The 56,513-nt window shown below is 67.6% G+C and carries 50 protein-coding genes and 1 other RNA gene (2 of these 51 running past the window's edge); 31 read left to right on the top strand and 20 right to left on the bottom strand.

The annotated features are described in order from the left end of the window. From M4578_RS03065 to rpoD, 4 genes are all read left to right on the top strand, one after another. Window positions 1–479, top strand: the 3' portion of a protein-coding gene (locus M4578_RS03065) for a Glu/Leu/Phe/Val family dehydrogenase (protein ID WP_258091956.1). The gene continues 958 nt to the left of window position 1, outside the view; only the last 479 of its 1,437 coding nucleotides appear in the window; its start codon lies beyond the left edge, outside the window; its stop codon occupies window positions 477–479. Between the two features lie 87 nt (window positions 480–566). After that, window positions 567–857, top strand: coding sequence for a hypothetical protein (locus M4578_RS03060; RefSeq protein WP_258091955.1), 291 nt, complete (start codon window positions 567–569; stop codon window positions 855–857). Between the two features lie 187 nt (window positions 858–1,044). Continuing rightward, entirely contained in the window at window positions 1,045–2,991 is a 1,947-nt protein-coding gene (gene dnaG / locus M4578_RS03055; RefSeq protein ID WP_258091954.1) for a DNA primase, read from the top strand. Between the two features lie 142 nt (window positions 2,992–3,133). Further along, window positions 3,134–5,125 carry an RNA polymerase sigma factor RpoD gene (rpoD, locus tag M4578_RS03050; RefSeq protein ID WP_258091953.1) on the top strand — a complete coding sequence of 664 codons (1,992 nt, stop codon included), beginning with the start codon at window positions 3,134–3,136 and terminating at the stop codon, window positions 5,123–5,125. Here the strand turns inward: rpoD and M4578_RS03045 are convergent. After that, window positions 5,119–5,511 carry a hypothetical protein gene (locus M4578_RS03045; protein WP_258091952.1) on the bottom strand — a complete coding sequence of 131 codons (393 nt, stop codon included), beginning with the start codon at window positions 5,509–5,511 and terminating at the stop codon, window positions 5,119–5,121. The genes rpoD and M4578_RS03045 overlap by 7 nt on opposite strands. Window positions 5,512–5,632: 121 nt before the next feature. Between M4578_RS03045 and M4578_RS03040 the strand changes: the two genes are divergently transcribed. The 7 genes from M4578_RS03040 to ribD all read left to right on the top strand — a co-directional run bounded on the left by M4578_RS03040 (window position 5,633) and on the right by ribD (window position 9,563). Then, a complete protein-coding gene (locus M4578_RS03040) occupies window positions 5,633–5,920 on the top strand; it encodes an HlyU family transcriptional regulator (protein ID WP_258091951.1) in 288 nt (95 codons plus the stop codon). A gap of 129 nt (window positions 5,921–6,049) precedes the next feature. Further along, window positions 6,050–6,430 carry a hypothetical protein gene (locus tag M4578_RS03035; RefSeq protein WP_258091950.1) on the top strand — a complete coding sequence of 127 codons (381 nt, stop codon included), beginning with the start codon at window positions 6,050–6,052 and terminating at the stop codon, window positions 6,428–6,430. A 42-nt stretch (window positions 6,431–6,472) separates the two neighbouring features. Further along, entirely contained in the window at window positions 6,473–6,979 is a 507-nt protein-coding gene (locus M4578_RS03030) for a hypothetical protein (protein ID WP_258091949.1), read from the top strand. Window positions 6,980–7,051: 72 nt separating this feature from the next. Beyond that, the gene (locus tag M4578_RS03025; RefSeq protein ID WP_258091948.1) at window positions 7,052–7,303 is read left to right on the top strand and encodes a hypothetical protein; all 252 of its coding nucleotides are present in this window, start codon (window positions 7,052–7,054) and stop codon (window positions 7,301–7,303) included. A gap of 78 nt (window positions 7,304–7,381) precedes the next feature. Continuing rightward, window positions 7,382–7,789 (top strand): secondary thiamine-phosphate synthase enzyme YjbQ, encoded by a 408-nt coding sequence (locus tag M4578_RS03020; protein WP_258091947.1) that lies wholly within the window; start codon window positions 7,382–7,384, stop codon window positions 7,787–7,789. Window positions 7,790–8,004: 215 nt separating this feature from the next. Continuing rightward, a complete protein-coding gene (nrdR, locus tag M4578_RS03015; protein ID WP_258091946.1) occupies window positions 8,005–8,475 on the top strand; it encodes a transcriptional regulator NrdR in 471 nt (156 codons plus the stop codon). Further along, window positions 8,472–9,563, top strand: a complete 1,092-nt coding sequence (gene ribD / locus M4578_RS03010) for a bifunctional diaminohydroxyphosphoribosylaminopyrimidine deaminase/5-amino-6-(5-phosphoribosylamino)uracil reductase RibD (protein WP_258091945.1) — start codon at window positions 8,472–8,474, stop codon at window positions 9,561–9,563. Before nrdR ends, ribD begins: the two co-directional genes overlap by 4 nt. 114 nt (window positions 9,564–9,677) lie before the next feature. Here the strand turns inward: ribD and M4578_RS03005 are convergent, their stop codons facing one another. Both M4578_RS03005 and M4578_RS03000 read right to left on the bottom strand, forming a co-directional pair. Continuing rightward, window positions 9,678–9,905, bottom strand: coding sequence for a DUF1150 domain-containing protein (locus M4578_RS03005; protein ID WP_258091944.1), 228 nt, complete (start codon window positions 9,903–9,905; stop codon window positions 9,678–9,680). 3 nt (window positions 9,906–9,908) lie between these two features. Then, a complete protein-coding gene (locus M4578_RS03000; RefSeq protein ID WP_258091943.1) occupies window positions 9,909–10,319 on the bottom strand; it encodes an Hsp20 family protein in 411 nt (136 codons plus the stop codon). 157 nt (window positions 10,320–10,476) lie between these two features. Between M4578_RS03000 and M4578_RS02995 the strand changes: the two genes are divergently transcribed. After that, window positions 10,477–10,701: a YdcH family protein gene (locus tag M4578_RS02995; RefSeq protein ID WP_258091975.1), complete on the top strand. Its 225-nt coding sequence runs from the start codon at window positions 10,477–10,479 to the stop codon at window positions 10,699–10,701. 101 nt (window positions 10,702–10,802) lie between these two features. Here M4578_RS02995 and M4578_RS02990 read toward each other — a convergent pair whose 3' ends face one another. From M4578_RS02990 to hisS, 4 genes are all read right to left on the bottom strand, one after another. Continuing rightward, the gene (locus M4578_RS02990; RefSeq protein ID WP_258091942.1) at window positions 10,803–11,732 is read right to left on the bottom strand and encodes an L-lactate dehydrogenase; all 930 of its coding nucleotides are present in this window, start codon (window positions 11,730–11,732) and stop codon (window positions 10,803–10,805) included. 347 nt (window positions 11,733–12,079) lie between these two features. Further along, the gene (hisG, locus tag M4578_RS02985; RefSeq protein WP_258091941.1) at window positions 12,080–12,772 is read right to left on the bottom strand and encodes an ATP phosphoribosyltransferase; all 693 of its coding nucleotides are present in this window, start codon (window positions 12,770–12,772) and stop codon (window positions 12,080–12,082) included. Continuing rightward, entirely contained in the window at window positions 12,769–13,857 is a 1,089-nt protein-coding gene (locus M4578_RS02980) for an ATP phosphoribosyltransferase regulatory subunit (RefSeq protein ID WP_258091940.1), read from the bottom strand. The genes hisG and M4578_RS02980 overlap by 4 nt, the downstream gene beginning before the upstream one ends. Then, window positions 13,848–15,320, bottom strand: a complete 1,473-nt coding sequence (gene hisS / locus M4578_RS02975) for a histidine--tRNA ligase (protein WP_258091939.1) — start codon at window positions 15,318–15,320, stop codon at window positions 13,848–13,850. Before hisS ends, M4578_RS02980 begins: the two co-directional genes overlap by 10 nt. A 233-nt stretch (window positions 15,321–15,553) precedes the next feature. Here hisS and M4578_RS02970 point away from each other — a divergent pair, with 233 nt between their 5' ends. Beyond that, the gene (locus M4578_RS02970; RefSeq protein WP_258091938.1) at window positions 15,554–15,760 is read left to right on the top strand and encodes a SlyX family protein; all 207 of its coding nucleotides are present in this window, start codon (window positions 15,554–15,556) and stop codon (window positions 15,758–15,760) included. Between the two features lie 11 nt (window positions 15,761–15,771). Here the strand turns inward: M4578_RS02970 and M4578_RS02965 are convergent, their stop codons facing one another. Together M4578_RS02965 and dnaE are read right to left on the bottom strand one after the other, a co-directional pair. Continuing rightward, window positions 15,772–16,734 (bottom strand): hypothetical protein, encoded by a 963-nt coding sequence (locus M4578_RS02965; RefSeq protein WP_258091937.1) that lies wholly within the window; start codon window positions 16,732–16,734, stop codon window positions 15,772–15,774. Window positions 16,735–16,826: 92 nt separating this feature from the next. After that, complete coding sequence (dnaE, locus tag M4578_RS02960) at window positions 16,827–20,348, bottom strand: DNA polymerase III subunit alpha (RefSeq protein WP_258091936.1); 3,522 nt, start codon at window positions 20,346–20,348, stop codon at window positions 16,827–16,829. A 186-nt stretch (window positions 20,349–20,534) separates the two neighbouring features. On the opposite strand from dnaE, the gene M4578_RS02955 reads away from it, so the two are divergent. The 9 genes from M4578_RS02955 (at window position 20,535) to M4578_RS02915 (ending at window position 31,682) form a co-directional block, all read left to right on the top strand. Further along, window positions 20,535–21,551 (top strand): alpha/beta hydrolase, encoded by a 1,017-nt coding sequence (locus M4578_RS02955; protein WP_258091935.1) that lies wholly within the window; start codon window positions 20,535–20,537, stop codon window positions 21,549–21,551. A gap of 192 nt (window positions 21,552–21,743) precedes the next feature. Continuing rightward, window positions 21,744–23,129: a xanthine dehydrogenase small subunit gene (xdhA, locus tag M4578_RS02950; RefSeq protein ID WP_258091934.1), complete on the top strand. Its 1,386-nt coding sequence runs from the start codon at window positions 21,744–21,746 to the stop codon at window positions 23,127–23,129. Then, on the top strand, window positions 23,126–25,441 hold the full coding sequence (xdhB, locus tag M4578_RS02945) for a xanthine dehydrogenase molybdopterin binding subunit (protein WP_258091933.1): 2,316 nt from the start codon (window positions 23,126–23,128) through the stop codon (window positions 25,439–25,441). The genes xdhA and xdhB overlap by 4 nt, the downstream gene beginning before the upstream one ends. Continuing rightward, window positions 25,431–26,369 carry a xanthine dehydrogenase accessory protein XdhC gene (gene xdhC, locus M4578_RS02940; RefSeq protein WP_258091932.1) on the top strand — a complete coding sequence of 313 codons (939 nt, stop codon included), beginning with the start codon at window positions 25,431–25,433 and terminating at the stop codon, window positions 26,367–26,369. Before xdhB ends, xdhC begins: the two co-directional genes overlap by 11 nt. Further along, complete coding sequence (locus M4578_RS02935) at window positions 26,336–27,859, top strand: ABC transporter ATP-binding protein (RefSeq protein ID WP_258091931.1); 1,524 nt, start codon at window positions 26,336–26,338, stop codon at window positions 27,857–27,859. Before xdhC ends, M4578_RS02935 begins: the two co-directional genes overlap by 34 nt. Before the next feature lie 84 nt (window positions 27,860–27,943). Next, on the top strand, window positions 27,944–29,029 hold the full coding sequence (locus tag M4578_RS02930; RefSeq protein ID WP_258091930.1) for an ABC transporter permease: 1,086 nt from the start codon (window positions 27,944–27,946) through the stop codon (window positions 29,027–29,029). Then, a complete protein-coding gene (locus M4578_RS02925; protein ID WP_258091929.1) occupies window positions 29,029–29,937 on the top strand; it encodes an ABC transporter permease in 909 nt (302 codons plus the stop codon). The genes M4578_RS02930 and M4578_RS02925 overlap by 1 nt, the downstream gene beginning before the upstream one ends. A gap of 54 nt (window positions 29,938–29,991) precedes the next feature. Next, a complete protein-coding gene (locus tag M4578_RS02920; RefSeq protein WP_258091928.1) occupies window positions 29,992–31,062 on the top strand; it encodes a BMP family ABC transporter substrate-binding protein in 1,071 nt (356 codons plus the stop codon). A 116-nt stretch (window positions 31,063–31,178) separates the two neighbouring features. Then, a complete protein-coding gene (locus M4578_RS02915; protein WP_338054487.1) occupies window positions 31,179–31,682 on the top strand; it encodes a YdcF family protein in 504 nt (167 codons plus the stop codon). A gap of 19 nt (window positions 31,683–31,701) precedes the next feature. Here the strand turns inward: M4578_RS02915 and M4578_RS02910 are convergent, their stop codons facing one another. Continuing rightward, window positions 31,702–32,133, bottom strand: a complete 432-nt coding sequence (locus M4578_RS02910) for a DUF1489 family protein (RefSeq protein ID WP_258091926.1) — start codon at window positions 32,131–32,133, stop codon at window positions 31,702–31,704. A 148-nt stretch (window positions 32,134–32,281) separates the two neighbouring features. Between M4578_RS02910 and M4578_RS02905 the strand changes: the two genes are divergently transcribed. Further along, window positions 32,282–34,567: an adenosylcobalamin-dependent ribonucleoside-diphosphate reductase gene (locus tag M4578_RS02905; RefSeq protein WP_258091925.1), complete on the top strand. Its 2,286-nt coding sequence runs from the start codon at window positions 32,282–32,284 to the stop codon at window positions 34,565–34,567. Between the two features lie 193 nt (window positions 34,568–34,760). Here M4578_RS02905 and M4578_RS02900 read toward each other — a convergent pair whose 3' ends face one another. Next, window positions 34,761–35,243, bottom strand: coding sequence for a VOC family protein (locus M4578_RS02900; RefSeq protein ID WP_258091924.1), 483 nt, complete (start codon window positions 35,241–35,243; stop codon window positions 34,761–34,763). A 474-nt stretch (window positions 35,244–35,717) separates the two neighbouring features. Between M4578_RS02900 and M4578_RS02895 the strand changes: the two genes are divergently transcribed. Next, entirely contained in the window at window positions 35,718–36,599 is an 882-nt protein-coding gene (locus M4578_RS02895; RefSeq protein ID WP_338054484.1) for a LysR family transcriptional regulator, read from the top strand. Window positions 36,600–36,632: 33 nt separating this feature from the next. On the opposite strand, the gene M4578_RS02890 is transcribed toward M4578_RS02895, so the two are convergent. Further along, window positions 36,633–38,072, bottom strand: a complete 1,440-nt coding sequence (locus tag M4578_RS02890) for an MFS transporter (protein WP_258091923.1) — start codon at window positions 38,070–38,072, stop codon at window positions 36,633–36,635. 101 nt (window positions 38,073–38,173) lie between these two features. On the opposite strand from M4578_RS02890, the gene M4578_RS02885 reads away from it, so the two are divergent. Next, entirely contained in the window at window positions 38,174–39,049 is an 876-nt protein-coding gene (locus M4578_RS02885) for a LysR family transcriptional regulator (RefSeq protein ID WP_258091922.1), read from the top strand. Between the two features lie 61 nt (window positions 39,050–39,110). Here the strand turns inward: M4578_RS02885 and M4578_RS02880 are convergent, their stop codons facing one another. The 5 genes from M4578_RS02880 to M4578_RS02860 form a co-directional block, all read right to left on the bottom strand. Continuing rightward, window positions 39,111–39,542 carry a nuclear transport factor 2 family protein gene (locus tag M4578_RS02880; RefSeq protein ID WP_258091921.1) on the bottom strand — a complete coding sequence of 144 codons (432 nt, stop codon included), beginning with the start codon at window positions 39,540–39,542 and terminating at the stop codon, window positions 39,111–39,113. Between the two features lie 70 nt (window positions 39,543–39,612). Continuing rightward, window positions 39,613–40,392, bottom strand: coding sequence for an anti-sigma factor family protein (locus M4578_RS02875; protein ID WP_258091920.1), 780 nt, complete (start codon window positions 40,390–40,392; stop codon window positions 39,613–39,615). Then, on the bottom strand, window positions 40,389–40,898 hold the full coding sequence (locus M4578_RS02870; RefSeq protein WP_258091919.1) for a sigma-70 family RNA polymerase sigma factor: 510 nt from the start codon (window positions 40,896–40,898) through the stop codon (window positions 40,389–40,391). Before M4578_RS02870 ends, M4578_RS02875 begins: the two co-directional genes overlap by 4 nt. A 264-nt stretch (window positions 40,899–41,162) precedes the next feature. Continuing rightward, entirely contained in the window at window positions 41,163–44,927 is a 3,765-nt protein-coding gene (locus M4578_RS02865; protein WP_258091918.1) for a translocation/assembly module TamB domain-containing protein, read from the bottom strand. Continuing rightward, window positions 44,924–46,726 (bottom strand): autotransporter assembly complex protein TamA, encoded by a 1,803-nt coding sequence (locus tag M4578_RS02860; RefSeq protein WP_258091917.1) that lies wholly within the window; start codon window positions 46,724–46,726, stop codon window positions 44,924–44,926. Before M4578_RS02860 ends, M4578_RS02865 begins: the two co-directional genes overlap by 4 nt. A gap of 274 nt (window positions 46,727–47,000) precedes the next feature. Here M4578_RS02860 and M4578_RS02855 point away from each other — a divergent pair, with 274 nt between their 5' ends. After that, complete coding sequence (locus M4578_RS02855; protein WP_258091916.1) at window positions 47,001–47,918, top strand: NAD-dependent epimerase/dehydratase family protein; 918 nt, start codon at window positions 47,001–47,003, stop codon at window positions 47,916–47,918. Between the two features lie 3 nt (window positions 47,919–47,921). Here the strand turns inward: M4578_RS02855 and M4578_RS02850 are convergent, their stop codons facing one another. Further along, on the bottom strand, window positions 47,922–49,682 hold the full coding sequence (locus M4578_RS02850) for a DNA polymerase III subunit gamma/tau (RefSeq protein WP_420854791.1): 1,761 nt from the start codon (window positions 49,680–49,682) through the stop codon (window positions 47,922–47,924). Between the two features lie 243 nt (window positions 49,683–49,925). Between M4578_RS02850 and M4578_RS02845 the strand changes: the two genes are divergently transcribed. The 3 genes from M4578_RS02845 (at window position 49,926) to M4578_RS02835 (ending at window position 52,895) form a co-directional block, all read left to right on the top strand. Beyond that, the gene (locus M4578_RS02845; RefSeq protein WP_258091915.1) at window positions 49,926–51,458 is read left to right on the top strand and encodes an ankyrin repeat domain-containing protein; all 1,533 of its coding nucleotides are present in this window, start codon (window positions 49,926–49,928) and stop codon (window positions 51,456–51,458) included. Window positions 51,459–51,546: 88 nt separating this feature from the next. Next, window positions 51,547–52,383 carry a KPN_02809 family neutral zinc metallopeptidase gene (ypfJ, locus tag M4578_RS02840; RefSeq protein ID WP_258091914.1) on the top strand — a complete coding sequence of 279 codons (837 nt, stop codon included), beginning with the start codon at window positions 51,547–51,549 and terminating at the stop codon, window positions 52,381–52,383. 2 nt (window positions 52,384–52,385) lie between these two features. Then, complete coding sequence (locus M4578_RS02835) at window positions 52,386–52,895, top strand: protein-tyrosine phosphatase family protein (protein WP_258091913.1); 510 nt, start codon at window positions 52,386–52,388, stop codon at window positions 52,893–52,895. A gap of 145 nt (window positions 52,896–53,040) precedes the next feature. Here M4578_RS02835 and ffs read toward each other — a convergent pair. Next, window positions 53,041–53,137, bottom strand: an RNA gene (gene ffs / locus M4578_RS02830) — signal recognition particle sRNA small type. Between the two features lie 57 nt (window positions 53,138–53,194). After that, window positions 53,195–55,171: a bifunctional 2',3'-cyclic-nucleotide 2'-phosphodiesterase/3'-nucleotidase gene (locus M4578_RS02825; protein WP_258091912.1), complete on the bottom strand. Its 1,977-nt coding sequence runs from the start codon at window positions 55,169–55,171 to the stop codon at window positions 53,195–53,197. 195 nt (window positions 55,172–55,366) lie between these two features. Between M4578_RS02825 and nudC the strand changes: the two genes are divergently transcribed. Together nudC and M4578_RS02815 are read left to right on the top strand one after the other, a co-directional pair. Next, on the top strand, window positions 55,367–56,320 hold the full coding sequence (gene nudC, locus M4578_RS02820) for an NAD(+) diphosphatase (RefSeq protein ID WP_258091911.1): 954 nt from the start codon (window positions 55,367–55,369) through the stop codon (window positions 56,318–56,320). A gap of 50 nt (window positions 56,321–56,370) precedes the next feature. After that, on the top strand, window positions 56,371–56,513 hold the beginning of the coding sequence (locus M4578_RS02815; protein ID WP_258091910.1) for an SRPBCC family protein. Its footprint extends 328 nt past the window's final position; the window shows 143 of its 471 coding nt (coding positions 1–143); the start codon lies at window positions 56,371–56,373; its stop codon lies off the right edge, out of view.

Genomic DNA, 56,513 nt, shown 5'->3' with positions numbered 1-56,513 from the left:
ATGCGCATAACATCCAGGCCAAGCTGATCCTGGAGGCGGCGAACGGGCCGATCACCGCCGGGGCGGACGACATCCTGCGGTCGCGCGGCGTGGTGATCATCCCCGATCTTTACGCCAATGCGGGCGGGGTGACGGTGAGCTATTTCGAATGGGTGAAGAACCTGTCGCATATCCGGTTCGGCCGGATGCAGCGGCGGCAGGAGGAGGCCCGCCACCAGCTGGTGCTGGACGAGCTGGAACGGCTCGATCACGCCATGGGCGACGCCTGGAACCTCTCGCCGAGCTTCAAGGACAAGTACCTGCGCGGGGCGGACGAGCTGGAGCTGGTGCGCTCGGGGCTCGATGACACGATGCGCACCGCCTATCAGTCGATGCGCGAGGTCTGGCACGGGCGCAACGACGTGACCGATCTGCGCACTGCCGGGTTTATCGTGGCGATCGAGCGCGTGGCGCGCAGTTACCGCGCCAAGGGGCTGTGATCCGCTGATGGCGCGGCGCCCGGCGTGACATTGCGCGCCGGGCGGGCTAGGCCGGGGCGGCAAGCGGATTCAGACGGAGCGAAGGTCATGCGCGTGGCGGGAATGGTTCTGGCGATGGTTCTGGCGGCGGGGCCGCTGACGGCGCAGGTCTCGGCGGCCGAGAAGAAGACGCGCTGCGCCGAGAGCGCGGCGATCGTCATGACGGCGGTGCAGGCGCGCAAGGACGGCGAGAGCAAGGCCAAGGCGCGCCGGACGCTGCGCAAGGAGCTCGACCGCACCGCGGGCGAGATGCTGGCGGACTGGATCTGGGATCTGCCCGAAGAGCAGCTGACCGAGGAGGTGGGGCAGCTCTGGGAGGCGCAATGCCTCGCGCAATAGCGCCGGTCTGATCCTGCGGCGCGCCTGCGGCGCACAGGGTTTTCAGGCGCCCGTGGCGGGCTGACGCCTGTGCCGGAGGCGCGTGCGGGTTGCGCGGTGGGCGTTGCGTATTTATTAAAGAGAAGAAACAGGGGGCGGAGTGACAGGGGTTCTGGACACGGGGCGCGCGCGGCCCGATATTCGGGACATGAGTCTGCCCCCCGGTTTCCTCGATGAACTGCGCAGCCGCACGAGCCTGTCTCAGGTCGTGGGGCGCAAGGTGCTGTGGGACAACCGCAAGTCCAATCAGGCCAAGGGCGACATGTGGGCGCCGTGCCCGTTCCATCAGGAAAAGAGCGCCTCGTTCCATGTCGACGACCGCAAGGGGTTTTACTACTGCTTCGGCTGCCATGCGAAGGGCGACGCCATCTCCTTTGTGAAGGAGACGGAGAATGTGGGCTTCATGGAGGCGGTGGAGATCCTGGCGCGCGAGGCGGGCATGCCGATGCCCGAGCGCGACCCGCAGGCGGCGAAACAGGCCGACCGGCGGGCGCTGCTCGCCGAGGTCATGGAGCAGGCCACGCGCTGGTTCCGCATGCAGCTGCGCAGCGGGGCGGCTGCGGAGGCGCGGGCCTATCTCGACCGGCGCGGGCTGGCAGACGGGGTGCGCGATCGCTTCGAGCTGGGGTTCGCGCCCGAGGGGTGGCAGAACCTCTGGGATCACCTGCGCGGGCAGGGGGTGGCGGAGGAGCTGATCCTGGGCGCGGGGCTCGCCAAGCCCTCGGACAAGGGGCGCCAGCCTTATGACGTGTTCCGCAACCGCATCATGTTCCCGATCCGCGACGCGCGCGGCCGCGCCATCGCCTTTGGCGGGCGGGCGATGGATCCGCGCGACAATGCGAAATATCTCAATTCGCCCGAGACCGAACTGTTCGACAAGGGGCGCAACCTTTACAACCACGGACCCGCCCGCGAGGCGGCGGGCAAGGGCCAGCCGCTGATCGTGGCCGAAGGCTATATGGATGTGATCGCGCTTTCGGAGGCAGGGTTCGGCGCCGCGGTGGCCCCTCTGGGCACGGCGGTGACCGAGACGCAGCTGCAACTGCTCTGGCGGATTTCCGACGAGCCCGTCGTGGCGCTCGATGGCGACAAGGCCGGGCTGCGCGCCGCGTACCGGGTCATCGACCTGGCGCTGCCGCATCTGGTGGCGGGCAAGTCGCTGCGCTTTGCGCTGATGCCCGAGGGCAAGGATCCCGACGACCTGCTGCGGGCGGAAGGCGCCGGCGCCGTGGCGAAGGTGCTGGAGGCCGCGCTGCCCATGGTGCAGCTGCTCTGGCGGCGCGAGACGGAAGGCAAGGTCTTCGACAGCCCCGAACGCAAGGCGGCGCTGGACGCGACGCTGCGCGAGGTGCTGCGGCGCATCCAGGACCCCGGCCTGCGGCGCCATTACGGCGACGAGATCAAGGAGCTGCGCTGGCAGCTTTTCCGCCCGCAGCGCCCGGCGCGGGCGAAGGGGCAGGGAAAGCGTGCCTGGAATGCGCCGCCGCCGCCCACCTCCAGTGCGAAAAGTTCGCTGCTGGTCGCCGCCGGAGATGCGGCGGAGCTGGAGCTGCGCGAGGCTGTGATCCTCGCGGTGCTGCTCAACACGCCCGAGCTGATCGCGGAATTCGAGCATCAGCTCGATTCGCTGACCTGTGCCGACCCGCAGCGCGCGGCGCTGCGCGAGGTGCTGCTGGGGCATCCGGCGGAGACGCCGGAGGCGCTGCGCACCGCCGTAGAGGCGAGAATCGGGCCCGAGGCCCTTGAAACCTTGCTCTCGGCACGCCATGTGGCCATCGTTCCCTGTCTGCGCCAGCCCGGCGACACCGCGCTTGCCCGGCTGACCGTGGCCGAGGAACTGTCGAAGATCGCCGCGCAAAGCGGGCTCGATGCCGAAATCGCCGAGGCCGAGGAAGATCTGGAACATTTGGCCGACGAGGCGCTGACCTGGCGGCTCGCGCAGGCGGCGCAGGCCCGCAATCAGGCGGTTCTGCGCAAGGACGAAGACGAGATGGAATATGATTTCGGGCCGAACGGGGCCCGGATCGACAAGGGCGAACGCAGCGCTTTCGAGGCGCTCATGCAACAGATTCGCTTTTCCAAGCACGGGAACTAGCTGTGCAGGTAGGGAAAACTGGAGGAAAACGGGGTAGACGGGTGGCCGAATCAGTTGATTCCCCGCATGATTCGCGGGACCGAATCACTTCACCCGCGCGACCGCCGGCCTGACGGGCCGCCTCCCTCTGACGGAGCTTTTCATGGCAGCCAAAGACAACGACGACGCCAAGCCCGAGTCTCAGGACGATGCTCACAGCCTCGACATGAGCCAGGCGGCGGTCAAAAAGATGATCGCCGAGGCGCGCGAGCGTGGCTACATCACCTATGACCAGCTGAACCAGGTTCTGCCGCCCGATCAGGTCTCTTCCGACCAGATCGAGGACGTGATGTCGATGCTCTCGGAAATGGGCATCCAGGTCACCGAGGATGACGAGGAAGGCGAATCCGACGACGACGCCAACAAGGGTTCGACCGAACTGGTCGATGCCTCCAAGGGCCGCGATGTCGCGCTCTCCTCGGGCGGAGCCGAAAAGCTCGACCGCACCGACGACCCGGTGCGCATGTATCTGCGCGAGATGGGCTCGGTCGAGCTGCTGAGCCGCGAGGGCGAGATCGCCATCGCCAAGCGTATCGAGGCGGGCCGCAACACGATGATCCTCGGGCTTTGCGAAAGCCCGCTGACCTTCCAGGCGATCACCATCTGGCGCGAGGAACTTCTCTCCGAAGAGATCCTGCTGCGCGACGTGATCGACCTCGAGACCACCTTCGGCAACCAGATGGACGAGGATGGCGATCTGGACGAGCCGGTGGTCGATGCCTCGGCCACAACCTCGGAAAAGCCCAAGCGCGACGAGCCCGAGCTCGATGCCGACGGCAACCCGATCTCGCGCGAGGACGACGACGAGGACGACGAGCAGGCCAACATGTCGCTGGCCGCGATGGAAACCGCGTTGAAGCCGCGCGTTCTCGAAACCCTCGACCGCATCGCCCGCGACTACGAAGAGCTGGCCGAGATGCAGGACGCGCGCATCAGCGCGACGTTGAACGAGGACGGCACCTTCTCCTCCGATGACGAGGCGCTTTATCAGAAGCTGCGTTCGGAAATCGTCGAGCTGGTGAACGGGCTGCACCTGCACAACAACCGGATCGAGGCGCTGATCGACCAGCTTTACGGCATCAACCGCCGGATCATGTCGATCGACAGCTCCATGGTGAAGCTGGCCGACCAGGCCCGCATCAACCGCCGCGAATTTGTCGATGAATACCGGGGCAACGAGCTTGATCCGAGCTGGATGGAGCGCATGGCCGAAAAGCCGGGCCGTGGCTGGCAGATGTTCATCGAGCGCTTCTCGGACAAGGTCGAGGATCTGCGCGCCGATATGGCGCAGGTCGGCCAGTATGTCGGTCTCGACATCAGCGAATTCCGCCGCATCGTGAACCAGGTGCAGAAGGGCGAGAAAGAAGCGCGTCAGGCGAAAAAGGAAATGGTCGAGGCCAACCTGCGCCTCGTGATCTCCATCGCCAAGAAATACACCAACCGTGGCTTGCAGTTCCTGGATCTCATTCAGGAGGGCAACATCGGTCTGATGAAGGCGGTGGACAAGTTCGAGTATCGCCGCGGCTACAAGTTCTCGACCTATGCCACCTGGTGGATCCGTCAGGCGATCACCCGGTCCATCGCGGATCAGGCGCGCACGATCCGTATCCCGGTCCACATGATCGAGACGATCAACAAGCTGGTGCGCACCGGCCGCCAGATGCTGCACGAGATCGGCCGCGAACCGACGCCCGAAGAGCTGGCGGAAAAGCTGCAGATGCCGCTCGAGAAGGTCCGCAAGGTGATGAAGATCGCCAAGGAACCGATCTCTCTCGAAACGCCCATCGGCGACGAGGAAGACAGCCAGCTCGGCGATTTCATCGAGGACAAGAACGCGATTCTACCGCTGGATTCCGCCATTCAGGAAAACCTGAAGGAAACCACGACGCGGGTTCTGTCCTCGCTCACCCCGCGTGAGGAGCGGGTTCTGCGGATGCGCTTCGGCATCGGTATGAACACCGACCACACGCTGGAAGAGGTGGGTCAGCAGTTCTCGGTGACCCGCGAACGGATCCGTCAGATCGAGGCCAAGGCGCTGCGCAAGCTCAAGCACCCCTCGCGGTCGCGCAAGCTGCGGTCGTTCCTGGATCAGTGAGCGATACCGAAGACGAACAGCAACAGATTGATCGTCTTCGGACGCGTTGAAAGACACAGGCCGTGCGAGATGCTTTCGCACGGCTCTTTCATGCGCAGAGGGCTCACATCTGCATGTTTGCCGCGATCCCACGCGGGGCGTTTTCGGCGCTCCACTTGTTTCCCCGCGCAAATGCTCGGCGCTATGCCGATTGGGAATGTGGTTTCAGGGCAGCCCAAACGCATAAGCGGTGGTAATTCCGTCGGACGGGCTTCGGGAACGGTCTCTTCACTGCTGCCGCTATTCGGATGGCTTTTGACGCCGATCTGAGTGAAACAGCAGGTGAAATGATGTCGACTCTGCATGCGGTGAAAGAGGTCGATGCGCTGATCGGCATTGTTGAACACTGCTTGCTCCGACACGAACGGTCCGTTTGACTTCGTTCCCGAAGGATGGCTTGTCCCAGGCCGGGAACTGTCTATCCTGCCCCGGAACTGACGCTTGATTATACTCTGAAGGAGGCAACGGATGTCGCTTTTGTCCCGCCTGTTCGGCGGTGGTGCCAAAGATGCCGCTGCCCCGAAACCCTCCGCCGATTCCGTCGATTACAAGGGGTTTCGCATCACCCCCGAGCCCATCGCCACGGACGGGCAGTTTCGCATCGCCGCGCTGATCGAAGCCGAGATGGCGGGCGAGGCAAAATCCCACCAACTGATCCGCGCCGATCTGCTGCGCGACCGGGAGGAGGCCGTCGCCGCCTCGCTGCGCAAGGCGCGGCAATTGATCGACGAACAGGGGCCGCGGCTTTTCGGCTGACCCGCGACAGCCCCGGCGCGGGGCTGATCTGATCGCAGTGCGGGCCGGGCAGGGTCGGGAATGCCCGACTTTGCAGGCCGGAGCGCGACAGGCATGGTTGGCGCATGACCGAGAGGATGCGCCATGCAGATGATCCCGAAAATGATTGCCGCCTCGATTGTGCTGGGGCTTTGGGGCGCGACCGCCGCCGCCGAAGACATCCCCTATGTCTCCTCGGAAGGCCATGAATATCGTCTGACCTGTACCCGGGACGGCTATGTCCTGACCTCGATGGCGCCGGTGTCGCGCTTTACCGGTCAGGGCGCCGCCACGCAGGTCGCGCGGCGGACCGAGACGCTCTATCTGGGCCGAAGCTGCGACTCCTTTCTGGATGTCGCCGGCGCAGGCACCTGGGGTTGGGCGAATGGCGGTTTCGGGGCCGAGTTCCCCGGCGGGCTGCGCGTGATGTTTCCCAGACAGGAGCTGTACTGCGCGCCGCGCGTCTCCTACGCTGGTGCCTGCCGCTGGTGATCCGGCGCCGCATTTCGACAGTTCATCAGAAAGCGTTTTCCAATGAAACATTTTGCCATCGCGCTCTCCGCGCTGATCCTTCTGCCCGCCACCTCCGAAGCGGCCTGTTTCGGGGCCGGCGAACCGCTGTTCCACTGCACCGTGGATCACGGGCGCAAGGCGGTGGATGTCTGCCTGCAAGGCGGCGTCGCCATCTATCGCTTCGGTCCGCCGACCGGCGCCGCCGAGATGCTGCTGGCGCCCGTCGTGACCGAGACCGAGATGACACCCTGGAACGGCATCGGGCGGTATCTCTGGGAAGAGGTCACTTTCTACAACGGGCGTTACGCCTATCTCGTCTCCTATTCGCTCGACCGCACCGCGCCGAACGGGCAGGCCGCGCCCGAAGGCGGGATCATCGTCGCCGAGGGCGACAGCGAATTGGCGGATCTGCAATGCGATGCCGGATCGGTGACCGAGGCGAATTTCTATCCGCTGTTCGAGGCGAAGGAGGCCGCCGGGCAGCCCTGGTGCCCGGCAACGCAAAGCTGGGGCATGCCCTGCAACTGAACCGGCGGCCGGCGCACTCACGGAACGCTAACGGCATCCGGGCGTTATAGAGCGAGTCGAAAGGAGAGCCCCATGACCCGCCTGATCGCCCTTGCCGCCGCCGCCACCTGCATCTCGGTTGCCGCTTTCGCGGCCACCGAGGCGCTCATGGCCGAAGAGCCCTGCGTGATCGAGATCGAGGTGGCGCCGCAGGATCTGGCGCGCTGCCGCGAGACGCTCCGGCAGGTGGGGCAGAGGCCAGCAGTCACCGATTCCGGCAGTCCGATCCTGCTCGACCGCACAAGCGGTCTGCCGGGTGTGATCTGCGTGGCGGTGGGGGCCTGATAGCGCCAACCTCCGCTCTGGCCTCTGGTATCCCCGTCCGTGTGACGCTAACCAGAGGCAAAGCGGGACAGGCGGGCCATGCAGACGACATTCACGATTTCCACCGATGGGCCGGGACTTTACGAATTCACCCGCGATGTGGCGGAATGGGTGAGGGGCACCGGGCTTCTGACTCTCTTCATCCGCCATACCTCGGCCTCGCTGCTGATCCAGGAGAACGCCGATCCCGAGGTGCGCAGCGACCTGACCGAGTTCTTCCATCGGCTGGTGCCGCCCTCGGATACTCCCGCCATGGCCTATCTGACCCACACCTACGAGGGCCCCGACGACATGCCCGCCCATATCAAGGCGGCGCTTTTGCCGGTCTCGCTGTCGATCCCGGTCAGCGGCGGGCGGCTGGCGCTGGGCACCTGGCAGGGGCTGTATCTCTTCGAACATCGCCGGGCGCCGCACCGGCGTCAGGTGGTGGCGCATCTGAGCCGCTGAGCCGCCACGCCGGAGGGCGCCGAACCGCCTGTCCGACAGGCGGAAAAGCCCCTTGAGGGGGAAATCTGTGCCGATTTTCCCCGTCTTGCCCGCCCCTTATCTTGTTGCCGCATTTCCCCTCTACCCAATGGATGGAGGCTCCCCTATAGTGACTGTGGATAAGTGGGGAGCAACCCCACGACCGAGGCAGAAAAGAACAGATTAGGGGAACGGCCATGCGCTGCCCGTTTTGCGGACATATTGACACGCAAGTGAAGGATTCCCGTCCCGCCGAAGAGCATGTCTCGATCCGGCGGCGGCGGTTTTGTCCGGCCTGCGGAGGCCGGTTCACCACCTATGAGCGCGTGCAGCTGCGCGATCTCGTGGTGATCAAATCCAATGGGCGGCGCGAGGATTTCGACCGCGACAAGCTCGAACGCTCGATCCGCATCGCGCTCCAGAAGCGCCCCATCGAGCCCGAGCGCATCGACCAGATGATCAGCGGCATCGTCCGCCGGCTGGAAAGCCTGGGCGAGACGGACATTTCCTCCAAGCAGATCGGCGAGATCGTGATGGAGACGCTGGCCCGGATCGACACCGTCGCCTATGTGCGCTTCGCCAGCGTTTACAAGAACTTCCAGGCTGCCGACGATTTCGACAAATTCGTCAGCGAATTGCGCCCCGAGACCGCTCCGGCGGAGAAGTGAACGACGACACCCGGCACATGGCTCATGCCCTGCGGCTGGGCCGGCGGCGGATGGGCCAGTGCTGGCCCAATCCGGCCGTGGGCTGCGTTGTCGTCAAGGACGGCCGCATCGTGGGCCGCGCGGCCACCGCGCCGGGCGGGCGGCCGCATGCCGAGCCGCAGGCGCTGGCCCAGGCCGGTGCCGCGGCGCGCGGCGCAACCGTCTATGTGACGCTGGAACCCTGTTCGCATCATGGCAAGACCCCGCCCTGCGCCGACGCGCTGGTGCAGGCCGGGGTGGCGCGGGTGGTGGCGCCGCTGGCCGACAGTGACCCGCGCGTTTCGGGCAAGGGGTTCGAGCATCTGCGCCGGCACGGGATCGAGGTGACCACGGGCATCCTGCCGGAAGAGGCGGCGCGCGATCACGCCGGGTTCTTTCTGCGGGTGGGGCAGGGGCGGCCTCTGGTCACGCTGAAACTCGCCAACAGTTTCGACGGGCGCATCGCCACGGCCACCGGCGAAAGCCAGTGGATCACCGGGCCCGAGGCGCGCCGTGCGGTGCACGGGCTGCGCGCGAGCCACGATGCGGTGATGGTCGGGGCGGGCACCGCCCGGGCGGACGATCCGGCGCTGACCGTGCGCGGCTGGGGCGAGGTACGGCAGCCGGTGCGCATTGTGGCCTCGCGGCTGATCGACGTGCCGCTGATGAGCAAGCTCGCCAGTACGGCGCGCGAGGTGCCGGTCTGGATCGTGCACGGCTCGGATGCGGCCTCGGAAACGCGCCGCGCCTGGGAAAGCTGCGGGGCGGTGTTGATCTCCTGCGAGGTGACGGCGGGACGGCTCGATCCCCATGCGCTGCTGGCGGCGCTGGGGGAACGGGGGCTGACGCGGGTGTTTTGCGAAGGCGGCGGACAGCTTGCCGCCTCGCTGCTCTCTGCGGATCTGGTGGACGAGCTTGTGGGGTTCACCGCGGGAATCGCCCTCGGTGCCGAAGGCCGCCCCGGGATCGGTGCCATGGGCGTCGACCGTCTGGCCGAAGCGCCCCGCTTTGCGCTGGAGGAGGTTCGCGCCGTCGGCGCCGATGTCCTGCACCGCTGGCGCCGGGGTTGAGAGGCGCGACCACAGATCACACGCGCCCGGGCAGTCCACGAGGTCATCTTGCGGCGCGGACGCATCCCAGGCACGCATCGTGAGGGAACGGGCGGGGCAGGGCCCCGCCGCCGGTCAGTGCACCGTGACGGGGGCCAGATCGTTCTGCCGCGCCAGCACAAAGGCGAGCTGGCGGTCTTTCACCAGCGCCAGCCGTTCGCCATCGGCGCTGTGGACGGCGTAGAGCGTCTTAAGCCCGCCCAGTTGCCCTTGCACGTCTTCCGGCAAATCGTCGGCGGCCACAGGGCGCACGTAGACGATGCGGTCTTCGCCGGGCAGTTTGAATTCGAACTTGGTATTCATGGCTTACCCCTTTCTGATCTGGATCGTCTGCACCACCGTCTCGGGACGGGAGAGGGTCAGATCCACATGTAGCAGGCCGTTCTCCATCACAGCCTCACCTACTTCGACGCCATCGGCCAACACGAAACTGCGCTGGAACTGCCGGGCTGCGATGCCGCGATGCAAAAAGATGCGTTCCGCGCCATCGTCGCGCTGCCGGCCACGGATCACCAACTGGCGATCCTCGACGGTGATCGACAGGTCATTTTCCGAGAATCCGGCCACGGCCAGCGTGATCCGGTAGGAATAGTCCGAGGTCTGTTCGATATTGAAAGGCGGGTATCCCTCGCTCGACTTGGCGGTGCGTTCGAGCAGGCGCTCAAGCTGCTCGAAGCCGAGCATATGCGGGTAGGAACCCAGGGTCAGTTTGCTCATCGACACGTCCTTAACAGAAAGCGACCGTCCGTGCCGGGCCCCGATTTCGGCAACCCGGCTTCCTGAATATGGGAAGCGGTTGGTTTTTGCGCAAGGGCTTTGCCAAAACGTCGAGAATCGCTATGCTAAATGCCTGCACTACAAGGAGTTTGCCCGTATGGACGCGCCGCAAGATATCTCGATGAAGACCGAGGAGGTGCTGCGGGTCGAACTGGAGGTGTTCAAGCGCGAACACCGCGATCTCGACGAGGCGATCCGGGCCCTGCACGAACGGGGCACCGCCGATCAGCTCACATTGCAGCGGCTGAAGAAGAAGAAGCTGTTTCTCAAGGATAAAATTGCCTTGATCGAAGATCGGCTGACCCCCGATATCATCGCCTGACCACGCGCCTTGCACCGGTTTTCGGACACCAGGACAGGCGCATCGTCCCATCTTGTGTCTGAGGCCGGTCCCTCTGCGCGGGAAGCGGCGCGGGCAGGGCGCTAGCCAAGCGCCTCCGCCGTCTGCTTGAGCATCTCCGCGGATTGCCGCAGCGCCGCCGCCTCGTCGCCGGCAAGCTCGGGTGTCAGCGTGGCCAGCACCCCCGCGCGTCCGACCACGCGCGGCAGGCTCAGCGCGACATCGCGCACCCCCTCGACCTCGGGCGTCACCGTCGAGACCGACAGCACCGCGCGCTGGTCGTCGCGCACCGCCTGCACGATCCGGGCGAGCCCCGCGCCGATGCCGTACCAGGTCGCGCCCTTGCCCTCGATGATGCGATAGGCGGCGCGGCGCACGCCCGCGTCGATCCGTTCGCGCACCGATTGGGTGATCGCCGCGCCGACCTGCACCGCAAAGCGCGCCACGGGCTCGGACCCGGCGCGGGCCGAGGCCCAGGCCAGCACCTCGGAATCGCCGTGTTCGCCCAGCACATAGGCATGCACCGATTGCGGTGCCACGCCCAGATGCCCGCCCAGCAGGCTGCGGAACCGCGCCGTGTCGAGGATGGTGCCCGAGCCGATCACCCGGCTTGGCGGAAGCCCCGAGGCGCGCAGCGCCACATCGGTCATCACATCCACCGGATTCGAGGCCACCAGCAGCATCGCCTCGGGCGCCGCCCGCTGCACGCCCTCGATCACCTGGGCAAAGACCTCGGCGTTCCGCGCGAGCAGGCTCAGCCGGCTTTCCCCGGGTTTCTGCGCCACCCCCGCCGCGAGGATCACCAGATCGGCGCCCTCCAGCGCCGCATAGTCCCCCGCGCCGATCCGGCAGGGATGGGCGAAGGGCACTGCATGGGCAATATCCTCGGCCTGGGCCACCGCAAGCGCGGCGTTGCGGTCGACCAGCACCACCTCGCTGGCGCCGCCGCGCAGGGCCAGCGCATAACCCGCCGCCGATCCGACCATGCCCGCGCCGACAATTCCGACCTTCATGGCAGTTCTCCCGTGTCCGGTGCTTGAGGGCAGCCTTGCACGGGGCGGGCGAGATGAACAGGGGCGTGGGGGATGCCAGCGGGATGGTGGGCAGATTGCCCACCCTACGGAGGCGTCGCGGCGCGAAACCGGGCGCAGCCGTCTCTCTGTCGCAGCCTGGGCGCCCGCCGACAAAGACCGGCAACGCCTCTGGCGCAACGGGAGGGCGATCTGGCGCGGCAGGCGCCACGTATCCAGATCATGCGGCCCTGACCCGGAGACATCCAGACCGCTCGCCACCGCAAAGGCGCGCGCAGCTCCCGTCATCTGCGCCGTAGGGCGGGCAATCTGCCCACCTTTCTCGTCGCTCAGACCCCCAACGTCTCGGTGAGCCCGCGCAGCGCCTGACGGTCGGTCTCGTTCAGCCTGGCCATGCGGCTGCGGAACAGCGTCGCCTGGCTGCGCAGCACGGGCTCTTCCTCCAACACCTTGAGATGATTGGCGCGCAGCGTCTCGCCGGTCGAGGTGATGTCGGCGATGGCCTCGGCGGTGAGGTTCTTGACCGTGCCCTCGGTGGCGCCCTGCGAATCCACCAATTGGTAATCGGCCACGCCGCCGGCGCGCAGATAGTCGCGGATCAGCCGGTGATACTTGGTGGCGATACGCATCCGAAAGCCGTGCCGGGCGCGGAAGGCCGCCGCCGCCGCGTCGAGATCGTCGAGCGTGTTCACATCGACCCAGCAGGCCGGCACCGCGACGATCAGATCGGCCTGTCCGAACCCCAGCTCGGCCAGCGGCTCGACCTTCTGGTCCCATTGCACCAGCTTTTCGCGGATAAGGTCGGTGCCCGTCACCCCCAGATGGATGCGCCCGGCGGCCAGTTCGCGCGGGATCTCACCGGCCGAGAGCAGCACCAGATCGACGCCCTCGACCCCGTCCACCGCGCCGGAATATTCGCGCTCCGATCCGGTGCGCGTTAGCTCCACCCCGCGCGCGCCGAACCAGTCGAAGGTCTTGTCCATCAGCCGGCCCTTGGAGGGCACCCCCAGCTTGATACTCATGCCCGGCCCTCCAGTTGCAGCAACAGTCCGGGGCGCAGGACCCCGCCCACCGCCGGCGCGGCGCGGCCACCGCCCAGATGCCGGGTCAGCGCATCGTAGCGCCCGCCGGTGGCGACCGGCGGCAGATCGGGGCGCTGCGGCGCCAGGAAGCCGAAGACGAATCCGTCGTAATATTCCATCGAGGTGCGCCCGTAGCTCGCCTCGAATTCCAGCGCCTCCACATCGACGCCGCGCGCCGCCAGCGCCTCGCAGCGCCGCTCGAAGCGGTCCACGGCGGGCAGCAGGCCGGGCAGGTCCACCGCGATGTCGTGCAGATGCTCCAGCGCATAGGGGCAGGTCTCGCGCACCGCGAGCAGCGTGTCGATGAGCTGCACCTGGCTGTCGCAGAGCGGCCCCTCGGCGGCATCCGCGCGCAGCGCCTCGATGCGGGCCGCGATCTCCGTCTCGGTGCGCATCCCGATCATCGGGCCGGCCCCGGCCATCGGGTCGCCCGCCGCCAGCAGTGCCTTGCGCGAGGCCGGCTGCGGGCCGCGGCCCGAGTAGCGGTCGAGCAGGGCGCGGAAGCGCCGGGGCCGCCAGATGTGCCGCATCAGCGCGGCACGGCGGCGCTCCGAGGTCTTGAGCCCCGCCACGGCGGCGGTCAGGATGCCGATGTCGCCGGTCACCGCGCGCAGCCCGTAGGGCGCCAGCGTCTCGGCAAAAAGCGCAAAGACCTCGGCATCGGCCTGCGCCGGGGCCTCGTCGGCGAACAGCTCGTAACCCACCTGGAAATATTCCGAGGCGCGCTCGGGGTGCTCTTCCTGCCGCCGGAACACCTCGCCGCAATAGGTGTAGCGCGAGGGCGCGGCGCCGGTTTCCATATGCATCTGCACCACGGGCACGGTGAAGTCGGGGCGCAGCATCACCTCGCCGCGCGCCGGATCCTGCGTGACATAGGCGCGGGCGCGGATATCCTCGCCGTAGAGGTCGAGCAGGGTCTCGGCGGGCTGCAGGATGGCGCAATCGACATTGACCGCACCCGCCTCGACAAAGCGCGCCCGCAGCCGCACGGCCTCGGCGCGTTCCGCTGCGATGGTCACGCCCATTGGTCGAGGATCTCTCTCACCTTGGCGACCAGCTCGCCGCGCGGCACCTCATACTGGCTGGGTCGCTCTTTCCATTCCTCGAGCGTCGCCTCCTGCGCCAGCTTGGCGCCGAGGATCAGGTCCTTGATCTGCACCACGCCGCGCGCCTGCTCGTCGCCGCCTTCGATCACCGCGACAGGCGAATTGCGCTTGTCGGCATATTTGAGCTGGTTGCCGAAGTTCTTGGGGTTGCCGAGATAGACCTCGGCGCGGATGCCTGCGTTGCGCAGCTCGGCCACCATGGTCTGGTAATCGGCCATGCGGTCGCGGTCCATGACGGTGACCACCACCGGTCCCTGAACGCTGCCGCCGATGCGGCCCTTCTCGCGCAGCGCCGCCAGCAGCCGGTCGACCCCGATGGAGACGCCCGTCGCGGGCACCGCCTGACCGGTGAAGCGCTTGACGAGATCGTCATAGCGCCCGCCGCCCGCAACCGAACCGAACTGCCGCTTGCGGCCCTTCTCGTCGAAGATCTCGAAGGTCAGCTCCGCCTCGAACACCGGCCCGGTGTAATAGCCGAGGCCCCGCACCACCGAAGGGTCGATCTCGATCCGCTCGGACCCGTAGCCCTGCGCCGCGAGGAGCGCGCCGATCTCTTCCAGCTCGTCCACGCCCTCTGCGCCGATCTGCGAATTGCCGATGGCCGCGCGCAGGTTGGCCACCGTCGCCGCCGCGTCGGCGCCTTTCGAGGTCAGGAAGGCCACCACCGGATCGGCCTGCGCCTCGCTGAGACCCACCCCGTCGATATAGGCACCCGAGGCATCGAGCCGGCCCTTGCCCAGCAGCTCGCGCACGCCCGCCTCGCCGACCTTGTCGAACTTGTCGATGGTGCGCAGCACCGCGTCGCGCTGGGCGTCGTCGGACAGCCCCATGCATTCCAGCACACCGTTCAGCACCTTGCGGTTGTTGACCCGCACCAGATAATCGCCGCGCGGAATGCCGACCACCTCCAGCGTGTCCGACAGCATCGCGCAGATCTCGGCATCGGCGGCCACCGAGGCGGTGCCCACCGTATCCGCGTCGCATTGATAGAACTGCCGGAACCGCCCCGGCCCCGGCTTTTCGTTGCGCCAGACCGGCCCCATGGCATAGCGCCGGTACGGGGTGGGCAGGTCGTTGCGGTGCTGGGCATAGACCCGCGCCAGCGGCGCGGTGAGGTCATAGCGCAGCGCCACCCAGCCCTCGTCCTCGTCCTGCCAGGCAAAGACCCCCTCGTTCGGGCGGTCCACATCGGGCAGGAACTTGCCGAGCGCCTCGACCGTCTCCACCGCGCTCGATTCCAGCGCCTCGAAGCCGTAGCGATGATAGACCCCGGCGATGGCGCGCAGCATCTCGGCGCGCTCGCTCACGTCCGATCCGAAATAATCGCGGAAGCCCTTCGGCGTCTGCGCCTTGGGGCGGGGGGCTTTTTTCACTTTGGCCATGGCGGGCTCCGGGCTCCTCCAGATTGCGCGCCCCCCTTAGCCCGTCGCGCGGCAAGGAGCAAGCGAGCCGCGACGCGCTCCCCCGGCGCGGCGCCCGGCCCCGAGGGCGCGCCGTGCGTATTTGCCGAAGAGAAGAAGAGGGGGGCTGCTCTTCTTCTCTTTGCAAAATACGCGACTCCGACCGTGGACATCGAAGGGGGGCGCTTTTATCTCTGGCGCGAAAGGAGCCGCCTATGTCCGCCGAGACCGAGATATTCGAAGAACGGCTCGCGCACCTGATGCGCGTGATCGACGACCTGTCCGATACGGTGGCCCGGCAGGACCGCGAGATCGCGCTGCTCACCCGCCGCGTGGCGCTGCTGATGGAGCGCGAGGCGCTGCGGCAGGAGGAAGGCACCGGCGGGGTGATCCTGGGCGACGAGCGGCCTCCGCATTACTGAGCGCCGGGGGCTTAGTTGCTGAAGGCCAGCAAGGCGCCGTCATGCAGCAGGATGTTGGCATAGCGCGCGCTGCCGAAATCCGGATAGACCGTGACGAAGGCGGTACTGCGCGAGAGCTTTGCGAGGCTGCGCCCGCAGGGCTTGCCCTTGCCGACCCGGCAGACCTTGGATTTCACCGTCTCATAGGCCTCGTCCACCGCGCTGTAAGGCAGGGTTTTCGAGGGCAGCCCGTAGCGGAGTTGCTCGTGTAGCTCGGGCGCGGCGAACATCGCCAGCGCGCCGGTGAACTGCCGGGCGCAGCCATCGTCGAAACCGGTCAGGAACAGTGTGCGGGCGACGGTGCTGCCCGGAGCGCTGTCGTAAAGCGCATAGCCCCGGCCGCGCTCGGGATAGGTCGCGACCTTTTCTCCCAGGCGCCGCTCGGGCACGCCGCAAAGCCGGGCCAGCTCGCCGAAGGGCAGCGTGACGCCCGGGCCGACCTGACGGTAATCGGGGGTGCCAGCGGTGCGGGGCGCCACCGAGGGGGCGCCCGGCGCGGCGACGGGCGGGTCTGCGGGCGTGGTGGTCAGGGCGGCGGTTTCGAGGGGCGCGGGGTCGGCCTCTTGCGGGGTGTCGACCGTCTTCGCGGCCTCTGCACGGCGCTTCAGGAAGCCCAGAAGGCCGCCGGCGGGAGGGGCGGGCGCCGCTGTCGCGGCGTCTTCGGCAGCGGCTTCGGGCGCGGGGGCGATCTGGTCGGCAGCGGCCGCAGCGGGCGCGTCCTCGGCGCCTTGCGGCGCCTCCTCCGGGGCGGGCGCGGCGAAGAGCGTGCTCAGCAGCCCGTCTTCGGATCTGTCGCCCTCGGGCGCGGGCAGCGCATCGGCCTGGCCCGCGCCGCCATCGGCGTCGATTTCGGAGAGCCTGGGCATCTCGCGCAGCGGATCGCCGCAGCCCGCCAGCAGGCCCGCCGCCAGAAATGTCAGGATCAACTGCCGCAAACGGGCCCCTCCGGTGACTGTTTCCGAAGTGTTAGCCGTTTGCCGCGGGCGAATCCACCGCCACCGCCGCGTCGGGAGCGCCGCGTCACGGATCAGAAATCCTCGACCGCGAGTACCCCGTCCAGCGATTTCACCGCGCCCTTGATCTCGGGGGTCACCGGGAACTCCCGCTTGAGATCCATCTCGACCTCTCCCGGCAGCCCGGCGGCGGTGAGACGCAGCCGCACCGGCCCGCGCCCGGCCTTGGGAAGCTGTTCGGCGGCGCGGGTCAGCACCGAGGCGACCTGGGCCAGCGTGTCCGGCGTCTCGATGAAGATACGCATCCCGGTGGCGCCGGCATCGGCCACGACTTGGTCGATGGGCCCCACCGAGCGCGCCAGGAGCTTGAGCTGATCGGATTCCATCGTCGCCTCGACCGTCACCACCACCTTGGCGCCGGTTTCGAGCATGTCGCGCGATTTCTCCAGCGTCTCGGAGAAGATGGTGACCTCGTAGGCGCCGGTCGGGTCGGAGAGCTGGGCAAAGGCGAAGCGGTTGCCGCGGGCCGATTTGCGCTCCTGCCTCCCGGCAACCACGCCCGCGATCTTGGCGATACAGGCGCCGCCCCGCGCCTTGTCCTCGACCTCGTCCAGCGTCATCACATCGCGCCGCTTCAGCGCCGGCATGTAATCGTCGAGCGGGTGGCCCGAGAGATAGAAGCCGATGGCCTTGAACTCCTCGCTCAGCCGCTCGGCGGGCAGCCAGTCGGGCACCGGCGAGAGCCGCGGTTCGGGCAGATCGTCGCCCGCCTCGCCGAAGAGCGAGACCTGCGCGCTGGCCTTCTGCTCGTGCACCGCCGCCGAATAGGCGACCAGCGCGTCGAGCGATTCGAACACCCGGCGGCGGTTGCGGTCGAGCTGGTCGAAGGCGCCGGCGCGGGCCATCATCTCGAGCGGGCGCTTGCCCACCCGCTTCAGATCCACCCGGCGGGCGAAATCGAACAGCGTCACGAAGGGCTTGTCCTGGCCAGCCGCCGCTTCGGCACGGCGCCCCGCGACCACCAGGTTCATCGCCTCGACGCCCACGTTCTTGAGCGCGCCAAGCGCATAGACCAGTTTCTGATCGACCACGTCGAAGGTGGCCTGCGAGCGGTTCACGCAGGGCGGCACATGGTCGAGCTTCAGCCCCTTCTTCAGCTCGTAGAAATAGGTGGCGAGCTTGTCGGTGAGGTGGATATCGCAGTTCATGACGCCGGCCATGAACTCCACCGGGTGGTTGGCCTTGAGCCAGCCGGTCTGGTAGCTCACCACCGCATAGGCGGCGGCGTGGGATTTGTTGAAACCGTAATTGGCGAATTTCTCCAGAAGGTCGAAGACCTCGGTCGCCTTCTTCTTGTCGACGCCGTTCTCTGCCGCGCCCTTTTCGAACTTGGGCCGCTCGGCGTCCATCGCCTCCTTGATCTTCTTGCCCATGGCGCGGCGCAGCAGGTCGGCGCCGCCAAGCGAATAGCCCGCCATGACCTGGGCGATCTGCATCACCTGTTCCTGGTAAACGATGATGCCCTGCGTTTCGGCAAGGATGTGGTCGATCGACGGGTGCACCGAGGTGATCTCGCGCAGCCCGTTCTTGACCTCGCAATAGACCGGGATGTTCTCCATGGGGCCGGGACGATACAGCGCCACAAGCGCCACGATGTCCTCGATACAGGTGGGCTTCATGCGCTTGAGCGCATCCATCATGCCCGAACTTTCCACCTGGAACACTGCGACCGTCTTCGCATCGGCGTAAAGCCTGTAGGTCTTCTCATCGTCGAGCGGGATGAGGTTCATCTGGTTCTCACCGCCCTCGGCAGGCTGGTAAAGCTCGGTGCCGTCGGCGGCCACATGGATCGGCCGGCCCGATTTCAGGATCAGGTTCACCGCGTTCTGGATCACCGTGAGCGTCTTGAGGCCGAGGAAGTCGAACTTCACGAGGCCCGCCTGTTCCACCCATTTCATGTTGAACTGGGTGGCGGGCATGTCCGAGCGCGGATCCTGATAGAGCGGCACAAGCTCGTCGGTGGGGCGGTCGGCGATCACCACGCCGGCCGCGTGGGTCGAGGCGTTTCTGAGCAGCCCCTCGACCTGCTGGCCATAGGTCAGCAGCCGGTCGACCACCTCTTCGTTGCGCGCCTCTTCCTTGAGGCGCGGCTCGTCCAGAAGCGCCTTTTCGATGGAGACGGGTTTCACCCCCTCGACCGGGATCATCTTCGACAGCCGGTCCACCTGGCCATAGGGCATTTGCAGCACCCGGCCCACGTCGCGCACCGCCGCCTTTGACAGCAGCGCGCCGAAGGTGATGATCTGCGCCACCTTGTCGTGGCCATAGCGCTCTTGCACATAGCGGATCACCTCTTCGCGGCGGTCCATGCAGAAGTCGATGTCGAAGTCGGGCATCGAGACCCGTTCGGGGTTGAGGAACCGTTCGAAGAGCAGCGAATAGCGCAGCGGGTCGAGGTCGGTGATGGTGAGCGCATAGGCCACCAGAGAGCCGGCGCCCGAGCCCCGGCCCGGGCCCACCGGAATATCGTGGTCCTTGGCCCATTGGATGAAATCGGCCACGATCAGGAAGTAGCCGGGAAAGCCCATGCCCTCGATGATGCCCAGCTCGAAATCCAGCCGCTCCTGATATTGCTCGACGCTCACCGCATGCGGGATCACCGCCAGACGGGACTGGAGCCCCTCATTGGCCATGCGGCGCAGCTCGGCCACCTCGTCATCGGCGAATTTCGGCAGGATCGGATTGCGCCGGTAGGCCATGAAGGCGCAGCGTTTCGCGATCTCGACGGTGTTCTCGATGGCCTCGGGCAGATCGGCGAACAGCGTCGCCATCTCCTGCGGCGTCTTGAGGTAATGCTGCGCGGTGAGGCGGCGGCGCGGCTCCTGCTGGTCGACATAGGCGCCCTCGGCGATGCAGATCAGCGCGTCATGCGCCTCGTACATCTCGGGCTTGGGGAAATAGACATCGTTGGTGGCGACCAGCGGCAGGCCCATCTCATAGGCCATCTCGACAAAGCCGCGCTCGCTTTGCCGTTCGGCCTCGGGCAGCCCGTCCTCGCCGGGGTGGCGTTGCAGCTCGACATAAAGCCGCCCGTCATAGATCTGGTGCAGCCGGGTCATCAGCGTCTGCGCGGCGGCGCGGTGATTGTCGCGCAACAGCCGGCCCACCGGGCCGTCGGGGCCGCCGGACAGGCAGATGAGCCCCTCGTGATGCTTCTCCAGCTCTTCCAGCAGCACATGCGGCTGTTCCCCGTCATGGCGCAGGTAGAGGCAGGAATTGAGCTTCATCAGATTTTCGTAGCCGCGCTCGTTCTGCGCCAGCAGCACGACGGGCGCGGGCGGCTTGGGGCGCTCGCCGGGGGCGGGCTGGGTATAGCGCAGATCCACCTGACAACCGATGATCGGCTGAATGCCGGCGCCGCTGGCCGTGACGGAGAATTCCAGGGCCGCGAACAGGTTGTTGGTGTCGGTCACGGCGACGGCGGGCATCTCCATCGCCTCGCAGAGACCGGGCAGCTTCTTGAGCCGCACGGCGCCTTCCAGCAGGGAGTATTCGGTATGGACGCGGAGATGGATGAATCGGGGGGTGCTGCTCATGTTGGCACATTATGAGCTGCGCCGCGGCTGCGAAACCCTCCTCGTGCTGTTCCACAAAGCCCGGGGTTTGCCCCTGATCTTTCACCTTTCGGGGACAATACTGCCCAATTTTCACCGACTTCTCCCGTCACTGTCGCAACTTGTGCTAGAACAGACGTCGCGGCGGCTTGGCCGTGGGGAACAGAAATGACCGAGGCAGTGAGCAAACACGCCCCGCGTGAGATCGCGGGGAGAGCGGATCCGTCTCTTGCGAGCCAGACTGCGCCGCGAGAGAGGTCGACCCGCGTCGATTCCCGGCCTGCGGGTGGGGCTCCGGCGCCTGCCGGCAGGCTCAAGGCGTCCCGCCGTAAGATCCTTCAGATCTCGGCGCGTCTGGCGCCGCGGATCACCGCGCATTTCCTGGCCCGGCGCTACCTGAGCTCTGCCGTGCATGTCGATGTCGCGGCCTGGACCGCGCGTGCTGGCGTGAGCGCGGTGGCGGTCGATTCCGAAACCACGGTGTTGCAGTTCCGGCCCGATGCACCCTGCGGCACGCGGGTTCTGCTGTCGCATGGGCATGACGGCAGCGTCCGGCAATTCGCGCGGCTGGTCCGGGCGCTGCTGCGGGCCGGGGTTGAGGTGGATGCGCTTGTGCTGCCGGGGCATCTGAGACCGGAGCAGCAGGTTTGCAGCCTGTCGACGATCGTCGGGGCCATTCAGCGCTGCAATGCCGCGCTGGGCCCCTATGACGGGATCGTCGGGCATTGCATCAGCGCGAATGCGCTGCTGCATGCGCTGAGCGAGGGGCTCGTCTGTCCCCGGCTGGTGTTCATCTCGGCGCCGGTCGAGTTTTCCAAGCTGATCCGGCTGGCGGGCCGGCAATACGGGATCGGCGGCCGCTGCCTGGACTATTTCGTCGAGGAAGTCAGCCAGCTCGGCGCGCCCTACACGATCGACCGCCCCTGGCGCCGCATGGCCGCAGAGCGCCCCGAGACGCTGCTGGTGGTCCATGCCCGGCACGATTACGCCGCACCGGTCCAGGATGTGCTGGAGCTGGAAACGCTCTGGCCGGACGCGCATGCCGAGATCTTCGAGCAGGGCGACCACAACAGCATTCTGAACATGAACGCCCCGACGCGCTCTATCGCCGAGTTCCTGACCGCCGGCCGGGCGATGCCCGGTGCCGGGCCCCTGTCCCACGACGCCGGGACCCGCGCGCACTGACGGGGGCTTTCACGGGGCTCTGCCCGATGGGCAGGCGCTGTTGCCTTCGATGCCTCGCAAATAAGCATTTTCTTCTTGCCAAGCGCGAAACCTCGCACCTAGCCTGTCTGGGAACAGGGATCGTCCGCGCGCCTTCTACGCCGCATCGGGGGCACGCAACAAAGGACCGGGTAAGGCGGCGGGTTACAGCATATGGACATCTCTTTTCTTCTGAACGGGGAAAGAGTCGAATTGCGCGGGGTCTCGCCCACGCGCACGGCGCTCGACTGGCTGCGCGAAGAGCGCGGGCTCACGGGGACAAAGGAAGGCTGCAACGAAGGCGATTGCGGCGCCTGTACGGTGATGGTCACGGATGAGGGCGGCAGCCGCGCGGTCAATGCCTGCATCCTCTTCCTGCCGCAGCTTCACGGCAAGGCGCTGCGCACGGTCGAGGGGATCTCGGGGCCGGGTGGCGAGATGCATCCGGTTCAGGAGGCCATGGTGGCCTATCACGGCTCGCAATGCGGCTTCTGCACCCCGGGCTTCATCATGTCGATGGCCAACGCCCATCTGAAGGGCGACACGGCGTTCGACGATGCGCTGGCTGGCAATCTGTGCCGCTGCACCGGCTATGCGCCGATCATCCGCGCGGCCGCGGCCGCCGCCACGGTGCCGGTGCCCGAGTGGCTGGCAGCGGATGCCGCGCTGCCGGAGGTGCCGGGTGGGATCTCGTCCGCCGACATGACGGCGCACGCGCCGGAGAGTGCCGATGCGCTGGCCGAACTGGCGGCGCGACACCCTCAGGCTGTGCTGGTCGCCGGGGCCACGGATGTCGGGCTCTGGGTGACCAAGCAGCTACGCGAACTGCCCGAGGTGATCTTTCTCAACCGTTGCCGCGATCTGCAACAGATCGAGCTGGGCGAGGAGGTGATCCGCATCGGGGCCGGCGTGACGATGGACCGGGTGCTGGAGCTGATGCGCGCGCATTACCCCAGCTATGCCGAGATGCTGCGCCGCTACGGTTCGGGTCAGGTGCGCGCGGCGGCGACCATTGGCGGCAACGTCGCCAACGGCTCGCCCATCGGGGACAACCCGCCGGTGCTCATCGCGCTGGGGGCGACCTTGCATCTGCGCTACCGCGACACCCGCCGCGAGATGCCCATCGAGTCCTTCTTCCTCGAATACGGCAAGCAGGACCGCTATCCGGGCGAATTCGTCGAGGCGATCAGCATTCCGCGCCGCGACGACCGGCTGCGGGTCTACAAGCTGTCGAAACGGTTCGATCAGGATATTTCCGCGGTTTGCGGCGCCTTTTCCGTGCGCGTCGAGGATGGGGTGGTGCGCGAGGCGCGCATCGCCTTCGGCGGCATGGCGGGGATCCCGAAACGCGCGCTGGCGGTCGAGGCGGCGCTCGAAGGGCGGCCCTGGACCGATGAGGCGGTGGTCGCCGCCTGGGATGCCTGGGAGGCGGATTTTGCGCCGCTGTCCGATATGCGCGCCAGCGCCGAATACCGGCTGGCGGCGGCGCGCAACATGCTGACCCGCTATCTGCTCGAGGATCTGGGCGCGTCGGTGAACGTGCGGGAGGTGCGGCCATGAGCGTCACGAAACCCCTGCCGCATGACGCGGCGCCGCTGCATGTCACCGGCAAGGCGCGGTATATCGACGATATTCCGGTGCCGGCGGACTGCTTGCACCTGGCCTTCGGCCTCTCCGAAATCGCCGCCGGCCGGATCTCCGGGATCGACCTGTCCGAAGTGCGCAAGGCGCCCGGGGTTGTGAAGGTCTGGGAGGCGAAGGATCTGCCCTCGGACTGCGATTGCTCGCCGTCCTTGCATGACGAGCCGCTGCTGTCGGGCGCGACGGTGCACTATGTCGGCCAGCCGGTCTTTCTGGTGGCGGCCACCAGCCATCTGGCGGCGCGCAAGGCGGTGCGCAAGGCGCAGATCACCTATCAGGAGCGCGATCCGGTCTTCACCGTGGACGAGGCGATGGCCGCCGATACTCGCTTCGAGGAGGGCCCCCGCATCTGGGAAAAGGGCGACGCCATCGCGGGTCTGGACGCGGCGCCGCATGTGATCGACGGCACGCTCGAGATGGGCGGGCAGGAGCATTTCTATCTCGAAGGGCAGGCGGCGCTGGTGTTCCCGCAGGAAAACGGCGACATGCTGGTGCACAGCTCGACCCAGCACCCGAGCGAGATCCAGCACAAGGTCGCGCATGCGCTGCATCTGCCGATGCATGCGGTGCGGGTCGAGACCCGGCGCATGGGCGGCGGGTTCGGCGGCAAGGAAAGCCAGGGCAACGCGCTGGCCATCGCCTGCGCCGTGGCCGCCGCCGCGACGGGCCGGCCGGCCAAGATGCGCTATGACCGCGACGACGACATGGTGATCACCGGCAAGCGCCACGATTTCCGCATCGACTATAGCGTGGGCTTCGACGAGCAGGGCAAGCTGCTGGCGGTGGATTTCGTGCAATACGCCCGCTGCGGCTGGGCGCAGGATCTGTCGATTCCGGTGGCTGACCGGGCGATGCTGCACGCGGACAACGCCTATGACATCCCGGCGCTGCGGGTGGAAAGCCACCGGCTGAAGACCAATACGCAGAGCGCCACCGCCTATCGCGGGTTCGGCGGCCCGCAGGGCATGTTGGGGATTGAGCGGGTGCTCGATCATGTTGCGCACGCGCTGGGCCGCGATCCGCTGGAGGTGCGGCGCGTCAATTACTACGCCGATTGCCCCGCCGACGCGGCCGATGCGGAAACTGCGGTACCGGTCCAGACCACCCATTACGGCCAGCCGGTCGAGGATTTCATCCTCGGCGGGCTGACCGATGCGCTGGCCGACCGCTGCGATTACGCAGAGCGGCGCGCCAGGATCGCGGTCTGGAACGAAGAGACGCCGCTGCTCAAGCGGGGCCTCGCGCTGACCCCGGTAAAATTCGGCATCTCCTTCACCCTGACCCATCTCAACCAGGCGGGCGCGCTGGTGCATGTCTATCAGGATGGCTCGGTCTCGCTGAATCACGGCGGCACCGAGATGGGGCAGGGGCTGTTCCAGAAGGTCGCGCAGGTGGCGGCGACGGGGTTCGGCATCCCGCTGGATCTGGTGCGCATCACCGCGACGGACACCGCCAAGGTGCCCAACACCTCGGCCACCGCGGCCTCTTCCGGCTCGGATCTGAACGGCATGGCGGTCAAGGCCGCCTGCGATACGATCCGCGACCGTATGGCCGGACATCTCGCCGGGCTCTATCAGGCCAACGCGGCAGAGGTGCTCTTTGTCGATGGCTATGTGCATGTGGGCGAGGCAACGCTCAGCTTCGCCGAGGCGGCCAAGCTCTGCTACGAGGGGCGCGTGAGCCTGTCTTCGACGGGGTTCTACAAGACGCCCAAGGTCGAATGGGACCGGATCAAGGGGCAGGGTCGGCCGTTCTATTACTTTGCCTATGGCGCGGCCTGCACCGAGGTGGTGCTGGACACGCTCACCGGCGAATATCGTATCCTGCGGGCGGACATCCTGCACGATGCCGGGGCCTCGCTGAACCCGGCGCTGGATATCGGCCAGATCGAGGGCGGCTATGTGCAGGGCGCGGGCTGGCTCACCACCGAGGAACTGGTCTGGGACGACCGGGGGCGGCTGCGCACCCATGCGCCCTCCACCTACAAGATCCCCGCCTGTTCCGACCGGCCCGAGATCTTCAATGTGGCGCTCTGGGACGGGCGCAATGTGGAAGAGACGATCTATCGCTCCAAGGCGGTGGGCGAGCCGCCCTTCATGCTGGGCATCTCGGCGCTGATGGCGCTTTCCGACGCGGTGGCCGCCTGTGGCGAGGCCTATCCCGCGCTCGATGCCCCGGCCACGCCCGAGCGGGTGCTGATGGCGGTCCGGAAGGTGCAGGATGGGGCTTGATCTGGCGGCGCTGCGCGCGGCGGTCGCGGCGCATGGCCGCGTCGCGCGGGTCGTCGTGGCCGAGGTCGCGGGGTCGGCCCCGCGCGAGGTGGGCGCGGCGATGCTGGTCTGGGAGGGCGGTCAGTCCGGCACCATCGGCGGCGGTGCCCTGGAACTGATGGCGGCCGAGGCGGCGCTGCAACGCCCGGGGCTCAGCCGCCACGCGCTGGGGCCGTCGCTTGGCCAGTGCTGCGGCGGCGCGGTGACCCTGCTGACCGAGATCCATGATGCGGCATCGCTGGAGGCGCTGGAGGGGCAGGAGGTGATCGCGCGGGGCGCGGGCGCCCGCCCGCTCGCCGTTCAGCGCCTGCTCGACCGCGCCCGGGCGCAGGGCGTGCGCCCCGAGCCGCAACTCGTGCAGGGCTGGATGGTAGAGCCCATCGCCCGGCCCGCGCGGCAGCTTTGGATCTGGGGCGCGGGCCATGTGGGGCGGGCGATCGTCGATGTGCTGGCACCGATGCCCGATCTGGCGATCACCTGGGTGGATACGGCGCCCGGGCGTTTTCCGGAGGCGGTGCCCGCTTGCGTCACCGTGCTGCCCGCCGCCGACCCGGCCCGGCTGCTGCGCCACGCGCCGCGCGACGCCGAACACCTGATCCTGACCTATAGCCACGAGCTGGATTTCGCGCTCTGCCATGGGCTGCTGAGCCACGGGTTCGGCTTTGCCGGGCTGATCGGGTCGGGCACGAAATGGGCCCGGTTCCGGTCGCGCCTTCAGGCGTTGGGTCATGCCGATGCGCAGATTTCGCGCATCTGCTGCCCGATTGGGCAGAAAACGCTGGGCAAACATCCGCAGGCCATTGCCATCGGCGTCGCGGCGCATCTACTCAACCGAGAAACAGGGGACAGACAAGCGTGGCAGACACACTTCTCAGCATCCGGGGGTTGACCAAGGCCTATCCGGGCGTCGTGGCCAATGACGACGTCTCCTTCGACATCATGAAGGGCGAGATCCACGCGCTTCTGGGCGAGAACGGCGCCGGGAAATCGACGCTGGTCAAGATGATCTTCGGCCTCGTGAAGCCCGACAAGGGCGAGATGCTGCTGGACGGTGCCGCCTATGCGCCGGGCAAGCCCTCGGATGCGCGGCTTTCGGGCGTCGCCATGGTGTTCCAGCATTTCTCGCTCTTCGATGCGCTGGACGTGGCCGAGAACGTGGCGCTGGGCATGGAGACGCCGCCGCCGATGCGCGATCTGGCGCGCCAGATCAAGGAGGTCTCGGAAACCTACGGGCTGCCGCTCGACCCCTATCGCGTGGTGGGCACACTCTCGGCGGGCGAACGCCAGCGGGTCGAGATCATCCGCTGCCTGTTGCAGAACCCCCGCCTGCTGATCATGGACGAGCCGACCTCGGTGCTCACCCCGCAGGAGGTGGACATCCTCTTCGAGACCCTGCGCAAGCTGAAATCCGAGGGCACCTCGATCCTCTATATCTCGCACAAGCTCGAAGAGATCCGCACGCTCTGCGATGAGGCGACGATCCTGCGGCTGGGCAAGAAGGTGGGCACCTGCACCCCGCGCGAGGTCACGGCGCGGCAGATGGCCGAGATGATGGTGGGCTCGAGCTTCCTTACGCCCGAGCCCAAGGCCACCGAAAAGGGCGCCGTGCTGCTGAAATGCGACAAGCTCTCGATGCCCGCGCCGGGCGCCTTCGGCACGCCCCTGCGGGAGATCTCGCTCGAGGTGCGCGCCGGCGAGGTGCTGGGCATCGGCGGGGTCGCGGGCAACGGCCAGGACGAGCTGCTGATGGCGCTTTCGGGCGAGCGTCTGGCGCCCAAGGGGGCGATCTGGTTCAAGGGCGGCGACATCAGCCGCGACGGGCCGATGAAGCGCCGCGACGCGGGGCTGCTCTCGGGGCCGGAAGAGCGGCTGGGCCACGCGGCGGCGCCGAACATGAGCCTGACCGAAAACGCCGTCCTGACCGGCGCCCGGCGCAAGGGGCTGGTCTCGAACGGGTTCATCGACTGGGGTAAGGCCAAGGGCTTTGCCGAAGAGGTGATCGCGCGGTTCGACGTGCGCACGCCGGGGCCCGGCGTGGCGGCGCGGGCGCTCTCGGGCGGCAATCTGCAGAAATACGTGGTGGGCCGCGAGATCCTTCAGGCGCCGGATGTCTTCGTGGTGAACCAGCCGACCTGGGGCGTGGACGCGGCGGCGGCGGCGGCGATCCGGCAGGCGCTGCTGGACCTTGCCGCCAAGGGCGCGGCGATCATCTGCATCAGTCAGGATCTCGACGAGCTGATGGAAATCTCCGACCGCTTCGGCGCGCTGAACGAGGGGCGGCTCTCGCCCACGCGCGCCGTGGCCGAGCTGGATATCGAAAAGATCGGCCTGATGATGGGCGGGGCGCATGACATGGAGGTGGCCCATGTGGACGGCTGAGGCGCAAAGAAGAAATTTCGTACGAAATTTCTTCGCGGCGAAGATTTTTCGTACGAAAAATCTTCTGGGCCCGGAGCATCTGCAATGATCCGGCTGGAAAAACGCCCCAACCCGTCGCGGCTCTGGACCGCGCTCACACCCGTTCTGGCGGTGGTTCTGACCATGTTGGTGGGCGGCATCATGTTCGCGCTGCTTGGCAAGCCGCCGCTGGAGGCGATCCGCACGATTTTCTGGGATCCGCTGTTTCACCCGCAATTCGCCGGCTATTCGCGGCCGCAGCTTCTGGTCAAGGCCGGGCCGCTGATCCTGATCGCCATCGGCCTGTCGGTGGGCTTTCGCGCGGGCATCTGGAACATCGGTGCCGAGGGGCAGTACATCATGGGCGCGGTCTGCGGGGCCGCCGTGGGGCTGGCCTTCTACCCCGCCGACACCTGGCTTTTGTTCCCGCTCATGGCCATCGCAGGCGCGCTGGGCGGCTGGGCCTGGGCGATGATCCCGGCCTTTCTCAAGACCCGCTTCGGCACCAACGAGATTCTCGTCTCGCTGATGCTGGTCTATGTGGCCGAGAACATTCTCGCCTCCGCCTCGGCGGGCTGGCTGCGCAATCCCGAGGGCATGGGCTTTCCCGGATCGCGCAATTTCAAGCAATGGGCCTCGGTCTACAATGACGAGCTGGTGATCAACACCGGCATGCACTGGGGCGTGGTCGCGGCCTTCATCGCGGTGATCGCGGCCTATGTGCTGATGGCGCGGCACATCCAGGGCTTCAACATCCGGCTGACCGGCGAGGCGCCGCGCGCGGCGCGGTTCTCGGGCGTGAGCCCGGCGCGGATCATTTTTCTCTGCCTCGGCATCTCGGGGGCGCTGGCGGGCATGGCGGGGCTTTTCGAGGTCACCGGGCCCGCGGGCCAGATCAGCATCGACTTCAACTCGGGCTATGGCTTCACCGCGATCATCGTGGCCTTTCTCGGACGGCTGAACCCGTTCGGCATTCTGCTCGCCGGGCTGCTCATGGCGCTGACCTATATCGGCGGCGAGCTGGCGCAGCTCATGCTGGGCCTGCCCGGCGCGTCGATCCAGCTATTCCAGGGGATGCTGCTGTTCTTCCTGCTGGCGACAGATGTCTTTACCAATTACCGCGTCCGGCTGACCGGAAGGGAGGTGGCCTGATGGATCCCGTGCTGCTTGTCGCCTCGATCATGGTCTCGGCCACGCCGATCCTGCTGGCCGCCATCGGCGAGATGGTCGTCGAGAAATCCGGCGTGCTGAACCTCGGCGTCGAGGGGATGATGATCGTCGGCGCCGTGATGGGCTTTGCCATCGCCGTCTCGAGCGGCTCGCCGGTGCTGGGGTTTCTTGGCGCGGCCATCGCCTCGGCGGTGTTCTCGCTCGCCTTCGGTCTGCTGACTCAATACCTGCTGTCGAACCAGGTGGCGACGGGGCTCGGGCTCACGCTGGTTGGCCTGGGGCTTTCGGCGCTGATCGGCTCGAATTACGAGGGTCAGCGGGCGCCGAGCCTTGCCAAGCTCGATATTCCGGGGCTGGGCGATATTCCGACCCTCGGGCCGATGCTTTTTGCCCATGACTTCGTGGTCTATCTGAGTCTTGCGCTAGTGGCGGCGGTCTGGGCCTTTCTGAAATACACCCGCGCGGGCCTCATCCTGCGCGCGGTGGGCGAGGACCACGAAAGCGCCCATGCGCTGGGCTACAAGGTGGTGCGGGTGCGGATGATGGCGATTGCCTTCGGCGGCGCTTGCGCCGGACTGGGCGGCGCCTATGTGAGCCTCGTGCGGGTGCCGCAATGGACCGAGGGCATGACCGCGGGTGCCGGCTGGATCGCGCTGGCCATCGTGGTCTTTGCCTCCTGGCGGCCGCTGGGCGTGCTGATCGGGGCCTATCTCTTCGGCGGCGTCACGGTCATCCAGCTCAACCTTCAGGCGGCGGGCACCACGGTGCCGGTGGAGCTCTTGTCCATGTCGCCATACCTGATAACGATCATCGTGCTGGTGATCATCTCGGCCCGAGGGGCGCATGGTGCGCCTGGATCCTTGGGCCGCCCGTTCCACGCCGCGTCCTGACGGGGCCGTTCAAACAGCTATAAACAGTACAGAAAGACAGGGAGACCGAGTACTATGAAACGCAGAACCCTTCTGGCTTCGGCCGCCGCGCTGAGCCTTGCGGCGGGCGCCGGTTTTGCCCAGGACGTGCCGAAGATCGGCTTTGTCTATGTGGGCCCGGTGAACGATGGCGGCTGGTCGCAGCACCACCATGAATCCGCGATGAAGATGAAAGAGCATTTCGGCGACGCGATCGAGCTCATCGAACAGGAATCGGTGCCCGAGGGTGCGGATGCCGAGCGCGTGCTGACCCAGATGGCGCTGTCCGGCGCCGATCTGATCTTCACCACCTCCTTCGGCTACATGGACCCGACGATCAACGTCGCGGCCAAGTTCCCGGATGTGAAATTCGAGCACGCCACCGGCTACAAGCAGGCGCCGAACGTCTCGGTCTATTCCGCGCGCTTCTACGAGGGCCGCGCGATCACCGGCTATCTGGCCGGGGCGATGACCAAGACCAACAAGATCGGCTATATCGCCTCCTTCCCGATCCCCGAAGTGATCCGGGGCATCAACTCGTCCTACATCCACGCCAAGAAGGCGAACCCGGATGTGGAGATCGCGGTGGTCTGGATCTCGACCTGGTTCGATCCGGCGAAAGAGGCCGACGCCACCCAGGCGCTGCTCGATCAGGGCGCGGATGTGGTGCTGGCGCATACGGACTCCACCGCGCCTCTGGCGGTGCTGGAAAAGGCCGGTGCCTATGGCTTCGGTCAGGCCGCCGACATGGAGGAGTACAAGCCCGAGCCGCGCATCTCGTCGATCATCGACGACTGGGCGCCCTATTACATCGAGCGCGTGCAGGCGGTGATCGACGGCAGCTGGGAGAGCGTGAACACCTGGGACGGCATCGGCGCCGGCATGGTGGGCATCGGCGAGTTCACCGGACCGATCCCCGATGACGTCGTGGCCACCGTCACCCAGATGAAGGAAGACATCGCCTCGGGCGCCTATCATCCTTTCACCGGCCCGCTGAACAAGCAGGACGGCTCGGCCTGGCTGGCCGAGGGCGAGGTGGCCGATGACGGCACGCTGGCGGGCATGAGCTTTTACGTCGAGGGCGTGACGGGCGACATTCCGAACTGAACCTCGTTTTCATGTGAGACCTGTGGCACCGTCGGCGCGCAAGCGCGGGCGGTGTCGCCGTTTGGGCGGTCGGTTTTTTTGCGTATTTGGAAAGAGAAGAAGACAGGGGTTTGGGCGTGGAACCGGAGGTCTCGGAGGAGCGGCGGCCTGTTGCACTGGTGCTGGGCGCGGCGGTCTGGCCGGGGGGCGAGCCCTCGCCGACGCTGCGGCGGCGGGCGCTGAAGGCGGCCGAGCTGTGGCGGCAGGGGGCGGTGCGGACGGTTGTCGGCTGTGGCGGGCTCGGGCGGTATCCGCCGACGGAGGCCGAGGTGATTGCGGCGCTGTGCACGGGTGCCGGGGTGCCGGAGACGGCGGTGTTTCTTGAGGATCGTTCGGTCACGACGGAGGAGAACATCCGCTTCGCCCTGCCGGTGCTGGCGGAGCTGGGCGCGCGGGAGGTGGTGGTCGTGACGGATCTTTACCATCTGCCAAGGGCGCTGCTGGTGGCGCGGCGTGCGGGGCTGGTGGCGTGCGGGACGGCGCCTTCGCTGAGGGGCGCGCGGTTGCGTAGCCAACTTAGGGCGGCGCTGCGCGAGCTGCCGGCCTATCTGTGGTATCTGTTGCGCGGGGCGGGGCGGTAGGGGCGCCGGACGGCCAGCGTCAGAGCACGCCGATCTCGGCCAGCGCGCCCGCCAGCTCCGGCGGCAGGGTATCCTCGCTCTGGCGGGTCTCGGAGAGATCGGGCGGCGCGTCCTGCGGGGCGAGGTAGCGCCAGCCCTGGAACGGGCGGCGCGGCGCGGGGGCGACGCGGATCAGCGCGGGATCCAGCACGATCGCACAGCGGTCGATGCCGTCGCTGCCGGTCACCCGGTCGAGCCGGAGAATGCGCTGGCGGCATTGCACCAGCCCCTGGAACACCCAGTAGATGCTGCCGCCGTTCAGCACCTCGGCCTCGCGGCGGGGAAACATCCGCGTCACATGGCAGGGCAGCCCGTCCCCGGTCTGCGCCGCGCGGGTGGCCTGCCAGGCGGCGAGGCTTTCGACGCTCTCGGTGCCGACGCTGAGCTTGATGAGATGGGTGAGCTTATCCACTGAGTCCTCCACAGGGCGCTCAGATATTGTAGGGGGCTGAGCGCGGGCTTCAAGCTGTTGTGGTTCGCGGGTCTCTGGCGTACACTCTTTCTCCATCAAAGCCGGGAATCGCCCGGCTTTTTTTGTCATGTCAGGAGAACAGCGCCCCATGACCCGCTTTGCCGCGCCCATCGCCGAACAGATCTGGGATATGAAATACCGCTTCAAGGAAGCGGATGGCACGCCCATCGACGTGACCGTCGAGGACAGCTGGCGGCGGATCGCGCGGTCGCTCGCTTCGGTTGAGAAAGAGCCGGCGCTTTGGGAAGACAGGTTCTATGCGGCGCTGGAAGATTTCAAATACCTGCCGGCGGGCCGGATCACGGCAGGGGCGGGCACGGCGCGTTCGGTGACGCTCTTCAACTGCTTTGTGATGGGCACAATCCCCGACAATATGGGCGGCATCTTCGAGATGCTGAAGGAGGCCGCGCTGACGATGCAGCAGGGCGGCGGCATCGGATACGATTTCTCGACCATCCGGCCCAAGGGCGCCACGGTGCACGGGGTGGCGGCGGATGCCTCGGGGCCATTGTCATTCATGGATGTCTGGGACGCCATGTGCCGCACCATCATGAGCGCGGGCTCGCGCCGGGGCGCAATGATGGCCACCATGCGCTGCGATCACCCGGATATCGAGCAGTTCATCGGTGCCAAGGCCGACAGCGCGCGGCTGCGCATGTTCAACCTCTCGGTACTGGTCACCGATGCCTTCATGGAGGCGGTGAAGGCCGATGCCTCCTGGGACCTGCAATTCGACGGCAAGGTCTATCACACGGTGCAGGCGCGCGATCTGTGGAACCGCATCATGCGGGCGACCTATGATTACGCCGAGCCGGGGGTGATCTTCATCGACCGGATCAACGCGGCCAACAATCTCAACTATGTGGAACAGATCGCCGCGACGAACCCCTGCGGCGAGCAGCCGCTGCCGCCCTATGGCGCCTGCCTTCTGGGCTCGATCAACCTTGCGCGGCTGGTGAAGGCGCCCTTCGATGAGGCGGCGCATATCGAGGAGGACGAGCTCGACAGGCTGGTCGCCACCGCCGTGCGCATGATGGACAATGTGGTCGATGCCTCGCGGTTCCCGCTCGAGGCGCAGTTTGCCGAGGCGCGCAACAAGCGCCGCATCGGGCTGGGGGTCACCGGGCTTGCCGATGCGCTGCTGATGAAGGGGCTGCGCTACGGCTCCGAAGAGGCCGCCGCGCAGACCGAGCGCTGGCTGAAGCGCATTGCGCGCGCCGCCTATCTGGCGAGCGTCGAACTGGCGAAGGAGAAAGGCGCCTTCCCGCTTTTCGATGCGGAGCAATACCTGGCTTCTGGCAACATGATGCAGATGGACGAGGATGTGCGCGACGCGATCCGCAGCCACGGCATCCGGAACGCGCTGCTGACCTCAATCGCGCCCACGGGCACGATCTCGCTTTACGCGGGCAATGTGTCGTCAGGCATCGAGCCGGTCTTTGCCTATGCCTATACCCGCAAGGTGCTGCAAAAGGACGGCACCCGGACCGAGGAAGAGGTGGTGGATTACGCGGTGCAGATGTGGCGCGACCTGAAGGGCGATGCCGAGCTGCCGGAGTATTTCGTCAACGCCCAGACGCTGGCGCCGCTCGATCACGTGCGGATGCAGGCGGCGGCGCAGAAATGGATCGACAGCTCGATCTCCAAGACGATCAACTGCCCCGAGGACATCTCTTTCGAGGCGTTCAAGTCGGTCTATATGGAAGCCTTCGAGACCTGCTGCAAAGGCTGCACCACCTATCGGCCCAACGAGGTGACCGGCTCGGTTCTCTCGGTGTCCGAGAAGGAAGAGAAGACCCCGGCCGAGACGCCGCGCCTGGCTGTCGAGGCGGGGCAGGGGGCCGAGGTGGTCTATATGTCCGAACCTCTGGACCGGCCGCAGGCGCTGGAGGGGCAGACCTATAAGCTGAAATGGCCCGACAGCGAGCACGCCATCTATCTGACCATCAACGACATCGTGGTGGGCGGGCACCGGCGGCCCTTCGAGATCTTCATCAATTCCAAGAACATGGAGCATTACGCCTGGACCGTGGCGCTGACCCGGATGATTTCGGCGGTGTTCCGGCGCGGCGGCGATGTGAGCTTTGTGGTCGAGGAGCTGAAGGCGGTGTTCGACCCGCGTGGCGGTGCCTGGATGCAGGGCAAGTATATCCCCTCGATCCTGGCGGCCATTGGCGGGGTGATCGAGCGTCACCTCGTGGCGACCGGCTTCCTGGAGGGCGAGGGGATGGGGTTGAAATCCGATCCGCAGGCGCAGGTGGTGAATCTCGACACGCCGCGCGGTAAGGCCTGCCCGTCCTGCGGGCAATACGAGATGCGCATGGTCGAGGGCTGCATGACCTGCGCGAGCTGCGGTCATTCGAAATGCGGGTGAGTGTGGGCTGACCGTCAGTTTGTAGCGAGCCATGCGGCAGGGCTAGACGGCCATTTCGTCGGCTGCTCTGAAGAAACGGCCTCGGGGGAACCTCCGAGGCCGTTCGTTTGCCCGTCGCCGGTCGCAATGGCTATGGCGTGGCCCTGAGCAGACGTTCCGGTGCCGGGAACTGCTCGAATGGCGATTGTTTGGGTTACCGGGCGGGCCGTTCGGACGGTGTCTCGGACGGGCCGGTCCAGTGCGGGTCTTTCGCGACGAGTTCAACGGTGTTGCCGTCGGGATCGAAGGTGAAGATGCCGCGCCAGCCGACCCAGTCGAAATATTCGACAGTATGGTCCCGGCCAAGCTGCTCATACCAAGCGATCACCGCGTCCTGCTCATCCCAGGGCAGGCTGAACGCAATGTGGTGCAGCGATGATCCGGCGCCGGTCCGTGGCGGCGTTGCGCTTCCGCGGGTCCGGCCCGCCGCCGCGATGTCATGATGAAACAGCGCCAGAACGGCAGTGTGCCCACCGAAACTTTCGCCGAGACGGAAGAAGGCAATCGGGCCGCTCTCCGTGTCATTGAGCGGTGCGAGCCCGATCACATCACGGTAGAAGGCGACCATCGCATCGAAATCGACGCATCGGATGGCGATTTCCCCAAGCGCGCGGACCTGGAAGTCTCTTTGGATCATGGCGTGTCTCCTGTCTCTGTCATCTGGCCCGGTGGGCCTCCTTGGGCGGGCTTTCTGAAATCTGCGTCGGGCGGCCCTCAGACCGGGGGATGTCTTCTCCATGAAGGCCGTTGTCGCAGCGGCCCTCCGAGCAAATCGAGTCCGGCCCGGTATGGCACGCTTACGCCGGTGCCGTCTTCTGGCGCAGCCAGGCACGGGGCGATGCCAGCACCCCGGCGGCAAGGGGCGCCTTTCCCGGTCCCCGAGCGGGCGCCGGGCGGTCGTTCAAGGATTGACGGTATCTTTCAAGTCTCTCTCTGTTCCGGTCGGTGGCGCGTCCGTCAGGGGTGAACTCAGCAAAGGCCCGGATCAGATCTGGAGATAGATTCAGCATCATTTTGAGACGCTCCTGTTTTTCACATATCCAGCTGATACCCTTTTTTGTTCACTCATGCTAAGAAACTAAAATATCGGAGTGATACATGAGGTATCATATTGGAGCCAGACTGGAAGACGTTGCCCTCCCTCGCCTCGTTGCGTGCCTTCGAACTGACCGCCCGCAGCGGCAGCTTCGCTTCGGCCGCGCGGGAGCTCAATGTCACGCATGCGGCAATCGCTCAGAGGGTCCGGTCCCTGGAGGCTGATCTTGGCGTGGCGCTGGTCAGACGGTCGGGCCGGAGCGTCGTTCTCACCGACGCGGGGGCGCGGCTGGCGCAGCACCTGACCGACGGGTTCGGGACCATCGCGGCAGGGGTCGGCGCATTGCGGGAAGATCAGGGCCGATCGCCGGTTCAGATCGCCGCGACGGTCTATATCTCTCAGGCGGTGATCATCCCCAGGCTGCACGAGTTCTGGCGGCTGCACCCGGACATTCAGGTTTCGATCCTGCCGTCGCAAGATACGGTGGACATCGTTTCGCTGGGCTTCGATTTCGCCATACGGGCGGCGACCGGCGCCCCGGACTGGCCCGGCCTTGCGGCGGAACCGCTTCTGGAAAGCGAGATCATCGCTGTCGGGGCACCGTCTCTGGTCACCGACCACATGGGACCGCCCGATCAATTGCCCTGGATCTGGTCGGCAGGCGTTCCGTTCGAGGAAGAGACGATGAAGGCTTTCGGTCTCGACACGCAGCGGCTGAAGAACGTCGATATTGGCGTTCCGTTTCTGCAACTGCCGCTGGCCCGCCAGGGCTTGGGGGTGTCGTTTGCACCGGAAGTGCTGGTTCGCGACGATCTCGCGTCGGGCGCGCTCTGCAGAGTGCCTCTGCCCTCGCCGTTTTCGGTCACCTACTATGCGGTGACCCCCGCCGGCCCGGTGCGCCCGCAGGCGCAAGCTGTCATCACCTGGCTGAAGAAGACCTTGGCCAAGACCGCTTGAACGTCCTCGCGACGGCGGGAGGGCATGGCCGGTCTATTTGCCTCGCAACCGCCGCGAGATGATGGCGGACGACAGCAGGGTCAGCGCGGCGAGGCAGAGGAACAGCACCCGGCAAGCGGCCTCGACCGCGGGCCGCAGCGCCGGGGCGACCGTGCCGCCCGACACGATTGCGGTCGCCGTCTCGTCGGGAACTCCGGCGAGGGCCGCGATCAGCCCGGCATAGAGCGCCGAGACCAGTGCCAGAACGATGCCCTCCGAGGCGACCCGCACGGTCGAGAACATCCCCGTCGCGACACCGGCCTTGTCGCGTGGGGCGATCTCGACGGCGAGCCCGTCCATCAGCCCCCAGGGCAGCCCGATGCCACCGCCGATCATGGCGAGCGCCAGCAGAAGCGGGGGCAGGGGGCCGGCGAAAGGGGTGAAGGCGAGACAGACCAGCCCGAGCGCCGCCAGACCCAGCCCCAGCGTCACCAGACGGCGGCGGTCGCTCGCGGGAAAGCGCGTCAGCAGGGCGGGGATCAGAAAGACCGGCGCCGCCAGGGCCATGGAGATCAGCCCCGCCTCCAGCTCGGAATATCCCGCGCCGATCAGTTGCAGCGGCACGATCACCAGCAGCGAGACAAAGCCGAAACAGGTCGCCACCGGCAGTGTCTGCACGCCGAGGAAGGCGGGGTCGTCCAGCAAGGACAGGTCGAACATCGGCGCGGCATGGCGCTTTTCCTGCCGCACGAATCCCAGCAGGCAGAGCCCGGTCAGGGCGAGCAGGCCGATCTCCAGCGGGTCGGCCGGGCCGCGCGCCGGCAGCAGCACCGCCCAGGCCGTCAGCGCTGCGAGCAGGCTTGCGAACAGCGCGGCGCCGGCGATGTCGAAGGGCAGGGCGGCGGGGCTGCGGCTTTCGGGAAGGGCGCCGGCGCCGGTGGCGAGCGCGGCGGCGGCCAGCGCCGAGGCCAGAACGAACACCGCCCGCCAGCCGCCCGCCTCGAGGGCAAGCCCCGCGATCACCGGGCCGAAGGCCAGCCCGAAGCCGAAGGTCGCCCCGATCATCGAGAACGCCTTGCGGCGGCGCTCTTCCTCGGGGATCTGCGCCAGAAGGGCGGTGCCGCCGGCCAGCGTCGCCGCCGCAAAGAGCCCCTGGATCCCGCGCAGAAGATCGACGATCAGAAGGGACGGGGACAGCGGCAGGAGCAGGCCGCTGATCACGAAACCCGTCAGCCCGAAGCGGAAGACCCGCCGCCGCCCAAGACGGTCGGCAAGGGCGCCGGCGACCAGCGGCAGGGCGCCGAACACCAGCATGAAGCCATTCACCACCCAGAACAGCAGGGCGCCGCTCTGGTCGAAATCGCGTCCGAGATCGGGGGTGGCGATGGCGCCTCCGGCAAAGGTCATCGGCAGAACCATCGCGGCAAGGCAGATCGAGATCACCATGCGCCGCTGCGGCGCGGGGGTGGCGGAAAGGGTCATGGAACCGGTCATGCGGCGCTCCTGTGCTGGCCGGTTCGAAAATATACCTGTCATTGAAATCCGGAATGATCCATTCTCTCGGCTAATTACCAACCAAATATCGTGAATGAATCATGCCGAGCCTGACTCTTCTCGAGAGCTTTACCGCGACCGCCCGCGCCGGATCGTTCGCCGGGGCCGCGCGCCGGCTTGGCGTGTCGCCCTCGGCCATCGGCAAGGCGATCCAGCGGCTCGAGGAGGAGCTGGGGGTCACGCTCTTCCGGCGCACGACCCGGCATCTGGAGCTGACCGAAGAGGGGCGCACGCTGCTGTCCGGCGTGTCGCCCGCACTCGAGGCGCTGGACGAGGCGCTGGAGGAGCTGCGGGACCGGACCGAACGTCTGGCGGGGCCATTGACGCTGACGGTGCCGCTGGTCGGTTATCATTTCCTGAACGCCCGGCTCGAGAGCTTTCTGCGGGCCCATTCCGAGGTGACCGTCGAGATCCGGTTTTCCGACAGGATGACGGATCTGGTCGCCGAGGGCATCGACCTGGGAATCCGCAACGGGCCGTTGCGGGACAGCTCGCTGAAGCTGCGCCGCTTCGGCCCCTATCACCACGGGCTCTATGCGGCGCCGGCGTATCTCGAGCGTCGCGGCATGCCGTCGCTCGACAGTCTCGACGGCCATGACCGGATCGGCTTTCGCTACAGCATGACGGGGCGGCTTCAGCCCTGGTTGCGGCGCGACGGGGCGCCGCTGGCGCTGTCTCCGCCCCGGATGGTGGTAAGCGCCATCGAGGGCGCACGCAGCGCTGCGATTGCCGGGCTGGGGGTAAGCTGGCTGCCGGATTTCGTGGTGACGGAGGATCTGGCGCGGGGCCGGCTGGTGCGGGTTCTCGCGGCGGAACTGCACGAAGCCGGGGCGTTCTTCCTGGTCTGGCCCGCCGCGCGGGCGATGCCCCGGCGCCTGCGGGCCCTGATCGACCATCTGGTGGCGCCCGCATCGTGAGAGCGGGCGGGTGGCGCGGCCGGACGCGATCCGGCCGCTGCCGATCTTTGCGGCAAGCGGTTCAGTAGCTGCCGAGCTTGGGGTCGATCTGCCAGACCTCGCTGACGATGGTCTCGCCGCGGAAGGTCAGCACATAGCGCACGGGGATCGTAGCTTTGCCCGAAAAGGTCACATCGGCGGTCACGGTCGCGCCGGCGGGGTTGGCGTTTTCCTGAAGGTTGCTCACCTCGGCGGTCAGCGCGCCCTGGGCAGTGCTGAACTTCTGCCAGACCGATTGGATGGCCTCCTTGCCGGTATAGGTGCCGTCGAGCGGGCCGCCGACCCATTCGAAGACGGTGCTGTCGGAATAATGCGCCGAGGCATCGGCGACGGCGCCGGTGGCGACGGCATCGAAATGTGCCATGGCCAGATCGGCGCCGGGCCCGGCGATTGCGCCGGTCCCGGCGCCGAGGGCGGCGATGAGGAGGGCGGCGGCGGTGTGTTTGCGATACATGGATCACGGGTCCTTTGTGAGTTGCAGTGCCCTATCTACGGTGCCGCCGCCGCGATTATTCCCGTGGTCTCTAGGCGTCGAAACGATCGCGGATCACATTTGCGAAAGAGGCCAGCTCGCGCTGCGAAAACCCGCCGGCGAGCCCGAACTCGGCACCGCTGCTGGCCCAGGTGACCACGCCCGCGCGGTTGTCCTGCCAGAAGTCCATTGCCTCGCCGGAGCCCTGCGAGGGTTCGTTCGAGATATAGAGGGTCAGCCGGCGCCCGCTGTCCGACTCATACATCAGCAGCGCGGCGGGGGCGGTCTCGCCCATCATCAGCCGCCCGCCCAGAAAGCGGAACCCCTGCTCGGCGAGGCTGGGGACAGAGACGCTCATCCGCAGCCGGTTCGACAGCCAGTTGGTGAGATGTTCGGACTCCTCGGCCCCGACCTCGACCGGGTGCAGCGTCTCCGGCGCATAGACCGCATAGGCCAGCGCCGCCCGTTCGGCGAAGCCGCCGGGCGCCGCGCCGGGGCCTGCCGCAAAGCCGGCGGCCTGCCATCCGAGCGCGCCGCCCACCGCCAGCCAGACCACGGCGGCGGCGATGCGCATCAGCGGATAGCGCGGCGGTCGCCCGGCAGTGTCCAGCAGCGCCTGCGGGATCGGTTCGTCGTCGATGTCCTCGCTGCGGCTGAGCAGCGCGGCATTGATGAGCTGGTAATCCGCCACCCGCGCGGCGGCGGCGGGATTGTCGCGCAGATAGGCTTCGACGGCGGCGGCGCGCTCGGGCGGGAGCTGGTCGTCGGCATAGGCGTGCAGCTCGTCCACGGTCACGTCGGTCGGCACATTTTCGGGCGGGTTCGTCATCATTTCACCTTTCGAAGAACCGCAGTCTTCTTCTCCATTCCAAGCGTCTGACGCAATCGTTCGCGTCCGCGATTGAGACGCGACATCAGCGTCCCCAGCGGAATCGACAGCACCTTGGCGGCATCCGCGTAGCTGAGTTCCCGCACCCCGACGAGCACGAGAACGTCGCGCTGTTCGCGCGGCAGCGCGTCGATGGCGGCCAGCACGCGGGTGAGGTTCACATGGTCCTCCTGCCGCGCCGGTTGCGACAGTTCCGGAACCTCGCCCAGACCGACCGTTTTTCCCGAAAACCGGGTTTCGCGGATCATGTCCACATGCAGGTTGTACATGATGGTGAAGAGCCAGGGGCGCAGCCGGCGGTCGGTCTGCCAGAGGTGGAACTTCTTGAGCGCGCGTTCGAGGCAGCGCTGCACGAGATCGTCGGCGGTGTCGGGATCGCGGCAGAGCGCGCGGGCATAGCGGCGCAGATGCGGGATCTCGGCGATCAGCAGCGACCTGTCACGAAACATCGCATGCTCCGGCGGCAAGGGGGGCATCTGTCTGGGGCACGGCGGCGCTCCTCCGGATTGCGGGTCGACGGAAACAGGTTCACGCAGGGACGTCTACCCGGGACATACGGGGCCGGACGGAGGATTATTCCCGGGCGCGCGGAAATTTTCGCGCCCGCCCTGGGCCGACTGCCCGCCGGGGCGTTCTGGGCCATGGCGAGGGGCTTTGCCGTCATTGCCGTCTGGGGCGGAGCAAAGCGCCCGGCGGTCGCGCCGGGCGTCCGGTCAGTAATCCTTTTCGAAGAACACCCCGAAACCGGTGTTGCCGTCGGTCGAGACCTGGCCGCGCGCCTTGACGTTGCGGTTGATCTGGATGTTCAGGTTGACCGCCGTGTCGCCGCCGGAGTTGATCTCGACATCGGTATAGATGTTGTCGCTGATATACTTGCCCAGCCGCAGCCCGGCATTGCCCTGGTCGTCGGTGGTGACGTCGAAATCGTCGAGGCCGAAGCCCCGGCGCAGATTGCCGACGATCCCCTCGCCACCCTTGCCCGCCAGCGTGTTCACCGCCGCCGCGATGCGCAGCGCCTGAAGCGCGGAAAGTTCGGTCACGTCGCGCCCGAAAAGCAGCAGCGCCAGGACCTCTTCCTCGGGGCGCGCCGGGTCGGAGGAAAACGACACCTCGGGCGAGGTGGCCTGACCGTCCAGCGCCACCTTGATCACCGTGCCATCGCGTTCCGAGGTGGCCTCCACCTCCAGCGTCGGATCGAAATCGCCGGTCAGCCGCAGGATGGCCTTTTCCAGCGTCAGGCGCTGGCCGAGAATGTCCAGCCGCCCGCGGATCAGATCGAACCGGCCCACCGGCACCACGTTCTGCGAGGTTCCGGTCAGCCGCAGCGTGCCGCCCAGTTCGGCGTCGAGCCCGCGGCCGCGCACGAAGAGCCGCGAGGGGGCACGGATCTCGAGATCAAGGGGCAGCGTATAGGGCCGGCCGCCGGCTTTCTGCGCCGCGTCGAGCAGCCCGGCGCGGGCGCGGGTCTGGTGCACGGCGGCGGGTTCGGCGATATGCGTGAGGGTGAAGCTGCGGCTGCCCGGTCCCAGCCCGGTTTCGGGAATGCGCAGCTCGGCCTCGGCGATCTCGACCCAGCCAGCGACGCGGGGGCCGGTCAGCAGCGGCCCCTGCACGGTGATATTGCCCTCGGCGCGGGCCTGATACAGCCGGCGGTCCTGAAGCACCAGATCGCGCAGCCGCACCCGCAGATCGGCGGCATAGGGGGCGTTGAGCCCGACGGTGCCCTGGGTTTGCAGCCGTCCGCCGGTGGACAGGTCGCCCTCGACGGTCAGGCGGGCCTGACCGCCGCCGAGCGTGGTGTCGATGTCGATCCCGGTCAGCGTCAGCGCCGGTCCGGGCAGCACCGCCTCGGCGCCGCTCACCCGGATTGTGCCGGACAGCGACGCGGGCGCCAGCGGCCCGTCGAGCCGCAGATCCATCCGCGCGAGGCCCGACAGCAGGTTGGGTTCCGCGAACCGGTTGACCAGCGCCAGCGGCGCGGCGCCGGAAATGGCAAGATTGGCGCTGTCGAAGGCGCGGGCAAGACTGCCCGAGACCTGCGCCTCGGTCCCGCCCGGGGCGGTGAGGCTGGTGTTGACCTGCCAGGGGCCGGTACCGGTGGCGCTCAGCGTGCCTGTGGCGGTGGCGCGACCGGGAAGCTGCTCGACGATCCGCCCGAGATCGCGCAGCGCGATGTCGTAGCGCATGGCGCTGTCGCCGGTCTGCCCCATGCTGCCGCTGAGCGTCGCGGTCAGTTCGGTGGTGCTGAGATCGAGCCGCTCGACGGTGATCTTGCCGCTGCCGTCGCGGGTCATCGACACGGTGGCGGTGCCGGTGCCGCCCAGCAGCGAATCCGCCGTCGGAATTCCCAGCGCGAGATCGGAGGTGCGCAGATCGCCCCGGGCGCTCAGCGCCCCGTCGGCCAGCGTATAGGAGGCAGCGCCGTCAAAGCTGGCACCGCCGCGCAGCGGCCGCCCGGCCAGCGGCGCATAGGCCGAGAGCGCGGTGGCGGCGGCCTTGCCGGCAAAGCTCAGCGTGCCGATGCCGCCATCGGCGGTCTTCGACGCGGTCAGCGTGCCGCTGGCCTCGGTGCCGCCGGGGCCGGTGGCGGTGAAATCGAGCGCATAGTCCGAGGCGCTTTCCTGAAGGTCGCCCTGGAGCGTTGCGGCGCCGCCCAGCCCGGGCTGGATGCGCGAAAGCTGCGGCAGGGTCAGCGCGAAGCTGCCGGTGCTGGCGCCGGTCCGCAGTTCGGCATGGGCGGTCAGCCCGATGCCGGGCCCGTCCAGATTGAGACGCCGCAGGAAGGTGCCCGCCTCGCTGCGCTGCATCGCCGCGGCAAGGCTCAGCCGCCCGGCCAGCAGCCCGTCGAGCTGCGCAATATCGGCGGAGAGATCGGTGGCGCTGCCGCTGAGCGCCAGGTCGAAGCGGCCCGACAGCGGCTCGGCGCGCCCGCGCAGGGCCAGATCCGCCGCGCCGTCCAGCGGCCGCCCGGCGAGCCCCGAGAACCGGGCCAGATCGCGGGTCTGCACGGTGAGATCGGGCGCAATGGCCGGATCCTCGCCCGGGGTGAGCCCGGAAAAGGTCACCGCGCCCGCGATGTCGATCCCGGCGCCGCTGAGGTCGATCTGTGAAAGCGTCAGCGGGGCGTCTTCCTGCCAGTCGAACTGCAGCGTTCCGCGCAATGCCTCGCCCGCCGCCTGGGCCAGCGCAGGGTCCGCCAGCGACAGGCCGGCGACGTCCAGCGTCAGCCCGCCCTGCACGCGGCCGGGCAAGGTGGTGCCGCTGTTGCGCGTGATGGTCCCCCGACCGGAGATCCGCGCCTCGCGCAGCGCCATCTCGGGGCGGTCGATGCCCTGCGCCAGCATCTCCAGCGTGAACCCGTCGCCCTGGGCCGCGGCATAGGCGAGGCTCAGGGTCGCCTCGTCGAGCCGGGTCACGTCCTGGGTGAAGGCGATCCGCACCGGGCCGCCGTCCTGCGCGGCGATGCGCCCGTCGAGCGCCAGCCGTTCGGGCCAGCCGTCGGCCCCGATCCGCGCCGCGCCGCTGAGCGAGACGGCGGCGGTCTGCAAGTCCAGCGCGTCGAGCGCCAGCGCGCCGCCGGCTTCCAGCATCCCGGTCGTGCGCAGCGACTGGCGCGGTCCGAGAAAGGCGCGCTGGTCCGGCGGCAGCAGCGGCCGCAGATCGCCGGCCAGATCGGCGGCGAAGCGATGGCCTTCCTCGGCCGCGCCTTGCAGCGTGATCTGTCCGGCCAGCCGGTCCTGGCCATCGGTGGCCAGCGTCAGATCTGCGGTGAAATCGTCCACCGGCGCATCGCCCTTGAGCGTGAGCCGCAGCGAGGGCGTGCCGGGCAGCCCCGCCTTGGTGCTGATCAGCCCGCCCGCCGCCTCGTCCAGCGCCAGATCGAGCGTCAGCCGGCGGGTCTCGTTGCCATAGCTGCCGGTGAAGGTCAGCGCATCGTTGGGGCCATCGACGCGCTGCACCGAAAGTTCGGCAGTGCCCGCGCCGCCGGCAAGATGCGCCGCGCCGGCGACGCCAAGCGCCACCGCCTCGCCGATCACCGCCGCGCCCAGCTCCACCCGCGCGATGGCGAATTCCCCGATGTCGATGGAGACCGGCAGATCGGGCAGCGAAAAGCTGGTGCCGCTGGCTTCGGGCGCGGGCGTGTCGGTCTGCGCGCCGGGCAGCCGCGTCAGCTCCAGACGCGCGGCGGAGAGCTTGTTCACCTCGACCCGGCCGCTCAGCAGCGCCGCCCGGCTCCAGTCGAGCTCGGCGTCTTCCAGCGTCAGCCAGATGCCGTTGCCATCCGAGATGGTGAGCCGGTCGAGCGTCGCCTGCGCGCTCAGCGCGCCGCGAAAGCCGCGGATCTGCACATCCATCCCGTCCGAGGAAATTGCGTCCTCGATCAGCCGTTCAAGCCGTGTGCCGCCATCGTCGTCCTGCGCATGGGCGGGCAGGGAGAGGCCGAAGAGCAGCGTGAGCAGAAGAAGGAACCGTTTCAAAACGCCTGACCTATGCCAAGATAAAGCTGGACGCCCGAGCCGGTGCCGCCGCTCGTGGGCGCCGCGATGTCGAGCCGCAGCGGGCCGATCCCGGTCTGATAGCGGACCCCGAGCCCGGCGCCGGAATGCCAGTCGCCGCTTTGTCCGGGGGTGCTGTCGGCGCCGATGAACCCGGCGTCGGCAAAGGCCACAAGGCCCCAGTTCTCGCCGATGTCCTGCCGGATCTCGGCGGAGAGGCCGAGGAAACTGCGCCCGCCGGTTTCGTCGCCGCCGCCGAGATCGACGTTCAGCGACTGATAGGGCTGGCCCCGGACTGTGCCGGCGCCCCCCGAATAGAACAGATATTCCGGCTGCGTGTCGGTCAGCTCCGATCCCAGCACCGAGCCGAGTTGCAGCCGCCCGGCCAGCACCGTGCGCTTGTCGGCGCCCAGCCCGTAATAGCCGCGCAGATCGGTGTAGAACCGCGCGCCGTCGCCGGGGCCAGAGATGTTCAGGAACGGAGTCAGTTCGGTGCCCACATACCAGCCCGAGCGCGGATCGAGATCCTTGTCGCGGGTGTCCCAGGTCAGCGACAGCGGCAGGGTGAAAAGCGAGAAGGAGCGATAGCCGAGATCGTCGTCGGTTTCGGAATAGCGATAGCCGATCCCGATCTCTCCGGTGAGCTGCTCGTTGAACCGGCGGGTGAGGCCGGTGGTCAGCTCGATGCTGTTCGCGGTGTAGGTCGGTTCGTTCTCGCTCGACAGGGCGGCCTGGAAGAAGGCGTCGGTATCGGGGCCGAGCCGCGCGATCGCGGCGGGGATCTCCAGCCGCGCGGTGAGGCTGGCGTCGATTTCGCCGGTGTTGCCGGAGATGTCGGAAATCTCGCCATCGACGCGCAAGCGCTCGGCCCCGCCGCGGAAGTTGCGGTGCAGCCAGAAGGCGCTGAGCGTCAGCCCCTCGAGCGAGGAAATCTCGGCGCCGAACCCGAAGCGGCGGGGCTTGGCGTCGGCGACCCGCAGCTTGATGTCGAGCGTGCCGTCGGGGTTGGGCGTTTCCGCTTCGCGCAGCGTCACGCTGGAAAAGGCGCCGGTGGCGGTGAGCCGGCGGGTCACCTCGTCCAGCTCGTCGGGATCGAAGCGTTCGCCGGTGGGCAGCCCGGCGATGCGGCGCTGCGCGGCGGCGCGCACGGCGCTGTCGTTCACGGTGATGAGCTTGCCGAACCGCAGCTCGGGCCCCGGCGCGATGCGCATCTCGACGTTCAGCCGGCGCGCGGCATGGTTGGCTGTGACCTGCTGATAAGAGAGATCCGCCTTGGCGTGGCCGATCTGACGCCAGCCGTCGATGGCGGTCGAGGCGGCCTCGCCCACCAGCGGCGCAAGCGCGGTGGCGCCGGGGGCAAAGCCCTCGGGCAGCACCGTGCCCGGCGCCAGCGGGGCAAGCCGGGCGGTTCCGAACTTGAAACGCGGCCCGCTGGTGACCGTCACGGTGACCGAGCGCACCGTCTCGGGGGTCGAGAGCAGCGGGATGTCGGCGGCCTCGTGCCCGTCGAGCTGGATGCTGACCGTGCCGCCGTAATAGCCGTTGGCATAGAGCGTCTCGAGCAGCACACCGTAATCCGACAGGGCCGCGGCCACCGCATCCTGCCCCGAGACCCGGCCTTCGGCCTGAGCGGCGGTCAGGGCCGAGTTGTTCTTGAGCTGCGTGCGCAGATCCTCGTCCATGCCGGGGGTGGAGAAATTCAGCGCCTCGAACGCGACGACAGGGGAAGCGGCGAGGCCCAGCGCAAGGCCGAAAACGGTCGAAAAGCGCCGAAGGGTCACGGAGGCGGTCCTTTCTGGGGCGTTGGCAACAGCGCGCGGCCTGGCTCACGCCAGACCACTCTAGGGCAGAGGTAGCACTGGCACCAGAAAACAAAAGCACATCTTGTGGAGTTTGGCAGAGTTTTGCGGAGGTCGGCCCTGAGGGCGGTGTCTGGGCACCGTGGCTTGCCGGGGGCGTCTCGGGGTCTTATCCCGAAGCGATGGCTTTGCACGGGCCGGGCAGAATCGCGGCGCGCGCGGCGGGCCCGGAAAACCGGACGGGGGAACGGGCAGGATGAGCGCGGAAATTTACGTCACCGGCAGCTCGGGGGTTCTCGGCTGCGAGATTCTGGACCATCTGACCGCAATTGCCGGTGGCAAGAGGATCGTCACCGGCGTTGCGCGGCGGGGGCTGCCGGGGGGGCGGCAGGCGCTGGCGCAGATCGTGACGCCGGAGGTGCTGTGCCCAGACTGGCTGAAGGCGGGCGACCGGACGGCCACCATCGTGCATTGCGCGGGGCTCGCCAGCCCGCGCGTGCCCTTCGACGATTTCGCCGACCTCAGCCGCCGCGAGATCGAACCGCAGATCGCCTTTGCCGAGGCGCTTGCGGCGCGCGGCTGGGCGGGCCATCTGGTCTATGTCTCCTCCGCCGGGGTCTATGGCGACAGCGACGATCTGCCGATCCCGGAAGCGGCGCCGATGCAGCCGAAATCCTTCTACGCGCTGCAAAAGATGGCGGTCGAGCAGGGGCTTGTGTGGCTCGCCAACCGGCACGGGTTCCGGCTGACGATCCTGCGGCTGGCCAATGCCTATGGCTCGCCGCTGGCCGGGCCGCGCTATGGGGTGGTCAACATCCTTCTGGACGCGCTGGAGACGGGCGCACCCTTCAAGCTCTTCGGCACCGGCGAGAGCCTGCGCGACTATATCCATGTCTCCGATTTCTGCCGCGCGGTGGAGCGGGTCTGCACGCTGCCGCTGCCCGACCGGATCACCACGCTGAACATCGGTACGGGGCAGGGCACCTCGCTGGCGCGGCTTGTGGCGCTGGTGCAGGAGGTGACGGGCCGTCCCCTGACGTTGCAACGCGAACCGCTGGCGAGCGAGGTCAAATCGAGCGTGCTGGGGATCGACCGCGCAAAGGCGCTGCTGGGCTGGGCGCCGACCGTGGGGATCGACGAGGGGCTGCGCCGCACCGTGGCGGCGCTGGGCTGAGGCTCAGTCTTCCTCGAACGGGTCCCATTCGTCCTCGACCTCGGGCAGCGCCTCGGCGGTCGCTTCCTGCGCGGCCTCTTCGGGGGTGTGCACCTGGAGGATCTCGGCATCGGGAAAGACGGCCAGCGCGGCCTGCACCAGCGGGTGTTCGCGCGCCTCGGCCTTCAGCGCCAGCTCGGCGGCATGTTCCTTTTCATAGACCGTCGGCGCGTCGCAGTCGTTGACCAGGATGACCGCCCAGCGGTTGCCGGTCCAGCGTTGCAGCGCAGAGCCGAGCTTCTGCGCCAGATCCGCCGGCGCGTTTTCGGCCGGGGTGAATTCGATGCGGCCGGGCTGATAGGCCGCCAGCCGGACATGGCGTTCCACCTGCGCCAGCAACAGCCCGTCGCGATTGGCGCGGATCAGCTCGATCACATGGTCGAAGCTGGGATAGCGCGCCAGCGCCGCCTCGGGGGCCAGCGCGCGGACGGCATTGCCCTGATGCGCGACCGGGCCGGAGGGCGCCGCGTGGGTCGGCGCCGGGCCGCCCATCGCATGGGCGCCGCCCGAGGGCCCACGGGCATAGCCGCCGCCTCCGCCCGGGCCCGGGTTGGGCGGAGGCGGGGTGTCCTGCAACTTGCGCAGCAGCTCCTCGGGCGAGGGCAGCTCGGCCACATGGGTGAGGCGGATCACCGCCATCTCGGCGGCCATCATCGCGTTGGGCGCCTGCGCCACCTCGTCCAGCGCCTTGAGCAGCATCTGCCACATGCGGGTCAGCGCCCGCATGCCGAGATTGGCCGCCAGCGCCTGGCCGCGCGCGCGCTCGTCGGGCGAAATGGTCGGGTCTTCGGCCGCTTCCGGCGTGATCTTGACCACCGAGGTCCAGTGCGTCAGCTCTGCCAGATCGCGCAGCACCGCCAGCGGGTCGGCACCGTCGGCATATTGCTCCGAAAGCTCGGTCAGCGCGCCGGGCGCGTCGCCATGCATGATCTTCTCGAAAAGATCCATCACCCGGCCCCGGTCCGCGAGCCCCAGCATGGCGCGCACCTGCTCGGCGGTGGTCTCACCGGCGCCATGCGAGATTGCCTGATCCAGCAGCGAGGTCGCGTCGCGGGCCGAGCCTTCGGCGGCGCGGGTGATGAGCGCCAGCGCGTCGTCGCTGATCTCGGCCTCTTCGGAGGTGGCGATCTTGCGCAGAAGCGCGATCATCACCTCGGGCTCGATCCGGCGCAGGTCGAAGCGCTGGCAGCGGCTCAGCACGGTCACCGGCACCTTGCGGATCTCGGTCGTGGCGAAGATGAATTTCACATGTGCGGGCGGCTCTTCCAGCGTCTTGAGCAGCGCGTTGAACGCGCTGGTCGAGAGCATGTGCACCTCGTCGATGATGTAGATCTTGTAGCGCGCCGAGGCCGCCCGGTAATGCACCGAGTCGATGATCTCGCGGATGTCGTTGACCCCGGTGTTCGAGGCCGCGTCCATCTCCATCACATCGACATGGCGGCCTTCCATGATCGCGGTGCAATGCTCGCACTGGCCGCAGGGCTCGGTGGTGGGGCCGCCATTGCCGTCGGGGCCGATGCAGTTCATGCCCTTGGCGATGATCCGCGCGGTGGTGGTCTTCCCGGTGCCGCGAATGCCGGTCATGATAAAGGCCTGCGCGATGCGCCCGGCCTTGAAGGCGTTTTTCAGCGTGCGCACCATGGCGTCCTGACCGACGAGATCGGCAAAGGTCTCGGGGCGGTACTTGCGGGCGAGGACCTGATATTTCGGGCTCTGGTCGGACATGGTGGCCTTTTGCGCTGCGGGGTTGCGGCCAAGGTATGCGCGGCGCGGGCCAAGGTAAACCGGCTGGCGCGGAAAAGCGGTTTGCGCCGGGCGCGCTTTAACCTATCCTGCACCCAGGCCCGCCGGCAGGGGGCCGCCCGGTCCGCGGAAAGCGCCCGCACCTGCCGTTCGGATTTTCGACGAAAATTCGGTTTCCTTCGCCCGGCTTAGCGGACCATCGGGCGGTCACGGAGGTAACCGACCATGTCCGAATTTTCCCTCGAGTCCCTGCGTTTCGACGCAAAACGCCTGCAACGCGGCTTCGAATCCGGCGCGCCCTGGGCGTTGGAGCGCCTGCGCGCGCACCCGCCGCGCGCGGTGCTTTCCGGCCTGAAACGCGCCGATTTCCTGCAAGTTGTGGCGCGCGAGAACGGTTTTGAAAGCTGGCCGCGCCTCAAGCTGGCCGCCGAGACCCAGGGGCTCGACCGGGCCGCGCGGGTGCAGCGGCTGAAAGTGGCGCTGTTCCATGGCCAGATGCGCGTGGCCGAGCGGCTTCTGGACGAGACGCCCGACCTTGCCGACGGGCTCTTCGGCCTGCAATGTGCGCTTTACCGGCGCGAGGCGGTGGCGGCGGCGCTGGCCGAAGAGCCCGCGCTGGCGGTGACCCGCTTCGGCCCGCGCAGCCCGATCCTGCATCTGGCCTTTTCGCGCTGGATCCATGTCCGCCCCGAGCTCGAGGCCGATATGCTGGCGGTGGCCGAGCTGCTGCTGGCGCATGGGGCCGATGTGAATGACGGCTATCCCTATCGGGAGGGCGATCCGCATCTGCTTTCGGCGCTTTACGGCGCCATCGGACATGCCGACAACATGGTTCTGGCGCGCTGGTTGCTGGCGCAGGGGGCCGATCCGGATGACGGGGAATCGCTGTATCATGCCACTGAACTGAGCCATCATGAGGGGCTGCGGATGCTGCTCGAGCATGGCGCGAACCCGGCGGGCACCAACGCGCTGCTGCGGGCGCTGGATTTCAACGATCACGCGGCGGTGGAGATGCTCGTGGCGCATGGCGCGCGGGCCGACGATTTCGATCCCGATGAGGTCGGCGGCGAGGCGCCCTGGGTGATCCCGGCGCTGTTCCAGGCGGCGCGGCGCGGCTGCGACCGGCGCATGGCCGAGCTGCTGCTGGATGCGGGGGCCGATCCGCGGCGCCCCTGGCAGGGCATGGCCCCCTACGCCTATGCCCGCGCCTGCGGCAGTGTCGCGCTGGCCGAGGCGCTGGCGGCGCGCGGCTGCGCCGTCGCGTTGACGCCGGAGGAGGCGCTGCTGGCCCGGGCCGCCGACGGGGCGCTGCAACCGGGCGATGCGCTCGATCCGGGAGCGGTGCCGCCCGCCTGCCGGGGCCTGCTGCACGAGATCGCCCACCGGCCCGAACGCCTGCCGCATATGCGGGCGCTGGTGGCGCTGGGGATGCCCTTCGACGCGCCGGGGTCGCAGGACGGCGCGTCTCCGGTGCAGGTGGCCGGATGGAACGGGGTGCCCGAGGTGATGGGCTATTTCCTGAGCCTGGGCCCGGATCTCGGCCATATCAACGCCTATGGCGGGACGCTGTTATCGACCATCCTGCACGGGTCGGAAAACGCGCCCGACCGCGCCCGGCGTGACCATGTCGCCTGCCTGGAACTGGCGCTGCGGGCGGGCGTTGCGCTGCCGCGTCGGGCGATCCGCAGCGCCGGGCGCGAGGATGTGGCGGCGTTTCTCGAGGACTGGGCCGAGGCGCATCCGGCGCAGGTGGTCTGACGCGGCGCTGCGGCGGGGTCATTCCCCTTCACGGCTCACGGCGATGTGACTATCATCGCCGCAAGCCAGTAGCAGGGGATTACGAGTCATGCGCCTCAAGGGCATCCGCCGCAGCAGCAATATCGAAGACCGCCGCCGCTCCGGCGGTGGCGGCAAGGCGTCGCTTGGCGGTGTGGGGCTGCTGATCGTGCTGGCCATCGGCTATTTCGCCGGGGTCGATGTGACCCCGCTGCTCGAAAGCATGCCGGCGCAGCAGCAGGGCGATCCGCGCGCGCTGTCGGCGGAAGAGCAGCGTGCGGCGGAGTTCTCGGCCCAGGTGCTGGCGACCACCGAGGAGGTCTGGGGGCAGCTTTTCCCCGAGCAGCTCGGCCGGAGCTATGCCGCGCCGGTGCTGGTGCTGTTCTCGGGGCAGACCGAGTCGCCCTGCGGCGGCGCCAGCGGCGCCACCGGGCCGTTCTACTGCCCGGCCGACCGCAAGGCCTATCTGGACACCGAATTCTTTGCGACCTTGTCGCAGCAGCTCGGGGCCAAGGGGGATTTTGCCGCCGCCTATGTGATCGCGCATGAGGTGGCCCATCACGTGCAGAACGAGCTGGGCATTCTGGGGCAGGTGAACGAGGCGCGTCAGGCTGCCGGCGAGGCGCAGGGCAATGCGCTGACGGTGCGGCTCGAGCTGCAGGCCGACTGTCTGGCCGGGGTCTGGGCGACCCATGTGGACGGGCTTCTGGAGCCGGGCGATCTCGACGAGGCGCTGACTGCGGCGCGGATGATCGGGGACGATCATCTGCAGCGCCGGGCCGGCCGGGTGCCGCAGCCTCACACTTTCAGGCATGGCACCTCGGAACAGCGCGAGAGCTGGTTCGCGCGCGGTTACGAGAGCGGCGAGGTCGGGGTCTGCGACACGTTCTCGGCGCGGCAGCTCTGATCATGATCATCCATGCCCTTCCCGTCGCGGGCGGCATTCTCGCCCTTGCGCCGCTGCCGGGGCGCGAGGGCGATTTTGCGGCGGATATGGCGCATATCACCGAATGGCGCCCGGCGCTGGTGATCTCGCTGGTGACCGATGTCGAGCTGGCGGGCGCGGGGGCCGGCGGGATCGGTCGGCATGTGCTCGAGCATGGCGGCCGCTGGGAGCATCTGCCGATCCTCGATTTCGGCGCACCGGGGGCGGAGGTGCAGGGCCGCTGGCCGGAGGTCAGCGGTTTTGCGCGGCGGGCGCTGCTCGGGGGCGGGCGGGTGCTGGTGCATTGCCGGGGCGGCTGCGGTCGGTCTGGCATGATCGCGCTAAGGCTGATGATCGAATCCGGCGAGGCGCCGGACGAGGCGCTGGCGCGGCTGCGGTCGGTGCGCCCCTGCGCGGTGGAAACCCAGGGACAGATGGCCTGGGCGATGGCGGCCCGGCGCGAGGCCGCGGTTTTCCTGCGGCACGAGGAGTGAGGCGCCCTAAAAAATTCGTTCGAATTTTTTAGGGCCCAAGATTTTTCGGATGAAAAATCTTGGGCGCGAGGCGGCCCGTTTTGCAGCTCATGTGACGGAAAGAGGGGAAGCCGGGGGGCCGTGCGGCCTTGGGCCGCGGGCGGTCAGTGAGAGGCTGGACAACGACCCAAGCGGGGCTCGTTACGGCTGCTTCCTTCCGGACCTGACCGGGTTGGCGAGGCGCCTGCCCGCGCCAACCTCTCGACCGCTCATGTAAGACGGGCACCGGGGATTCGCAACCCCGGTGCCCGCATGCCGTATCAGAGCGCGATCCGGAACAGCGCAAAGCCCTCGGCGGTGTCGCCCGCGTCCTCGATCGCAAGCCCGGTCAGCGCGTCGAGATAGCCGCGCGCGGCGGGCCCCGTCTCGAACAGGACGGTGGTGCCGGGCATCGGGGCAAAGGTCCAGTTGCCGTCGGCGCTGGGATTGATCGTGCCCTGTTCGACGATATAGCGCACGATCACGTCGCGGTTGGTGTCCGGCCCCTCGAAGACGATCGTGTCGCCGGTACCCGGGAAATTGCCGCCGCCCGAGGCGCGGTAATTGTTCGTCGCGACGATGAACGCCATGTCGTCCGTCACCGGAGCGCCATTGTAGCTCAGATCCTTGATCCGCTGCGCCTCCGGTGCCGCCAGCTCGCCCTTTGAGGTGAATTTCGACGGTTCCGACAGGTCGATCCGATAGGTCACCCCGTCGATCACGTCGAAATTGTAGCTCGGGAAATCGGGGTTCAGCAGCACCGCGTCCTGTGCGCCCGGCGCGATCTGGTTGAACATGCCCGCCGAGCGCTCCAGCCAGTCGCGGAGCTGCGCGCCGGTCACCTTCACCGCGCGCACGGTGTTGGGATAAAGATAGAGATCGGCCACGTTCTTGATCGCCACATCGCCGGCGGGCACGTCGGTGTAATACTCGGGTCCGCCGCGGCCGCCGGCCTTGAAGGGCGCCGCCGCCGAGAGGATCGGCAGCCCCTCGTATGCGGTGCCCATCATCATCTGGCCGATATACCATTCCTGCGCCTGCGAGACGATCTGCACCGAGGGGTCGTCCGCCACCAGCGCGAAATAGGAATAGAGCGGTGCCGAGGTCTTGCCCACGGCACGGCGCACATAGGCCAGAGTCTCTTCATGCTGCTGCTTCACAGCTGCAAGCACGGCGGCGTCGTCTTCCACCAGCGCGGTGACCGAGCGGTCCTCGTTGCGCTTCGAGATCGGGCGCGCCTCCGAGGTGGTCGAGACCACGCGCCAGCCGTTGCCGTCGCGTTCCAGCAACAGGTCGATGAGCCCCATATGCGAGCCCCAGAACCCGCCCATCACCGCGGGTTTGCCGTGGATCGTGCCGGCGCCGACATCGACGCCCGCATAATCGGCGTAGGTGGGCGAGGGGAAGACCAGATGGCTGTGCCCGGTCATCACCGCGTCAATGCCCTCGATCCCGGCGAGCGGCACGCTGGCGTTTTCCATCCCGTCGGAGTGATCCGCCGAGCCGATGCCCGAGTGGCTGAGCGCGATGACGATGTCGGCGCCGTCCTCGACGATCTGCGGCACCCAGGCGCGGGCGGTCTCGACGATGTCGCGCGCCTGAACGTTGCCTTCGAGATGCTTGCGGTCCCAGTTCATCACCTGCGGCGGGGTGAAGCCGATCACGCCGATGCGGATCGGATGGCTGTTGCCGGCGCCGTCGGTCAGCGTGCGGTCGAGGATCACATAGGGTTTGAACAGCGTCTTGTCGGCGCGCGGATCGCCGCCCGCCTCGGTGGCGATATTGGCCAGCACGATGGGGAAGGCCGCGCCCGCGGTGGATTTCCGCAGGAATTCCAGCCCGTAGTTGAATTCATGGTTGCCGATGGTGCCGGCATCGAATCCCACGGTATTCATCGCGTCGATGACCGGGTGGGTGTCGCCGTCCTTCATGCCGCGCTCGTAGGCGATGTAATCGCCCATCGGATTGCCCTGCAGGAAATCGCCGTTGTCGAGCAGCATCGAATTCGTCGCCTCGGCGCGGATGCCCTTGATGATCGAGGCGGTACGCGACAGGCCCACGGTGTCCACGGGTTTGTCGGAATAGTAATCGTAGGGATAGACATGCACATGCAGGTCCGTCGTCTCCATGATCCGCAGATGGGCCTGGTTGGAGGCGGCATGGGCCGAATAGGGGTGCAGAGCGATCACGGCAGAGCCTGCTGCTGTGCCCGCCAGGAACGAACGGCGGGTGAGTTCGGACGGTCGGGATCGGGTCATGGGGCATTCCTTCGCTGGATCTTGATTCGCGGATACGCCAGTTTCCCAACAGTCAGGCGACAGATGGGAGGATTATTTGCGTCAATTCAACCTTGGGGAGAGTTTCCGTTGCGGGAAGGTTTGATCTGAAACCGAATTGCCACGCTGCCGGGGGCGTGGCATGGCAGGAGGGGCAGGTCTGAGGGAGTGCGTGCGATGCGACATGCGGAAGAGGTGACCTTTGGCGGATCGGGGCTGGACCGCGCGGCGGAGCTGCGCGGCGATATTCCGGCGCTGGCGGCGCTCATGCAGCAGGAAAGCAGCCGCACGGTTGTGCTGTGGCGGGGCAAGGTGCTGGTCGAGGAAGGGCTCTGCCGCCTGCCGCTCGATCACCCGGTGTTGACCGATGCGCGTGGCGCGCCGCTGTTTCTGGGCCGCGAAGAGGGCGGGGCGGTTTTCGCCCACGATCTCTCCGGCTGGGAGCCCGAGGGGGCCGCGTCGATCGAGGGCGGGTTCCTCGATGGCAGCGAGCAGCAGCACCCGGCCTGCGCCCCGGAGCAGCGCTTTGTCGAGCTGCGCACGCTGCTGAACCGGCTGTCGCCGCGCGATGCCGAGCTGGCCGCCACCGCGCGGGCGCTGTTCAACTGGCACGCCACGCACGGGTTCTGCGCCCGCTGCGGCGCGGCCAGCGATGTCTTTCTGGCGGGCTGGCAGCGGGTCTGCCCGGCCTGCGGGGCGCATCACTTCCCGCGCACCGATCCGGTGGTGATCATGCTGGTGACCCGTGGCAATGCCTGCCTTCTGGGCCGGTCGCATGGCTGGCCCGAGGGGATGTATTCCTGCCTTGCCGGGTTTGTCGAACCCGGCGAGACGCTGGAGGCGGCGGTGCGCCGTGAGGTGCAGGAGGAAGCCGGCGTGAAGATCGGGGCGGTTCGCTATCTGGCAAGCCAGCCCTGGCCGTTTCCCGCCTCGCTGATGATCGGCTGCCAGGGGATCGCCGAAAGCGCCGAGATCGAGATCGACCCGGTCGAAATCGAGGCGGCGCGCTGGGTGTCGCGGGAAGAGCTGGCCGATGCCTTCGGCGGCGGCAATCCCGGGCTGATGCCGGCGCGAAAAGGGTCGATCGCGCATTTTCTGCTGCGCAACTGGCTTGCGGACCGGCTGGATTGAAGCGACACTGCGCGCAACCACAACATCTAGAATGATGGAGCCGCGGGCAGATGGAGTTTTCGACCAAGGAAGATATCGAGGCGCCGCTTGACAGGGTGTTCGCCGAGGTCACGGATTTCGAACATCTCGAGCGGCAGGTGATGCGGCGGGGCATCGACGTGCGCCGTGTCTCGGGCGATCCCGCGACACCTTC

This window comes from Salipiger pentaromativorans, from assembly GCF_024721115.1.
GTDB lineage: Bacteria > Pseudomonadota > Alphaproteobacteria > Rhodobacterales > Rhodobacteraceae > Salipiger > Salipiger pentaromativorans.
This window is presented reverse-complemented; position numbering and strand designations above follow the sequence as displayed.

What these genes read in the sequence shown, in the direction of transcription:
- ypfJ (WP_258091914.1), top strand. Translation starts at nt 51,547, where the DNA reads ATGCGCCTCAAGGGCATCCGCCGCAGCAGCAATATCGAAGACCGCCGC.
- M4578_RS02835 (WP_258091913.1), top strand. Translation starts at nt 52,386, where the DNA reads ATGATCATCCATGCCCTTCCCGTCGCGGGCGGCATTCTCGCCCTTGCG.
- xdhB (WP_258091933.1), top strand. Translation starts at nt 23,126, where the DNA reads ATGAGCGTCACGAAACCCCTGCCGCATGACGCGGCGCCGCTGCATGTC.
- M4578_RS02890 (WP_258091923.1), bottom strand. Translation starts at nt 38,072, where the DNA reads ATGACCGGTTCCATGACCCTTTCCGCCACCCCCGCGCCGCAGCGGCGC.
- M4578_RS02900 (WP_258091924.1), bottom strand. Translation starts at nt 35,243, where the DNA reads ATGATCCAAAGAGACTTCCAGGTCCGCGCGCTTGGGGAAATCGCCATC.
- M4578_RS03035 (WP_258091950.1), top strand. Translation starts at nt 6,050, where the DNA reads ATGATCCCGAAAATGATTGCCGCCTCGATTGTGCTGGGGCTTTGGGGC.
- M4578_RS02845 (WP_258091915.1), top strand. Translation starts at nt 49,926, where the DNA reads ATGTCCGAATTTTCCCTCGAGTCCCTGCGTTTCGACGCAAAACGCCTG.
- M4578_RS02930 (WP_258091930.1), top strand. Translation starts at nt 27,944, where the DNA reads ATGATCCGGCTGGAAAAACGCCCCAACCCGTCGCGGCTCTGGACCGCG.
- M4578_RS02850 (WP_420854791.1), bottom strand. Translation starts at nt 49,682, where the DNA reads ATGTCCGACCAGAGCCCGAAATATCAGGTCCTCGCCCGCAAGTACCGC.
- M4578_RS03020 (WP_258091947.1), top strand. Translation starts at nt 7,382, where the DNA reads ATGCAGACGACATTCACGATTTCCACCGATGGGCCGGGACTTTACGAA.
- M4578_RS03005 (WP_258091944.1), bottom strand. Translation starts at nt 9,905, where the DNA reads ATGAATACCAAGTTCGAATTCAAACTGCCCGGCGAAGACCGCATCGTC.
- M4578_RS02825 (WP_258091912.1), bottom strand. Translation starts at nt 55,171, where the DNA reads ATGACCCGATCCCGACCGTCCGAACTCACCCGCCGTTCGTTCCTGGCG.
- dnaE (WP_258091936.1), bottom strand. Translation starts at nt 20,348, where the DNA reads ATGAGCAGCACCCCCCGATTCATCCATCTCCGCGTCCATACCGAATAC.
- M4578_RS02855 (WP_258091916.1), top strand. Translation starts at nt 47,001, where the DNA reads ATGAGCGCGGAAATTTACGTCACCGGCAGCTCGGGGGTTCTCGGCTGC.
- M4578_RS02955 (WP_258091935.1), top strand. Translation starts at nt 20,535, where the DNA reads ATGACCGAGGCAGTGAGCAAACACGCCCCGCGTGAGATCGCGGGGAGA.
- nrdR (WP_258091946.1), top strand. Translation starts at nt 8,005, where the DNA reads ATGCGCTGCCCGTTTTGCGGACATATTGACACGCAAGTGAAGGATTCC.
- M4578_RS02980 (WP_258091940.1), bottom strand. Translation starts at nt 13,857, where the DNA reads ATGGGCGTGACCATCGCAGCGGAACGCGCCGAGGCCGTGCGGCTGCGG.
- M4578_RS02970 (WP_258091938.1), top strand. Translation starts at nt 15,554, where the DNA reads ATGTCCGCCGAGACCGAGATATTCGAAGAACGGCTCGCGCACCTGATG.
- M4578_RS02870 (WP_258091919.1), bottom strand. Translation starts at nt 40,898, where the DNA reads ATGTTTCGTGACAGGTCGCTGCTGATCGCCGAGATCCCGCATCTGCGC.
- rpoD (WP_258091953.1), top strand. Translation starts at nt 3,134, where the DNA reads ATGGCAGCCAAAGACAACGACGACGCCAAGCCCGAGTCTCAGGACGAT.
- M4578_RS02905 (WP_258091925.1), top strand. Translation starts at nt 32,282, where the DNA reads ATGACCCGCTTTGCCGCGCCCATCGCCGAACAGATCTGGGATATGAAA.
- M4578_RS03000 (WP_258091943.1), bottom strand. Translation starts at nt 10,319, where the DNA reads ATGAGCAAACTGACCCTGGGTTCCTACCCGCATATGCTCGGCTTCGAG.
- hisG (WP_258091941.1), bottom strand. Translation starts at nt 12,772, where the DNA reads ATGAGTATCAAGCTGGGGGTGCCCTCCAAGGGCCGGCTGATGGACAAG.
- M4578_RS03025 (WP_258091948.1), top strand. Translation starts at nt 7,052, where the DNA reads ATGACCCGCCTGATCGCCCTTGCCGCCGCCGCCACCTGCATCTCGGTT.
- M4578_RS02880 (WP_258091921.1), bottom strand. Translation starts at nt 39,542, where the DNA reads ATGTATCGCAAACACACCGCCGCCGCCCTCCTCATCGCCGCCCTCGGC.
- xdhC (WP_258091932.1), top strand. Translation starts at nt 25,431, where the DNA reads ATGGGGCTTGATCTGGCGGCGCTGCGCGCGGCGGTCGCGGCGCATGGC.
- nudC (WP_258091911.1), top strand. Translation starts at nt 55,367, where the DNA reads ATGCGACATGCGGAAGAGGTGACCTTTGGCGGATCGGGGCTGGACCGC.
- xdhA (WP_258091934.1), top strand. Translation starts at nt 21,744, where the DNA reads ATGGACATCTCTTTTCTTCTGAACGGGGAAAGAGTCGAATTGCGCGGG.
- hisS (WP_258091939.1), bottom strand. Translation starts at nt 15,320, where the DNA reads ATGGCCAAAGTGAAAAAAGCCCCCCGCCCCAAGGCGCAGACGCCGAAG.
- M4578_RS03060 (WP_258091955.1), top strand. Translation starts at nt 567, where the DNA reads ATGCGCGTGGCGGGAATGGTTCTGGCGATGGTTCTGGCGGCGGGGCCG.
- M4578_RS02885 (WP_258091922.1), top strand. Translation starts at nt 38,174, where the DNA reads ATGCCGAGCCTGACTCTTCTCGAGAGCTTTACCGCGACCGCCCGCGCC.
- M4578_RS02990 (WP_258091942.1), bottom strand. Translation starts at nt 11,732, where the DNA reads ATGAAGGTCGGAATTGTCGGCGCGGGCATGGTCGGATCGGCGGCGGGT.
- M4578_RS02995 (WP_258091975.1), top strand. Translation starts at nt 10,477, where the DNA reads ATGGACGCGCCGCAAGATATCTCGATGAAGACCGAGGAGGTGCTGCGG.
- M4578_RS02925 (WP_258091929.1), top strand. Translation starts at nt 29,029, where the DNA reads ATGGATCCCGTGCTGCTTGTCGCCTCGATCATGGTCTCGGCCACGCCG.
- dnaG (WP_258091954.1), top strand. Translation starts at nt 1,045, where the DNA reads ATGAGTCTGCCCCCCGGTTTCCTCGATGAACTGCGCAGCCGCACGAGC.
- M4578_RS03040 (WP_258091951.1), top strand. Translation starts at nt 5,633, where the DNA reads ATGTCGCTTTTGTCCCGCCTGTTCGGCGGTGGTGCCAAAGATGCCGCT.
- M4578_RS02875 (WP_258091920.1), bottom strand. Translation starts at nt 40,392, where the DNA reads ATGATGACGAACCCGCCCGAAAATGTGCCGACCGACGTGACCGTGGAC.
- M4578_RS02920 (WP_258091928.1), top strand. Translation starts at nt 29,992, where the DNA reads ATGAAACGCAGAACCCTTCTGGCTTCGGCCGCCGCGCTGAGCCTTGCG.
- M4578_RS03030 (WP_258091949.1), top strand. Translation starts at nt 6,473, where the DNA reads ATGAAACATTTTGCCATCGCGCTCTCCGCGCTGATCCTTCTGCCCGCC.